This is a genomic window from Parabacteroides sp. KHUB-01 (genome assembly GCF_056640935.1).
Window position 1 is genome coordinate 1,795,514 of sequence record NZ_CM153256.1, and the last position, 57,671, is coordinate 1,853,184.

47 protein-coding genes, 6 tRNA genes and 1 pseudogene (1 of these 54 cut by a window edge) are annotated in these 57,671 nt (G+C 37.3%); 28 read left to right on the top strand and 26 right to left on the bottom strand.

Annotation, left to right across the window (positions count from 1 at the left end):
* On the bottom strand, positions 1–394 hold the 5' portion of the coding sequence (gene aroQ / locus ACYIAR_RS07990) for a type II 3-dehydroquinate dehydratase (RefSeq protein WP_480333310.1). It extends 41 nt beyond the left edge of the window; 394 of the gene's 435 nt are visible here — the first part of the coding sequence; its start codon is at positions 392–394; the stop codon falls past the left edge of the window.
* Positions 395–501: 107 nt separating this feature from the next.
* On the opposite strand from aroQ, the gene xerD reads away from it, so the two are divergent.
* Entirely contained in the window at positions 502–1,425 is a 924-nt protein-coding gene (gene xerD, locus ACYIAR_RS07995; protein ID WP_480333312.1) for a site-specific tyrosine recombinase XerD, read from the top strand.
* A gap of 8 nt (positions 1,426–1,433) precedes the next feature.
* Here xerD and ACYIAR_RS08000 read toward each other — a convergent pair whose 3' ends face one another.
* Positions 1,434–3,596, bottom strand: a complete 2,163-nt coding sequence (locus ACYIAR_RS08000; protein WP_480333313.1) for a DUF2339 domain-containing protein — start codon at positions 3,594–3,596, stop codon at positions 1,434–1,436.
* Between the two features lie 194 nt (positions 3,597–3,790).
* Positions 3,791–5,002, bottom strand: coding sequence for a GTPase HflX (hflX, locus tag ACYIAR_RS08005; protein WP_480333315.1), 1,212 nt, complete (start codon positions 5,000–5,002; stop codon positions 3,791–3,793).
* Positions 5,003–5,107: 105 nt separating this feature from the next.
* Here hflX and ACYIAR_RS08010 point away from each other — a divergent pair, with 105 nt between their 5' ends.
* Positions 5,108–6,817, top strand: a complete 1,710-nt coding sequence (locus ACYIAR_RS08010) for a hypothetical protein (protein ID WP_480333317.1) — start codon at positions 5,108–5,110, stop codon at positions 6,815–6,817.
* A gap of 138 nt (positions 6,818–6,955) precedes the next feature.
* Here the strand turns inward: ACYIAR_RS08010 and ACYIAR_RS08015 are convergent, their stop codons facing one another.
* The 4 genes from ACYIAR_RS08015 to ACYIAR_RS08030 form a co-directional block, all read right to left on the bottom strand.
* A complete protein-coding gene (locus ACYIAR_RS08015) occupies positions 6,956–7,750 on the bottom strand; it encodes a carboxylesterase family protein (protein WP_480333319.1) in 795 nt (264 codons plus the stop codon).
* 130 nt (positions 7,751–7,880) lie between these two features.
* Positions 7,881–7,955 (bottom strand) — tRNA-Pro (locus ACYIAR_RS08020).
* A 65-nt stretch (positions 7,956–8,020) separates the two neighbouring features.
* Positions 8,021–9,082: a 3-dehydroquinate synthase gene (gene aroB, locus ACYIAR_RS08025; protein ID WP_480333321.1), complete on the bottom strand. Its 1,062-nt coding sequence runs from the start codon at positions 9,080–9,082 to the stop codon at positions 8,021–8,023.
* 175 nt (positions 9,083–9,257) lie between these two features.
* Positions 9,258–12,524: a TonB-dependent receptor gene (locus ACYIAR_RS08030; protein WP_480333589.1), complete on the bottom strand. Its 3,267-nt coding sequence runs from the start codon at positions 12,522–12,524 to the stop codon at positions 9,258–9,260.
* 283 nt (positions 12,525–12,807) lie between these two features.
* Between ACYIAR_RS08030 and ACYIAR_RS08035 the strand changes: the two genes are divergently transcribed.
* Complete coding sequence (locus ACYIAR_RS08035) at positions 12,808–14,001, top strand: alkaline phosphatase family protein (protein ID WP_480333323.1); 1,194 nt, start codon at positions 12,808–12,810, stop codon at positions 13,999–14,001.
* Positions 14,002–14,091: 90 nt separating this feature from the next.
* On the opposite strand, the gene alaS is transcribed toward ACYIAR_RS08035, so the two are convergent.
* Positions 14,092–16,719: an alanine--tRNA ligase gene (gene alaS, locus ACYIAR_RS08040; RefSeq protein WP_480333325.1), complete on the bottom strand. Its 2,628-nt coding sequence runs from the start codon at positions 16,717–16,719 to the stop codon at positions 14,092–14,094.
* A 189-nt stretch (positions 16,720–16,908) separates the two neighbouring features.
* Between alaS and ACYIAR_RS08045 the strand changes: the two genes are divergently transcribed.
* From ACYIAR_RS08045 to ACYIAR_RS08065, 5 genes and pseudogenes are all read left to right on the top strand, one after another.
* Positions 16,909–17,892 (top strand): peptidoglycan DD-metalloendopeptidase family protein, encoded by a 984-nt coding sequence (locus tag ACYIAR_RS08045; protein ID WP_480333327.1) that lies wholly within the window; start codon positions 16,909–16,911, stop codon positions 17,890–17,892.
* A gap of 14 nt (positions 17,893–17,906) precedes the next feature.
* Positions 17,907–18,245, top strand: a complete 339-nt coding sequence (locus tag ACYIAR_RS08050) for a MerR family transcriptional regulator (protein WP_480333329.1) — start codon at positions 17,907–17,909, stop codon at positions 18,243–18,245.
* 136 nt (positions 18,246–18,381) lie between these two features.
* A complete protein-coding gene (locus ACYIAR_RS08055; RefSeq protein WP_480333331.1) occupies positions 18,382–18,756 on the top strand; it encodes a DUF3127 domain-containing protein in 375 nt (124 codons plus the stop codon).
* A gap of 258 nt (positions 18,757–19,014) precedes the next feature.
* Entirely contained in the window at positions 19,015–20,436 is a 1,422-nt protein-coding gene (locus ACYIAR_RS08060) for a Gfo/Idh/MocA family oxidoreductase (RefSeq protein WP_480333333.1), read from the top strand.
* Between the two features lie 258 nt (positions 20,437–20,694).
* Positions 20,695–21,339, top strand: a pseudogene (locus ACYIAR_RS08065) (3-keto-disaccharide hydrolase); the annotation flags it as partial.
* Between the two features lie 387 nt (positions 21,340–21,726).
* Here ACYIAR_RS08065 and ACYIAR_RS08070 read toward each other — a convergent pair.
* From ACYIAR_RS08070 to recO, 4 genes are all read right to left on the bottom strand, one after another.
* Positions 21,727–22,452, bottom strand: a complete 726-nt coding sequence (locus ACYIAR_RS08070) for a hypothetical protein (RefSeq protein ID WP_480333335.1) — start codon at positions 22,450–22,452, stop codon at positions 21,727–21,729.
* An 18-nt stretch (positions 22,453–22,470) separates the two neighbouring features.
* A complete protein-coding gene (locus tag ACYIAR_RS08075) occupies positions 22,471–23,349 on the bottom strand; it encodes a hydroxypyruvate isomerase family protein (protein ID WP_480333337.1) in 879 nt (292 codons plus the stop codon).
* A 117-nt stretch (positions 23,350–23,466) separates the two neighbouring features.
* Positions 23,467–23,538, bottom strand: a tRNA-Arg gene (locus tag ACYIAR_RS08080).
* A 78-nt stretch (positions 23,539–23,616) separates the two neighbouring features.
* The gene (gene recO / locus ACYIAR_RS08085; RefSeq protein ID WP_480333339.1) at positions 23,617–24,342 is read right to left on the bottom strand and encodes a DNA repair protein RecO; all 726 of its coding nucleotides are present in this window, start codon (positions 24,340–24,342) and stop codon (positions 23,617–23,619) included.
* Positions 24,343–24,417: 75 nt separating this feature from the next.
* Between recO and ACYIAR_RS08090 the strand changes: the two genes are divergently transcribed.
* From ACYIAR_RS08090 to ACYIAR_RS08125, 8 genes are all read left to right on the top strand, one after another.
* The gene (locus tag ACYIAR_RS08090) at positions 24,418–24,807 is read left to right on the top strand and encodes a DUF2721 domain-containing protein (RefSeq protein ID WP_480333341.1); all 390 of its coding nucleotides are present in this window, start codon (positions 24,418–24,420) and stop codon (positions 24,805–24,807) included.
* Between the two features lie 152 nt (positions 24,808–24,959).
* Positions 24,960–25,031: transfer RNA gene (locus tag ACYIAR_RS08095), tRNA-Glu, on the top strand.
* A 42-nt stretch (positions 25,032–25,073) separates the two neighbouring features.
* Positions 25,074–25,331 (top strand): 30S ribosomal protein S20, encoded by a 258-nt coding sequence (rpsT, locus tag ACYIAR_RS08100; protein ID WP_480333343.1) that lies wholly within the window; start codon positions 25,074–25,076, stop codon positions 25,329–25,331.
* Positions 25,332–25,379: 48 nt separating this feature from the next.
* A tRNA-Glu gene (locus tag ACYIAR_RS08105) sits at positions 25,380–25,451 on the top strand.
* A gap of 225 nt (positions 25,452–25,676) precedes the next feature.
* The gene (gyrB, locus tag ACYIAR_RS08110; protein WP_480333345.1) at positions 25,677–27,632 is read left to right on the top strand and encodes a DNA topoisomerase (ATP-hydrolyzing) subunit B; all 1,956 of its coding nucleotides are present in this window, start codon (positions 25,677–25,679) and stop codon (positions 27,630–27,632) included.
* Between the two features lie 93 nt (positions 27,633–27,725).
* Positions 27,726–29,474 (top strand): membrane dipeptidase, encoded by a 1,749-nt coding sequence (locus tag ACYIAR_RS08115; RefSeq protein ID WP_480333347.1) that lies wholly within the window; start codon positions 27,726–27,728, stop codon positions 29,472–29,474.
* 55 nt (positions 29,475–29,529) lie between these two features.
* On the top strand, positions 29,530–30,528 hold the full coding sequence (locus tag ACYIAR_RS08120) for a M28 family peptidase (RefSeq protein ID WP_480333349.1): 999 nt from the start codon (positions 29,530–29,532) through the stop codon (positions 30,526–30,528).
* A 109-nt stretch (positions 30,529–30,637) separates the two neighbouring features.
* Positions 30,638–31,066, top strand: a complete 429-nt coding sequence (locus ACYIAR_RS08125; RefSeq protein ID WP_480333351.1) for a SufE family protein — start codon at positions 30,638–30,640, stop codon at positions 31,064–31,066.
* Between the two features lie 10 nt (positions 31,067–31,076).
* On the opposite strand, the gene ACYIAR_RS08130 is transcribed toward ACYIAR_RS08125, so the two are convergent.
* Entirely contained in the window at positions 31,077–31,679 is a 603-nt protein-coding gene (locus ACYIAR_RS08130) for a ribonuclease HII (protein ID WP_480333353.1), read from the bottom strand.
* 103 nt (positions 31,680–31,782) lie between these two features.
* Positions 31,783–32,997, bottom strand: coding sequence for an aminotransferase class V-fold PLP-dependent enzyme (locus tag ACYIAR_RS08135; protein WP_480333355.1), 1,215 nt, complete (start codon positions 32,995–32,997; stop codon positions 31,783–31,785).
* Positions 32,998–33,266: 269 nt separating this feature from the next.
* Between ACYIAR_RS08135 and ACYIAR_RS08140 the strand changes: the two genes are divergently transcribed.
* Entirely contained in the window at positions 33,267–34,142 is an 876-nt protein-coding gene (locus tag ACYIAR_RS08140) for a DMT family transporter (RefSeq protein ID WP_480333357.1), read from the top strand.
* A gap of 10 nt (positions 34,143–34,152) precedes the next feature.
* On the opposite strand, the gene ACYIAR_RS08145 is transcribed toward ACYIAR_RS08140, so the two are convergent.
* The 5 genes from ACYIAR_RS08145 to ACYIAR_RS08165 form a co-directional block, all read right to left on the bottom strand.
* Positions 34,153–34,236, bottom strand: a tRNA-Leu gene (locus ACYIAR_RS08145).
* Between the two features lie 109 nt (positions 34,237–34,345).
* Positions 34,346–34,867: a GNAT family N-acetyltransferase gene (locus tag ACYIAR_RS08150; RefSeq protein ID WP_480333359.1), complete on the bottom strand. Its 522-nt coding sequence runs from the start codon at positions 34,865–34,867 to the stop codon at positions 34,346–34,348.
* Between the two features lie 98 nt (positions 34,868–34,965).
* A complete protein-coding gene (locus tag ACYIAR_RS08155) occupies positions 34,966–36,105 on the bottom strand; it encodes an acyltransferase (protein WP_480333361.1) in 1,140 nt (379 codons plus the stop codon).
* A gap of 76 nt (positions 36,106–36,181) precedes the next feature.
* Positions 36,182–36,751, bottom strand: coding sequence for a Crp/Fnr family transcriptional regulator (locus ACYIAR_RS08160; RefSeq protein ID WP_480333363.1), 570 nt, complete (start codon positions 36,749–36,751; stop codon positions 36,182–36,184).
* A gap of 89 nt (positions 36,752–36,840) precedes the next feature.
* Positions 36,841–36,924: transfer RNA gene (locus ACYIAR_RS08165), tRNA-Leu, on the bottom strand.
* A gap of 551 nt (positions 36,925–37,475) precedes the next feature.
* Here ACYIAR_RS08165 and ACYIAR_RS08170 point away from each other — a divergent pair.
* Positions 37,476–38,558: a mannose-1-phosphate guanylyltransferase gene (locus ACYIAR_RS08170; protein ID WP_480333364.1), complete on the top strand. Its 1,083-nt coding sequence runs from the start codon at positions 37,476–37,478 to the stop codon at positions 38,556–38,558.
* Between the two features lie 98 nt (positions 38,559–38,656).
* Here the strand turns inward: ACYIAR_RS08170 and ACYIAR_RS08175 are convergent, their stop codons facing one another.
* Positions 38,657–39,502: a hypothetical protein gene (locus ACYIAR_RS08175; protein WP_480333366.1), complete on the bottom strand. Its 846-nt coding sequence runs from the start codon at positions 39,500–39,502 to the stop codon at positions 38,657–38,659.
* Between the two features lie 318 nt (positions 39,503–39,820).
* On the opposite strand from ACYIAR_RS08175, the gene ACYIAR_RS08180 reads away from it, so the two are divergent.
* Together ACYIAR_RS08180 and rprY are read left to right on the top strand one after the other, a co-directional pair.
* Positions 39,821–41,377 (top strand): sensor histidine kinase, encoded by a 1,557-nt coding sequence (locus tag ACYIAR_RS08180; RefSeq protein ID WP_480333368.1) that lies wholly within the window; start codon positions 39,821–39,823, stop codon positions 41,375–41,377.
* A gap of 2 nt (positions 41,378–41,379) precedes the next feature.
* Positions 41,380–42,111, top strand: a complete 732-nt coding sequence (gene rprY, locus ACYIAR_RS08185; protein ID WP_480333370.1) for a response regulator transcription factor RprY — start codon at positions 41,380–41,382, stop codon at positions 42,109–42,111.
* Between the two features lie 100 nt (positions 42,112–42,211).
* Here rprY and ACYIAR_RS08190 read toward each other — a convergent pair whose 3' ends face one another.
* Genes ACYIAR_RS08190 through ACYIAR_RS08200 form a run of 3 tightly spaced genes read right to left on the bottom strand, consistent with a single transcriptional unit; the run spans position 42,212 to position 45,174 of the window.
* Positions 42,212–43,363 (bottom strand): cytochrome d ubiquinol oxidase subunit II, encoded by a 1,152-nt coding sequence (locus tag ACYIAR_RS08190; protein ID WP_480333372.1) that lies wholly within the window; start codon positions 43,361–43,363, stop codon positions 42,212–42,214.
* Positions 43,364–43,392: 29 nt separating this feature from the next.
* Positions 43,393–44,943 (bottom strand): cytochrome ubiquinol oxidase subunit I, encoded by a 1,551-nt coding sequence (locus ACYIAR_RS08195; RefSeq protein WP_480333374.1) that lies wholly within the window; start codon positions 44,941–44,943, stop codon positions 43,393–43,395.
* Positions 44,944–44,955: 12 nt separating this feature from the next.
* The gene (locus ACYIAR_RS08200) at positions 44,956–45,174 is read right to left on the bottom strand and encodes a DUF4492 domain-containing protein (protein WP_480333376.1); all 219 of its coding nucleotides are present in this window, start codon (positions 45,172–45,174) and stop codon (positions 44,956–44,958) included.
* A 701-nt stretch (positions 45,175–45,875) separates the two neighbouring features.
* Between ACYIAR_RS08200 and ACYIAR_RS08205 the strand changes: the two genes are divergently transcribed.
* From ACYIAR_RS08205 to ACYIAR_RS08235, 7 genes are all read left to right on the top strand, one after another.
* Complete coding sequence (locus ACYIAR_RS08205) at positions 45,876–47,369, top strand: Gfo/Idh/MocA family protein (RefSeq protein WP_480333378.1); 1,494 nt, start codon at positions 45,876–45,878, stop codon at positions 47,367–47,369.
* Positions 47,370–47,482: 113 nt separating this feature from the next.
* Positions 47,483–48,340, top strand: a complete 858-nt coding sequence (locus tag ACYIAR_RS08210) for a 3-keto-disaccharide hydrolase (protein ID WP_480333380.1) — start codon at positions 47,483–47,485, stop codon at positions 48,338–48,340.
* Between the two features lie 125 nt (positions 48,341–48,465).
* Entirely contained in the window at positions 48,466–49,869 is a 1,404-nt protein-coding gene (uxaC, locus tag ACYIAR_RS08215; protein WP_480333382.1) for a glucuronate isomerase, read from the top strand.
* 352 nt (positions 49,870–50,221) lie between these two features.
* Positions 50,222–51,316, top strand: coding sequence for an ISAs1 family transposase (locus ACYIAR_RS08220; RefSeq protein ID WP_480329149.1), 1,095 nt, complete (start codon positions 50,222–50,224; stop codon positions 51,314–51,316).
* A gap of 231 nt (positions 51,317–51,547) precedes the next feature.
* Positions 51,548–52,204, top strand: coding sequence for a bifunctional 4-hydroxy-2-oxoglutarate aldolase/2-dehydro-3-deoxy-phosphogluconate aldolase (locus ACYIAR_RS08225; RefSeq protein WP_480333384.1), 657 nt, complete (start codon positions 51,548–51,550; stop codon positions 52,202–52,204).
* 54 nt (positions 52,205–52,258) lie between these two features.
* The gene (locus ACYIAR_RS08230) at positions 52,259–53,689 is read left to right on the top strand and encodes an MFS transporter (protein WP_480333386.1); all 1,431 of its coding nucleotides are present in this window, start codon (positions 52,259–52,261) and stop codon (positions 53,687–53,689) included.
* 82 nt (positions 53,690–53,771) lie between these two features.
* Positions 53,772–54,680, top strand: coding sequence for an AraC family transcriptional regulator (locus tag ACYIAR_RS08235; protein WP_480333388.1), 909 nt, complete (start codon positions 53,772–53,774; stop codon positions 54,678–54,680).
* On the opposite strand, the gene ACYIAR_RS08240 is transcribed toward ACYIAR_RS08235, so the two are convergent.
* Genes ACYIAR_RS08240 through ACYIAR_RS08250 form a run of 3 tightly spaced genes read right to left on the bottom strand, consistent with a single transcriptional unit; the run spans position 54,625 to position 56,861 of the window.
* Positions 54,625–55,338 carry an RING finger protein gene (locus ACYIAR_RS08240; protein ID WP_480333390.1) on the bottom strand — a complete coding sequence of 238 codons (714 nt, stop codon included), beginning with the start codon at positions 55,336–55,338 and terminating at the stop codon, positions 54,625–54,627. The two genes, ACYIAR_RS08235 and ACYIAR_RS08240, sit on opposite strands and share 56 nt — an antisense overlap.
* Positions 55,339–55,380: 42 nt before the next feature.
* Positions 55,381–55,851, bottom strand: coding sequence for a 5' nucleotidase, NT5C type (locus ACYIAR_RS08245; RefSeq protein WP_480333392.1), 471 nt, complete (start codon positions 55,849–55,851; stop codon positions 55,381–55,383).
* A 17-nt stretch (positions 55,852–55,868) separates the two neighbouring features.
* A complete protein-coding gene (locus tag ACYIAR_RS08250) occupies positions 55,869–56,861 on the bottom strand; it encodes an agmatine deiminase family protein (protein ID WP_480333395.1) in 993 nt (330 codons plus the stop codon).
* Positions 56,862–57,193: 332 nt separating this feature from the next.
* On the opposite strand from ACYIAR_RS08250, the gene ACYIAR_RS08255 reads away from it, so the two are divergent.
* Entirely contained in the window at positions 57,194–57,622 is a 429-nt protein-coding gene (locus tag ACYIAR_RS08255; protein ID WP_480333397.1) for an Hsp20/alpha crystallin family protein, read from the top strand.
* The last annotated feature ends 49 nt before the right edge of the window (positions 57,623–57,671 follow it).

The following is a 57,671-nucleotide window of genomic DNA, read 5'->3' on the forward strand; positions in this document are numbered from 1 at the left end:
GGCGATAAGAATCAAGACCAAAGCCAAGAATTACTCCACGGCAAGCAGCAGAAATCATTGAAACATGACGGAAAGACTCTCGTGCATGAACATTTGAAATATGAACCTCAACTACTGGTGTAGTAACAGCTTTTATCGCATCATGTAGGGCTATAGAAGTATGTGTGTAAGCTCCGGCATTCAATATTATTCCATCGAAATCAAAACCTACTTCATGTATCTTATTAATCAATTCGCCTTCAACATTACTCTGATAATATTCTATTTTACATTGAGGGTACTGAACTCGCAGACTCTCCAGATAACCATCGAACGCTGTATTTCCATAAACGGTTGGCTCCCGCTTGCCTAGCAAATTAAGATTTGGACCGTTGATGATTTGAATTTTCTTCATTTTGTTACCAATTTATTACCTTTGCAGACATACTTCCCATCAAAAGGAAAAATTTGGTACAAATATACGAAATTTATTTGACACATTAATAAAGACATATACAAACAATGCGGCAAGAAAAAGATATATTTACGAAATATAAGATTTATCTGCAATTGGAAAAGTCTCTTTCCGCAAATTCCATAGACGCATACTGGAGAGATCTTGATAAATTAAGAAATTTTGCAGATGACAAAGGAATAAAAATACAAGACATAAAATACGAAGATTTGCAAGAATTCGTCGCCGAATTACATGATATAGGTATTCATCCTCGTTCGCAGGCTAGAATTATTTCCGGGATAAAATCATTCTATCATTTCCTTTTGCTTGAAGATTATATTCAAGACGACCCGACTGAATTACTTGAATCTCCCAAAATTGGAACAAAGCTGCCGGAAGTTCTTTCCGTCAATGAAATAAACGCAATCCTTGACAGTATAGATTTATCAACACCCGAAGGACACCGCAACCGTGCCATGCTTGAAGTACTTTACAGTTGCGGTTTACGTGTATCAGAGCTTGTGAACCTTAAGTTTTCGGATATATATCCAAAAGAAGGATTTATAAAGGTTGAAGGAAAAGGCAACAAACAGCGCTTGGTTCCGATATCCGATATTGCTCTGAAAGAAATAGAGATGTATCTTCCGGACCGAGGTGTAATAACAGTAAAACCAGGAAACGAAGATATATTATTCCTCAACAGAAGAGGCAGCAAACTAACAAGAGTTATGGTTTTTCTGATAATAAAACAACATGTTGCCCTTGCCGGAATCAACAAGACTGTGAGTCCGCATACTTTCAGACATTCATTTGCGACCCATTTGCTTGAAGGTGGAGCCAATCTGAGAGCAATACAGGATATGCTAGGACATGAAAAAATAACTACAACCGAAATATATACACATATCGACCGTGAGTTCATCCGAAAAGAAATACTTGAACATCATCCTCGCGGAAACAAACTGAAAAATAATGGCAACACAATATAAGGTTGCCATTAACTTTCTCTCTCTCCAAATATTACTTTTTTCAGTTTCTGATACATAAATGACAGAACAAGCAATACTATTCCTATGAATATAAAGACAAAAACTTTACCTATTGTCGGAAGAAGCCACAAATCAATTGCTACAAGTTTAAACATAAGAACAACGAATCCTACAAAACCACATATACGCATAGTTTTCCAATTCTTACGCATACCCAAGGATATCATCACAAAAACAGCTATGGCAAGCGAAACAGATATTCCGGCACTACCTTCATATTCAAATCCAAGCTGGTGAAGTAAAACATTAACTGCCATAACCCATGTAACAGTTCCGCTAGCAGAAAGGAAACAAGTTACCAAGTCGGTTGCTTTATCTTTATAATTGTTGTCAACATAATATGACTTTATCAACATCAGCAGATATAACGTTATCATTGCAAACCCTACCCAAAGATAAACATAACAGCCTTCCATTTCCAAGAAGTTAAGAGCCAAGACAAACAACAGACAAAGTGCCTGCGGATAGGCAGAAACTAATATGTAAAATAAATTTGTTTCCGAAGGTAACAACCTGTAACGGTATAATAGAAATGAAATGATTGCACTGAACAATATTGAGAACAGGAATATCCAACCTATCAAATCCGAGCGTTCGGATAAATTAGCAATTAAATCTATAACTACTGAAGAATATAATACCAATCCGGCAACTATGCCAAATGGTAATATATCTGGCAAAGCTTTTTGATAACAATAAACAGAAACTAATATAAAAGCAATTGATACGAAACATGATGTCAGGAAATAACCGTTAATAAACAATCTTTCGTTGAAATCATACACATAACAATCAATTGACCAAGAAAAAAATGTAAGTAGCAAAAGAGCAAGCGCCGCAAAACGATATAATTTATTACCGAAACGGCTAAATAACCATACGGCAACTAATGTTTCGATTGTCCAAAACAATGTTACAAACGAGCCTTCCAACTGAACAGGCACCGCTGTTACCATTGCCAACAGGACAAGTCCAAGCAACATCTGAAGCATATTTCTCTTATCACGATGATTTATATAGAAATACACATAAAGAACCATATTCACCAAAGCAATAAATACTGGTGAGAAAACCGGAAAATGTATGTATGGTTCGAAATAAAGCATACATCTGTCTGCCAATATCCAAAATATTAAACTGTTAACGACAGGTAAAGCCAATAAAGATGTGTTTGCCCAACGGTTACTGCTCTTAACTATCAACAATGCCGACAACTGGAACATCAGATAATAAGCTATAACAAAACCAAACATCATTGCAGGCTTTGCCACTTCAGTTTCATCTTCCCAATAAACCGGTATCGATGACAAACAAAGAAACCATGTCAATACAGTACAGAAAAGCGGCAATTCTCCCCAGCGCTTATAGAAAGATATAGTAAACATACTCATATCCAGAACTGCCATATATGCAAACAGAGTTATTATCCCTTCTGTTCCTTCACTTACAAGGAATGGAGCTATAAAACCTCCTACCAATGCTATTGAAGCCAGTTCTCGCCTGTCAAAAATCAGCGAAATACAAATCATGAATATGGAGAAAATTACAAGCATAACAAATGCTGCAGTTTGAGAGAACAAACCATAATAATGGTATGCCATTGCTACAGTGACATAAAATACAGCAAAGCCTCCTCCGGAAAGTAATGAACTGAAAGTCCGGTAACGGTCTTTCAGCCAAAAAGCAAACCCTAATAATACAACACCACAGGCAAATCCTAAAACCGTACGTACAGTTTCACTTATCCATTCATTGTCTATCGCATACTTAACAAACAAGCCAATGCCAACAACAAGTATCAATATACCTATTTTACCGAAAACATTCTCACCCATAAGTTTTTCAAAGTCATACGACTTTCTCTTATTTTCAGGAATCTGACTATTCGGCATCACCGTCTGCGGTTTAACAACATAAAAAGGAGGAGGTGGTGGAGGTACCGCTTCTGATACTTTTGTTTCCTGTTTTTCAACTTCGGATATTTCCTTTAATTTAAATTTTAATGTATCAACCTCTCGCTGCATCTTTTCGATTTTAGCCGAGGTTTTATTCATTTCCGACCGGAAATAGATAAAGATTATTATTACGAAGAACAGTAAAATGGCTTCCATATTTGTATGTTATTGTAAACTTAGTTGAACAACTCCCCTAACTTACAATCTTTTTATAATAAAATAATACTTCACACAAGAAAATCATATATCAAAAATAATTATGAACAAAAAAAGACGAGCCTTTAATTCAATGGCTCGTCTTCAAATACACTTTAAATATCTGGATTTTATGTACTGTCGTTTTTCCTTTTTCACTCAACGTCATACTGTTGGAACAGGAAGTCGTTGTATGGGAAACGCGTTATATGTATTTCCTTGACTCTCTCATAAAGCAGAGTTTTCAAAGCATCGATATTAACCTTTTCTTTTGCGGATATAAAGATACAATTATCTTGCATTTTTGCCATCCATGTCTGCTTAAATTCATCAAGACTGATGTTTTCTCTTGTTTTTGGAGTCAAATCATCCTCATCTTTCGGGACAAAAGAGAATGCATCAACCTTGTTGAAAACCATAATTACAGGTTTCTCTGTCTTGTCTATTTCCGAAAGAGTTTTATTAACAACTTCTATCTGCTCTTCAAATGTAGGATGCGAAATATCAACAACATGAACCAAAAGGTCAGCTTCACGCACCTCATCAAGTGTTGATTTGAAAGACTCTACCAACTCAGTCGGCAATTTACGGATAAAACCTACAGTGTCCGACAACAGGAACGGCAAGTTTTCCACTATTACCTTGCGCACAGTAGTATCAAGTGTTGCAAACAGTTTGTTTTCGGCAAACACTTCACTCTTGCTAAGCAAATTCATCAAAGTTGACTTACCGACGTTGGTATAACCAACTAAAGCCACACGAACCATTTTACCACGGTTCTTTCTCTGAACGCTTTTCTGTTTGTCAATATCGACAAGGTCTTTTTTAAGTTTCGAAATTTTGTCGAGAATAATACGCTTATCCGTTTCGAGCTGAGTTTCACCCGGACCACGCATACCGACACCACCACGCTGACGTTCCAAGTGAGTCCACAATCGAGTCAATCGTGGCAACATATATTTATATTGAGCCAACTCAACCTGAGTTTTAGCGTGAGCAGTCTGAGCACGACGTGCGAAAATATCAAGAATCAAACCTGTTCTATCAAGAATCTTTACCTGAAGTTCCTTTTCAATATTACGCAATTGCTTAGGCGACAATTCATCATCGAATATCACTAAACCTATTTCGTTCTCAATAACATATTCCTTAATTTCCTGCAATTTACCAGTACCAACAAAGGTCACAGGATTTGGATAATCCAGCTTTTGGCTGAATTGTTTAACAGCTTGCGCTCCTGCAGTGTCGGCAAGGAAAGCAAGTTCGTCCAGGTATTCTTTTACCTTCTGCTCGTTCTGCGAAGGAGTTATCAAACCAACCAGAACAGCCTTTTCTGTTTGTGCTTCGGAAATAATAAATTCTTTCATAATGCAAAGATACAAATTTCAGTTATATTCTTCCTTTATATCATTGATATTCGATTTTTTTACACTATCTTTGGAAAAGTTGTTTCACCATAAAACCTAAAGGCTATGAAGAAATTAATAGAACACATTCCTTTATGCGCTATGCTTTTCTTAAGCTCTAGTTCTTTGATGGCGCAAGTTGATAATCCGGAAAATTGGGGTGAGTTTGTGAATAGCAGTAGTAACATCTCGTTGAGAGATACATTTGTTATGCAAACTTTCAAAGATTCACCTATTGACAATTGGTACTTTAAACATCAGAACGGTTCATTGAATTACTTTGACACCAAAGATTCAGGGATAGAAAATGCTTCGGGAGGAAGAACTCTGAAATTAGTTCCCGGTGATAAAATCCAATTTGATGATTTTGATATTGACTTATCATATTATAGTGGTAACCCTCAAATATTATGCACATTTGCTGCCCAAAATGTAAATATGGGGGAAGAATTAATGGTTTCGGCAATCAAAGAATCAGAATTTAAAAATAAAGTTTTTCTTGATATACCTAATGATAATTATAGTATTGGATTCCGAAAAAAAACAACAAGTAATAATAGAGGTAGCTTTTTTGCATTCATATTACCTGCTAAAGAAATCACAATAGAAATAGCGCAAAGCGATAATCCAAGTGAAGGATTCTATTGTATAGATAGTATTTATGGTTCTGGAAAAATCCAATCCCACTCCCTCTTCACCTCCACCGGAAACTGGAACAGCCCCGAAAACTGGTCTCACCTTCCGGCTTTGAGAAACAGAAATGCACTTATACAAGGAAAAGCTATCGTTGACGAATCTATAAAATGTAATGAAATACATCTTGATGGAGAAATTGAAATAATCAACGGCGGAGAACTCGCTGCAAGCAAAATGACCATTCACAAGGAATTTCCGGAAAAGGGGAAATGGTATTTCGTTTCTTTCCCTTTTGATGTTTACAGTAATTGTGTCGGTTCAAATCTTCAGCAAGGAGATGAAACTACAAAGGGCAGCGGAAATTATTTCTATGTCCGCAGATATAATAGTGAAGGTCGAGCTCAAAATGGTATTTCCGCAAATAATTGGGAAGTTGTAAACATTAAATCCGGCAACGAACTTCTGTTTGAAAAAGGTAAAGGTTATCTGATTGCCTTGGACGAAGGAGCTACATATAATAATATGTATGTATCATCAACAGAAGATGAATCTTTATTACTTACATCAAATAATATAATCTCTATTTCTGCCGAAAACGCACAAAGCGGAAAAGATGAAAACAACGGGTGGATTCTTTGTGGAAATCCTCTCACCTCCGCACTAAAACTTTCCGACATAAAAACTAACGGGAATACTGATGGTAATATATATGTATATGACGGAGAGAAATATCAGCCTTATTCTATAGGCAGCGATTATTCAATTCCGGCAGGTGATGCATTCTTTGTGAAAACAAAAGGAAATACGGAAATCAATATTGAATCAAGCGGAAACTCTGCTTTGAAGATGATAAGTTCGTCACCTGTATCTGTATTCAACGGAAATGAGCCTGTCACTTCTCCGGTAAGTATTGAATCTGTAAAAACGATGGAGATGCGAATTGAAGGAGACAAAATCATTCTTCCTCCGAGCAACAGCAGTAAGGTTATAGATATCTATGATATTTCAGGAAAAGCTATTCAAAGAGAGATTCTTTCCGGTGAGCAGACATCATATTATTTACCTCAACATAAAGGAATATTGATAACCAAGATTGAGTTTGACAATAAAGTTGAGGTATTGAAACATATCAGAAAATAATACCACACATATTTTAAAATATATCCGAGGAAAAATAAAATAGGGCCGAACCTAAATTCGCGTAGGTTCGGCCCCATTTTGAAATATATATAGACCTAAGAAAGCGTAGGTCTATATATATTTTTATTGCAAGAACTATCATTTCAAACTATGCTGGAACATCCATGATATGAAATCAGGTTCGGCAAAAGCATTGTCCCAGCTATTATGGTCAACACCAGGATATTCCTTATAACGAACTTCAACGCCTGCCTTCTTCAAAGTATCATAAGCATCACGTGAAAATTCTACATCCACCACGCTGTCAGCTTCACCATGATAAATACTAAAAGCAGTATTTCCTTTGAAATTTGCCAATCTTTGCAAATTTGCACCTCCACAAATAGGAGTAGCAGCGGCAAACACCTTAGGATAGCGGCAAACCAAATCGAAAGTACCTATTGCACCCATTGACAAACCAGTAATATAAATACGCTTCGTATCTACAACACCTTTTGCAATATAGCTGTCCAAAAGCTCCTTCACAGCAGCCAAAGGTTTTGTAATAGGGTTTGAAGCCGGGAAAACACGTTTGCCTCCTTCTTCTGAAGGACGAGTATAAGTGACCCACCAATCCGGAGCTGGCGGACATTGAGGAGCGATAATAATAGCCGGATATTTCTGCTGATTCAAATAAGAGGCAAACATATCTCCTCCATGAACAAGCTGAGCTTCATTATCAGTTCCTCTCTCTCCTGCTCCATGAAGGAAAAGAATTACCGGATATTGTTTTGAGGAATCATAATCCAAAGGATAAAGCACACGATAATTCAACTTATATCCACTGTTTGTAGTAAACTGTTTTTTCAAAAAACTTGTTTTGTCTCCCGCAAAGAGAGAGAAAGACAGAAACAAACCTATTGCCAAAAGGCCTAATTTGTGTAGTGTTCTCATATGGTTTATATTATTTATGGTATAAGGGCAAATTTACAATAAAAGTCAGAACAAATATCCTTTTACCAAGAAAGTATATAAACAAAAAAGCATCGACAGTCATTAGGACTATCAATGCTTATATCTTCAGTCGGGATGACTGGATTCGAACCAGCGACCACACGCCCCCCAGACGCGTACTCTAACCGGGCTGAGCTACATCCCGTTTTTTTAAGACGGGTGCAAAAGTAGGCATTAAAGGGGAAAATAGCAAAAATAAAGGTCACTTTTTTAGAATCCGAAACTCTCCCTATAGAAGTCAAGAGAAGCAAAAATATCTTCCTTGCTCACCTGCTGATTAATACGTACATCACCAACCTGACCTAAAAGAGTAAAGTTGATATTGTCTCCTTCATTTTTCTTGTCGTGCTTCATAAGTTCATACAAAGATTCGTATTCATTACAGTCGAAAATGAAAGGAGAATAATATTCCTTTATATAATATACAACCTGCGAAAGTTTCTCCATTGGGAAACCGCATTTACGATACGAAAGGAACAATTCGCTGATTATCCCGGCAGCAACAGCATGTCCGTGCAACAAAGGTTTGTTTTTACGGAACGAAAGACTTTCAAAAGCGTGACCAATTGTATGACCGAAGTTCAATGCTTTTCTTATTCCCATTTCTTTAGGGTCCTGTTCCACAAAATCTTCTTTCACTGCAACTGATTGAGCAACCAACTGATTAAGATAAGAGTAATTCATTGTGTCAATATCATAAAGCATAACCGGGAGATAATGGTCAAGCGAACTAATCAGACCATGCTTTATCATCTCGGCATAACCGGAAAGAATATTGTCACGGTCGAGTGTGCGGAGAAATTCACAGTCAATGAATACACACAAAGGAGGATAGAATGAACCTATTTCGTTTTTCAGTCCATTGAAATTTATACCTGTTTTTCCTCCTACGGCAGCATCAACCGAAGCCATAAGAGTTGTCGGTATATTCACAGTTCTAATTCCGCGCTTGAATGTTGCTCCGGCAAATCCACCCATGTCCGTCACCATTCCACCGCCAAGATTCACCAACAGTGAATGACGTGTAGCTCCTTCATTTGAAAGGCGCATCCATATAGAAGACAAGGCATCTAGACTTTTGTGAGTGTCGTCGGCTTCGACTGTTATAACCGGTGCATTCTGAAATGCAGGAACATCCTTAACCAAAGGATAACATTTCACCAAAGTGTTTGTATCGGTAAGTATAAATAGTTTGTCATAACTCAATCCGCTCAGGAAATTATGCAAGTCATTTTTCAAATCCTGGCAGATGACAACATTTTGTGCTGGCATAATATTAATTGTTTTACATTTGTCTTGCAGCAAAGATATTACAAATAATTGAAGTTTCACAAGTTCAACTTCAATTATAAAAAAGACGAGTTGACAAGAAAACGAGGGAACAAGCCTCATAGCTATTATTTCCTCGTTAACTTGTCAACTCATTATCTAGTCAACTAATATTCTATCAATTAAAGATATATCTTACGCCAACCTGGAAGCTCCAGCATTCACTGTAAATCTTATTGTATGAGTATGATTCAACAGGAGCATTTCCATCAGAATCTCTCCATAAAGAGTAGATAGGACGGTTGTTTGCGTCAACACCTTCGTATGTAAGGATTCGTCCGTTGTTGCATGCACGGTTAGTTTTAGTAACACCCCAAGCATGGTTAAGCATGTTTCCTACATTCATAAAGTCCAAACTTATCTGTAATGTATTCTTCTGCTTTCCTGCCTGAACCGAGAAATCCTGAGCAATACGGAAATCGAATCGGTGAACCCAAGGAGCACGTCCGGCATATGCTTCAGCATATTCTCCTTTGTGATTCTTAAGATAGCTGTCCTGATTTACGAAGTTCCAGAATGCTGCGCGGTCAGCTTCATCCTTGAACAAAATTTCGCTGTCATCTTTTGGTATATACATCAAGTCGTTGTTGATACCATCACCGTTCATATCATTTGTATAAGCATAAGATGTGCTGTATGGTGAATAACCAGAGTAATACAAGTTGAAGTGAAGACCATTTGTCACCTTATTATTTGTAAACGGAACATAATAAGAAAGTGAAGCAATTACCTTATCAGGGACAACATACTGTGAACGTTGAACTGTTCCAAAGTTAGGGCCGTCGATAGTCATCATTCCCTGCCATGTTGAAAGTGGGTCGCTACCAGGAAGACCTGATATTTCCTTAGATTCAGTGTGAGTATAAGCAGCCATCAAATCAAGATTTCTCACAGGAGAAGCATTCATTGTAATATTGGCTGTATAACCATGACCTTTTGAAGTATTACTCAATACACTAGCAGTTATACCACTATAATAAGTATAATCTTTAGGATAAATCAAACGGTTATCCGGTCCGCTGAAGCGTTCCCAATTTGTAGGATCTTTAACATTGTAACCTTCAACAATTGCAGCATTCACGTTTTTAGTGTACATGAATTCTCCTGTAACAGTGAATGGGAAAGAAACAGGAATCTGATAGTCAACAGCGATTGAAGATTTCCAAACCTGAGGCATCTTGAAGTCTGGGTCAACACCAGCAATTTTGCTTTGCAAGCGACCGTCTTCAGGAGAAATTTCACGAGGCAAACCAAGTTTGTCAATCATTCCGTCAACTGTAGTTTCGATTCCACCTTTGAACAAATCAAGCTGTGCACGGTCAACTTCACCAGTATTATAATTATGTCCATATATTACTGTAGTCTGAATCATACCAGAGTTTGTAGGCATATTTGTAAAATAAACCAAAGGCAAACGACCAGTAAACAAACCAGAACCACCACGAATCTTCAATGATTTGTCTTTCAATACATCCCAAACAAAACCTACACGTGGGGAAACCTGCATGTGAGCATTCGGCCATTTTCCTGTATCAATATGGCGACCACCGAAATCCAATTCATAAATAGCGTTGTTACGCATAATATCGCTATTATTGAAGAATAATTCGTCCAAGCGGATACCATATGTCAACTTGAAGTTTTCCAAAGCATTCCATTCATCCTGTGCATAGAATCCAATTTGGCTAAAACGAACCTGAGATGTAGGATTATCTTTACCATTATAACCGTATGTAAGAGCTACTGCTTCAGGAGCTGCATCGTTAAGGAAATCCTCAAGGCTACTATATCGGTAATATCCTGAACCTTCACGCATGTATGAGTTATTAGCCAACTGATGTTCATAACTCAAACCAGCAGTAAGTTTATGTTCTCCTATGAAATATGTGAAGTTGTCTGTTACATTGAAGATTTTATTCTTCACACCATTGTTATATGTAAACAATTCATATCCGGCAGACATATAAGGTTCCATGATCTGTGTACCGTCAGGATTCTTTCCAGCCATAATATCGATGAATGGGAATACATCTGAATTAGAGCCTCGTATATCCTGAATGTCTGTATAAGTAAACAGCAACTGGTTAGAAATATTATCAGAGAAGCGGCTATTCAAATCAGCAGAAACAGATGAAACCTTATTGTCCATTGAATACATACTGTTTGCGAAAGCCATAGACATAGGACCTACACGATATGTTCCGTTCAAACGTCCACCACCTTTGAAGTCACCTGAATTTCCGTTAGGAGCATTCCATGCTGTATTCTTGGTGTAATTATAACGTACAGCAAGTTTATGCTTATCGTTGATGTTCCAGTCGATACGACCCAAAAGTTTCAGGTTAGTTTCGTCTGCCGGGAAATCAGTATATGAGCCCGGATCATATCCGTATTTCTCACGAAGATGGTTCGCAACCTTCTGCATATCTTCAGCATATGTACGAGAAACGTAACCTGATTCATCAGCTTCCTCCCCAGCCTGACGAGCACGCCATTGGATAACCTGCTGAGGAACTTTCTCATATTCTACATTGGCAAAGAAGAACAATTTGTCCTTAACAATAGGACCGCCGAATGTTGCACCGTAGATATGTTTAGATTCCTCAGGACGTGCGCCCAAATCTTCACCGTCAATATTGTTACCACGCATATTCTGGTTCTGGTGATATGTATAAGCACTTCCTTTGAATGTATTTGTACCAGACTTAGTTATGGCATTGATACCACCACCGATAAAGTTAGTCTGACGAACATCAAACGGAGCAATAACAACCTGAACTTCTTCGATAGCATCCATTGAAATAGGATTACCACCACCAGGCAAACCATCAGACAGACCAAAGTTATTATTGAAATTCGCACCATCAACAGTAAAGTTTGTTGAACGGCCGTCACCGCCGGCAAAGCTCATTCCCGAAGCATAAGGAGAAAGGCGAGCTATATCTTCAACACTACGGTTAATTGTTGGAATACTAGAAAGCTTATCATTTGATATATTAAGAGATGCACCTGTTTTTTCTGTAACGAATTTAGTTCTTGATGCAGTAATTACAACCTCATCCAATTCTTCAGAAGATTCTTTGATATCAGCTTTCAAATTGTAGGTTTCACCAAGCTGGAGAGTTACATCTTTAAATACAGATGTTTGGTAACCGATATAAGAAACTGTAATTTTGTATGGGCCACCGGAACGCATACCTTGCAAATTGAAACGTCCATCAATATTTGAAACAGTTCCGTAGGTTGTTCCAGAGGGTTCGTGCAATGCGACAATAGTTGCACCAATCACTGGTTCGCCATTTGTCATAACTTCACCACTCATACTAGCCGTCGTTATTTGTGCGTCGGCACAAACAGCAATGGTTGATGCCAATGCTGTTAACATACATTTAGTAGAAAATTGCATACGAATAACATTTATAAAAGGTTTGTAATGCTTTTATTAAATTTTATGCAAATATAGCTATTTTTCTCCCTTCATAGTATTTACATTAATATTATAAGATTATTTCATTAATATTTCTACAGTATTATAACCCTGTCTATATGAGTGTTATTTACATTTATTATCCTATTAATGGACATGTAATATGATTTTGAAGAATCTTTCTTATTTTTGCCTATGTCATTATAATACTAATAAATTATTACATTTAATATAATATAGTATGAATCGAAACATCTTCTGTTTGTTATCATTGATTATTGGACTATTGTGTAGTTGTAGTTCGCACAAAATACAAGACGAACATTACGTTGTTGTCCTATCAATGGACGGTTTCCGCTCTGACTATCCTAAAATGGCAAAAACTCCAACACTTGATTCATTAGGAAACGCAGGAATTCTTTCAGCATTCCGTCCATGTTATCCAAGCGTTACGTTTCCAAACCATTACAGTATGGCAACCGGATTACATCCCGACCATCACGGTTTAGTAAATAACTCTTTTTATGATGCAGAAATAGACAGTGTCTACACCATGAAAAGTAAAGACCCTCAATTTTACGGAGGTGAACCAATATGGAGCACGGCAGAAAAGCAAGGTGTTAAAACGGCAGCTTTTTATTGGGTTGGAAGTGAAGTAGCTTTGCCTTGCGGACAACCATCAATATGGAAACCTTTTGATTCTTCTGTCCCTTACAAGAATAGAGCTGACTCTGTAATTTCATGGCTTAAGCTACCGAAAGAAAAACGTCCTCATCTGATTATGTGGTATATTGAAGAGCCTGATCATACAGGACATTTATGCACTCCGGATTCTTCTGCTACAATGAAAAAGGTAGAAGAACTTGATGAAGTATTAGATTATTTCTTCACCAAAGCCAGGAAACTTGATATTTTCGATAAAATTGATTTCATCGTTCTTTCTGACCATGGAATGGCAACATATTATCCTGAAAAATCTGTTAATCTGGACGATTATCTGCCACGCGACAGTTTTGAATACGTATTTGATGGTGTTCCAACTCTGCTATATCCTAAGAAAGGATATACAGACAAAGCTTATGAAATACTTAAAACTGTACCGAATATAACAGTATGGAAAAAGGGAGAAATTCCTGATAAGTATGTTTATGGCAAGAATGCGAGAGTTCCGGAACTGGTAGTTTCACCAAATATCGGTACATATGTAGTATTCCGTAAAAATCCTAGAGGTTATGTTGGCGGAGCTCACGGCTATGACAACTTTACACCTGAAATGGAAGCGATATTCTATGCTGCCGGTCCTTCTTTCAAAAAAGGATATAATGCTCCGGTAATGGCAAATGTTAATTTATACCTTCTTATATGTAAATTGCTTGGTATAGAACCTTCGGCAAATGATGGAGAAGAAGCTGTTGTAAATTCACTTCTTAAATAATAAACTATAAAACATAAAAAAAAACAACAATGGTAAAATTCAAATAGGATTCACCATTGTTGTTTTTGTTTTATATAGCTTTAATCAAGCTTATTTCAATCCAGCTGCTTCAAGAACCGCATCAACGGCATCACTTATGCCATCAGGATTCTTACCACCAGCAGTTGCAAAGTGAGGCTGACCACCGCCACCACCTTGGATAAACTTAGCAGCATCCTTAACCAATTTACCAGCATTCAGACCATCTGCAACCAATGGTTCACTCATTGCAACCATCAAAGCACATTTATTTCCATCTTTGATTCCACCAACAAAGAATACTTTTCCGTCTTTCTGGGCTTCACCTTTAATCTGGAATGCAACATCCTTGATTGCATCAACGCTGATTTCGCCTTTGAATACGATAACTTTAACACCATTGCGTTCTTCAGCCTTTTCAATCAATTCTTTCTTCAATTGCTGAACCTTTTCCTTGATATATTCAGCAACCTGTTTCTTCAACTCTGCATTTTCCTCAATAGACTTACGGATTGTCTGAGCAAGATTTGGAACATTGTTGAACATTGCACGCAATTCTCTGATAGAATCCTGCAACATGAATGTATAGTTTTCTGCAGCTTCCGCAGTTACAGCCTCAATACGGCGAACACCGGCTGCAACAGAGCTTTCAGAAACAATACGCAAAGAACCAATCATACCAGTTGCCGGGATATGAGTACCACCACACAATTCAATTGATGTTCCGTATTTTACAACACGAACTTCTTCGCCATATTTTTCTCCGAACAATGCCATAGCTCCCATTTCCTGAGCTTTAGCTATCGGCATATTACGGTGTTCTTCCAAAGCATAATTAGCACGAATCTTTTCGCCAACCAATTTTTCTACCTTGCGGATTTCTTCGTCAGTCACTTTCTGGAAGTGAGAGAAGTCGAAACGTAATGCATCTGGAGAGACATAAGAACCTTTCTGTTCTACATGTGTTCCCAAAACTTCACGCAAAGCTTCATGAAGCAAGTGAGTTGCTGAGTGGTTGCATTCACACTGAATACGTTTCTTTTCATTAATCTTAGCAGTGAATACAGCAGTTACGTCAGCAGGCAATTTCTCAACAATATGAATTGGCAAGTTGTTTTCACGTTTTGTATCAAGAACAACAACCTTTTCATCACCGTTAATCAACCAACCTGTATCACCAACCTGTCCACCCATTTCTGCATAGAAAGGAGTTTTGTCAAGAACGATCTGATACAATACTTTATTCTTCTGCTTAACCTGACGGTAACGCAAGATTTCAGCATCACATTCAAAGAAGTCATAACCGACAAACTCAACTTCACCTTCTTTCAAAGTAATCCAGTCGCCTGTTTCAACAGCAGCAGCATTACGAGCACGTTCTTTCTGCTTCTGCATTTCAGTATTGAATTCTTCGATATTTGCGTCCATACCGTTTTCACGCAAAATAAGCTCTGTCAAGTCAAGAGGGAAACCGTATGTATCATATAATGTAAAAGCATCAACACCGCTGATAGTAGTTTTACCGGCAGCCTTAGTTTCTTCCATCTTTTTATCCAAAAGACGAATACCTGTTTCCAAAGTACGCAAGAAAGCATCTTCTTCTTCCTTGATTACCTTTTCAATCAAAGTCTTCTGAGCTTCCAATTCAGGATAAGCATCACCCATAGTTTCAATCAACACAGGCAACAGTTTATACAAGAATGCTTCTTTACGGTTAAGGAATGTATAACCATAACGAACTGCACGGCGCAAAATACGACGGATTACATAACCTGCTTTTGCGTTTGAAGGCAACTGACCGTCAGTAATAGCAAATGCAATTGTACGGATATGGTCAGCGATAACTCGCATAGCAACATCCTGCTGCTTGTCCTTGCCATATTCTGTTCCTGCCATTGAAGCAATAACCTTGATTATAGGCTGGAACACATCAGTATCATAGTTTGAAGTTTTGCCCTGCATAGCCATACACAAACGCTCAAATCCCATACCAGTATCAATTACATGGTGAGGAAGTGGCTCAAGTGAACCGTCAGCCTTGCGATTGTACTGCATAAATACAAGGTTCCATATTTCAATTACCTGAGGATGATCCTTATTTACCATTTCAGCACCTGAAACAGCAGCTCTTTCCTCATCAGAACGCAAGTCGATATGGATTTCTGAACAAGGACCGCAAGGACCTGTATCTCCCATTTCCCAGAAATTATCATGTTTATTTCCGTTGAGGATATGATCCAACGGAAGGAACTGTTCCCAATATCCCGCAGCCTCATCGTCACGACTCAAACCTTCAGCCGGACTTCCTTCAAAGACTGTTGCGTAAAGACGTGAAGGGTCCAATTTCAACACTTCAACAAGATATTCCCATGCCCAAGAAATAGCTTCTTTTTTGAAATAATCACCAAAAGACCAGTTTCCCAACATTTCGAACATTGTGTGGTGATAAGTATCGTGACCTACTTCTTCCAAGTCGTTATGCTTACCGCTAACACGCAAACATTTCTGAGAGTCCGCGACACGTGGATATTTTCGAGGTACATTACCCAGGATAATATCCTTAAACTGATTCATTCCTGCGTTGGTGAACATCAACGTAGGGTCGCCCTTGACTACCATTGGAGCCGACGGCACAATCTGGTGTTCTTTTGAAGCGAAAAACGCTTTGAACGATTCACGGATTTCTTTTGCTGTCAACATAAATATAATTTTAAGTTTTTGAGTTTTTAAGTTTTTTGAGTTATCTCAACCATGAGACTCATAGGATATCTCCTTTAATAAGATAACAACTGTTTCTCCGAATATCTTTCTCGTTAATATTCTGAAAAACAATTTGCAAAAGTACATAAATTATTATTTTTGCGATATTTTATAAGCAAAAAATATTCAATGAAACTATTCAAATCACGTAAAACATATTATTTCTATAATCCTAACACGCTGAATTACGAAAGGTTTTATCCTTCAACAAAAGACCGTATTCTGACTGTGCTTCGCCACTTAAGTACCGGTATTGCTTTTGGTGTAGTGACATTTTTCGTAATGATGTATATGATTGATTCACCGATGGAATCACAGCTCAGGAAAGAGAATCGTCTGCTCCAGACTCAATATGAAGTTCTGCAGCTGCGCTTGGACAATGCCTTGGATGTATTGAATGACATACAACAAAGAGACGAGAATCTTTATCGTGCCATATTCCAAGCAGAATCTATACCTGAATCTGTAAGAAAATCCGGATTTGGAGGCTCAGACCGTTACGAACATCTTATGGAACTATCAAATTCCGAGCTTATAGTTACCACTGCGAAAAAGATGGATATGCTCAGAAAACAACTGTATGTTCAGTCAAATTCTCTCGACGAGCTTATTGAAATGGGGAAAAGCCAGGAAGAACGTACAAAATGTATTCCAGCCATTCAGCCCATTGCCAACAAAGACCTGAAACGTACTGCATCCGGATATGGTATGCGTATCGACCCAATCTATCGAACACCGCATTTCCACAGCGGAATGGACTTCTCGGCAAAAGTTGGAACCGACATTTACGCAACCGGCAACGGCAAAGTTGTATATTCCGGTTGGAAACAAGGTTATGGGAAATGCGTCATTATCGACCATGGTTTCGGATATGAAACTTTATACGGTCATATGAACAAGTTCAATGTCCGTGTTGGACAGAAGGTTGTCCGCGGAGAAGTAATCGGTGAAGTTGGAAATACCGGTAAATCAACCGGTCCGCACTTGCACTACGAGGTTATTGTCCGTGGCAAATATGACAACCCTGCAAAATATTATTACATGGATTTGACTCCTGAAGAATATGATTTGATGCTTCAAATTGCTGAAAATCACGGTCAGGTTATGGATTGATAACATAAACAGAGATGAGTCAGAAACTATATTATTCAATCAGCGAAGTTGCCCAAATGTTCAATATCAAAGAACATACTCTTCGTTTTTGGGAAAAGGAATTCGATATTCTAAAACCTAAACGCGGAGCAAAGGATATAAGATATTACAGACAGGAAGACATCGATATTGTAAAACTTATTTACCACCTGAGGGAAGAAAGAGGTATGACTGTTGCCGGAGTGAAAAAGAAACTCAAGGAAAACAAAGAAACAGTCATACAACAGGAAGAGATAGTAAGCCGGCTGAAAATGATAAAAGAAGAAATACTAGCGCTGAAATCCGCTTTCGACTCTTTAGGGAAAGAAGCATAACAATAGCCCAACTGAACGGTATTTTTCTTAATTTTACCCCGCTTTTATCGGAGGCTTAGTATTCCAGCCCTACATATATTATAAGCGCAACGGCAAAATTGATATTATTAAAAACATTACATAAGAGACTTTTAATATGGAAATAACAGGAAAGATTATTGCTGTGCTTCCCGAACAAGGCGGTGTAAGCAAAGCCGGTAATGAATGGAAAAAACAGGAATATGTTTTGGAAACACATGACCAATATCCTAAAAAAATATGTTTTCAGATTTTTGGCGGAGACAAAATAGCTCAGGCAAACATTCAGCCGGGTGAAGAACTTATTGTTTCAATCGATATTGAAAGCCGCGAGTATCAAGGTCGCTGGTTCACAAATATCAATGCTTGGAAAGTGGATCGTCCTTCTGCCGCTCCTGCTTCTCCTTCAATGCCGGACAATATTGCAGCAACAGCTATGCCGGCTGCTCCGGACTTCGGACCGGCTAATCCTATTGATGATTTGCCTTTCTAATATTATTTTCAAGACATAATTAACCAAAAAGGTAATTTCATAAATTTAAAGCCGATATCTTCATATTATTATATGAGTTATCGGCTTTTGTCATATTTAATACCCAAATATAGTTTTTCACTACATTTTATTATTTACATCTATTATTAATAACTTCATCAACTTCAACAAACATTTCTTGGATTTATGTATAAAATACCCTATATTTAACCCCAGAAATGTGTGCAAACAAAATTCATGCTAAAAATCTAATTAATTATGACAACACGAAGAAATTTCTTAAGAACCATGGCAATGACATCCGCTGGTGTTGCAATGGGCGGTACTTCTAATTTATTAAATGCAAAAAGCTATAGTCAGGTAATTGGTGCGAACCGTAAAGTTAACGTAGCTCATATTGGAATTGGTAACCGTGGCGAACAAATCATCAACGACTTTGCTAAAACAAACCGCATAAATGTGGTTGCTTTATGTGATGTGGATATGGGTGCACCTCATACTCGCAAAGTAATGGGCATGTATCCAAATGCTAAGCAGTATAAAGATTTCCGCAAAATGTTTGATGAAATGGGAAATCAGATTGAAGCCGTTACAATCGCCACTCCAGACCATTCACATTTTGCTATTTCAATGCTTGCTATTTCAAAAGGAATCCACGTCTATGTTGAAAAACCAATGGCAAGAACATTCCAGGAAGCAGAACTTATGATGCAGGCAGCACGCCGCCATCCGGAAGTAGTTACTCAGGTTGGTAACCAGGGACACTCCGAAGCAAACTATTTCCAATTTAAAGCTTGGATGGAAGCCGGCATAATCAAAGATGTTACAGCAGTTACTGCTCATATGAACAACTCACGCCGTTGGCATAAATGGGATTCAAACATATATAAATATCCGGACAAAGAACCGACTCCGGAAACTATGGACTGGATGACATGGTTGATGCAAACAGCATATCATGATTACAATGTCAAATATCATCTTGGAGACTGGCGTTGCTGGTACGACTTCGGTATGGGAGCTTTGGGCGACTGGGGTGCTCACTTACTCGACACTGTTCACGAATTCCTTGAATTAGGATTACCATATGAAATCAGCATGATTCGTGCAGATGGTCATAATGACTATTTCTTCCCTTATTCTTCAACAATATTATTCCGTTTCGCATCACGTCGCAACATGCCTCCTGTTGATGTTACTTGGTATGATGGTTTGGACAACTTGCCACCTCTCCCTCAAGGATTTGGTGTAGCAGGTTTGGACCCAAGTATCCCAACTACGAACCAGGGAGACATCAATGATACGAAATTGAACCCTGGAAAAATTATTTATTCAAAAGATTTGATATTCAAAGGTGCTTCACACGGTAGTACTCTATCTATAATTCCTGAAGAAAAAGCCAAGGAAATGGAGAAATTCCTTCCTGAAGTTCCAAAGAGCCCGTCAAATCACTTCGAAAACTTCATCCGTGCTTGTTGTGGAGAAGAAAAGACACGCTCACCGTTCGAAATCTTTGGTCCGATGAGCCAGATGTTCAGTCTCGGTGTAATTGCACAGCGTTTGAACACTCAGCTATTCTTCGACACTAGAACAAAACAGTTTACTAACAACGACTTTGCAAATGCACTGCTTGCAGGTATGCCTCCTCGCAAAGGTTGGGAAGAGTTCTATAAATTATAGTTAACGAGTTAACGAGTTGACAAGTAAACAAGAGGTTTTATATGTCTTGTCAACTCGTATCTGATACTTTATCTATAAAAAATCAAGCAACAAAAAAACGGTAAAAAAGAAGTTTATATGAAAAAGTTATATATTGCCGCTTGCTTATTGGCTGCGGCTTCAATCTGCTCTGTAAATGCAGATGCAAAAAAGAAGAATTCAATTCCTGCAACAAAATTAGAAGTGGCACAGCAGATGCCTAACACTCTCACTGGCGAAGAAGCAGCTCAAGGCTGGAAACTTCTTTGGGACGGACATACAACTGAAGGATGGCGCGGAGCCAAACTAAAAGGCTTCCCTGAAAAAGGATGGAGCATTGAGAATGGTATTCTGAAAGTGGAAAAAGGAAACGGTGGCGAATCTACTAATGGAGGCGACATTGTTACTACACGCAAATATCGCAACTTCATTCTTAAAGTTGATTTCAAAATAACAGAAGGCGCTAACAGCGGTATCAAATATTTCGTAAATCCTGATTTGAACAAAGGTGAAGGTTCTGCTATCGGTTGTGAATTCCAGATTTTGGATGACGAAAAACATCCGGATGCAAAACTTGGCGTAATGGGTAACCGCAAACTTGCTTCTCTTTACGACCTTATTCCTGCACCGGCAACAAAGCCATATAGAAAAGGAGAATTCAACACCGCAATGATTGTAGTTAAAAACAACCATGTGGAACATTGGCTTAACGGAGTAAAAGTGTTGGAATATGACCGCAACAATCAGATGTGGCAATCTCTTGTAAACTACAGCAAATACCGCAACTGGCCTAATTTCGGAAATGCAGCAGAAGGTTATATCCTGTTGCAGGACCACGGTGATGAAGTTTGGTTCAAGAATATCAAAATTAAGGAATTGCCTTAATTTCTAAGAAAAATATTTATCTGTCCGATTTTTCTTCGGACAAAACACCTGATTCCTCTCGGAAGAAAAAGTTTTTTCTTTCGGGAGGAATTTGTTTTTCATTCGGATGAAAAAATATTTTCTCCCGGATGAAATTCCGAAATACTTTATAATAAGAATTTCGGCATGCCGGACGCTCGGGAAAAACATTACTATATTTTCCGAAATACATTTGACATTTACGAAAAAAGCTCGTAGTATTCCCCCAAAAAACACTACGAGCTTTTATTTGAGATATCTATTCTATACAAGTATGTTTTCAGAATGAAATTTCACAACACTTGTAAATCTTTGGATTGCAATAACTTTACGTGAACAATAAACAATATTTAACAATCAAAAGTTCATTTATTCTAAATTCAAATGTTTACGAATTACTTTAGCCATCTCATCAAGTAATTTTGGGTCAAACGAATTACTTAATTGACGCGTATGTATAACTAATTTATCTCCGATTGCATTATGATGTGTATAAAACCAACTTCCTTGGCTGAAATTTGTATTAGCTCCATTATCATCAAAAGTAACATCAAAGATATCATCTATTTCTCTGTTATCTCCAACATTCATTATATAATTACTACACGCTAAAATTACAACTGAAAAAGATTGAATAAACTCAGATTCTTTAAACATTTGTTTTCTTGAAGATATTAGACTCTTATCCGCACTTCGTGTAGTCTGGCTAGGAATATCATTCATTTCTGTTGTAAAAGCATTTACCAAAAAGTCTATTTGCTTTTCAGTACTTTTTACTCCTTTAAACACCAAATCTATTAGATTTTGATAATTACTCCAAGTGCAATTACCCCAATTGTCATACAAATAAGTATTGTCTTTTGTTACTTTATATGGTTTATAAACATTTTCTAATGTCCCATTTATAATATGAAACATCATTTCTTCTGCATTACTTTTTTCATCGATATTATCCTCTTTTGTGTATGGTTCTTTACCAATAATCAAGATTGGAGCATTAGGATTTCCAAGTCCAACATATCGATTATTAGAAACACACAAATCTACAAACTCTTTAAAGCTTTTATCACGCTTATAAACTGGTATTTCTTTCATATATATGATATTAATTATTTACACATCACAAATCCTGATACATTTCTCCAACGAAGCAATCTTATCCTCCTGTTTTGGAACGAATTCCTGACCAACAAAACCTTTATAACCAGTTTCAACGATGGCTTTCATTATGGCAGGATAATACAATTCCTGAGTTTCATCGATTTCACCGCGACCGGGAGAACCTCCAGTGTGGATATGTGAGAAATATTCATGATACTTACGGATATTCTCAATAATGTTGCCTTCCATAATTTGCATGTGATATATATCATAAAGCAATCGGAAATTTGGAGAACCAAGGCGACGGCATAATTCAACACCCCATACAGTATGGTCGCACAAATAATCTTTATGCCCTACGCTGTTGAGTAATTCCATAGTAAGAACTACGTTATATTTTTCAGCAATAGGAATAATACGTTTCAAACCTTTCTCACAATTTTCCCAGCCCTGCAAATCGGTCACTCCGTTCCTACGTCCGGAAAAACAGATAAGATTTGTAAGACCAGCTTCGGCAACCATTGGAATAACTTTTTCATAACTTGCTACGAGTTCATCGTGTAGCGACGGGTCATTGAATCCGCGGTCGATACCTAAACCTGCACCCTGAGCCATAGCAACAGTAAGACCGTGTTTTTGAACAACAGGCCAATCCTTAGGATCCAAAAGTTCTATTGACTCTATTCCTATTTTCTTACAAATTTCACAGAATTCATCTAACGGATAGTTTCCGAAACACCATTTACTTACAGAATGGCGAATGTTTCCTTTAAGCGGCGACGGCTGAGTAACTTCTTTTGCCAAAGGACTTGCCTCAACACCTGAAACGGCCAATGCTGCACCTCCGGCAAACAGACTTTTCAATGCGGTTCTTCTTGATATATTCTTCATGTTATTTGATTTGATAAGTTAATCAAGACAAATAAACAAAGAAAAATAGAATATTGAAAATTGAAAATAATGAAATTAAGGTAAAAAGTTGATTTTTATGCTTAAGGCGGGAAAAAGTAGTCTCGCCGGGAATCGAACCCGGATCTAAAGTTTAGGAAACTTCTATTCTATCCGTTGAACTACAAGACCATCTCCATTCATTTATGGAATGGCAAAAATATAATCTTTTTGCTAATCTGACAAATATTTGCGGTTTAAAGTTGGCGTTTATTCAAACAGGCTCTGCATTACTGACAAAGATTTTATTTCATTGAAATCCGGTATATGTAACCTGTAGTATTCGAATATTCGGTTAATAATATTCACCCTTTCATGGCGTGAAAAACCATATAACGACATATTCTCGAAACTCATACGCAAAAGACGGCTGAACACACGGCTTTCCTGCTGCGACAGAAAGTGACGGTGCTGAGGCGGAAGCAGAGTGAACTCTCCGTTAAGCAAATCGAAATAACTGTCTTCTTTTTGCAATTCGGTGTTAGGATATATTCCAAGATAATGCAGAAGATTAAAAAGGAAAACTATATGGAAATTGGCAATGCCGTCTTCCGAGGTTTCAAGTGTTACTATAGAATTATATATATAATTAAACAATGATGTGTCCGGTTCTGGATTTTTTAATGTACGATAGAGAACTTCAGCAAGGAACAAAGCCAATATATTTTTCACCGGATGACAAAAAACATCGGATTGAGGGAAGCAGAATCTGCATTCTTTCACTTTATGTACGTCGCGCTTGGGCATATGCTCCACATCCATATCCAAAACAGCTAAAGGCATGAAAAGAGCTTTCGAAGCTGCAGCCTTTTTACTTTTTCCTCTTGGAACCATATATGAGGCACGTCCGAATTCCTCAGTATATACAGAAACTATTGAATAATTATCTTTATAAGGAATAGAATGCAGAACTATTCCTCTTGTTTTGTATTGCATCTTTCTTTCTCTTTTTATAAGAACAAAGATAAATCGTTTCGTGTTATATTATTGAAAACTTCAATATATTATTATATGATTGATCTAACAACACCATCATTACTGTTCTCGGCAATATCATTAATATTACTTGCCTATACAAACCGTTTCCTTGCTTATACAAATGTCATACGTACTTTAGTGGAGAAACACCGTAAAGAGAAAGATCCACGTGACATTGCACAAATAGCAAATCTCAGGAAACGCCTTTCTCTTATCCGGGCAATGCAGATTTTTGGAATAACAAGTCTGCTATTATGCGTGGTCGCAATGTTCTTTGTTTATATTTCGATTCAAATTGTTGCTGCTTGGATATTTGGCGTAGCTTTGCTTTCCTTGGCCGTTTCTCTCGGGCTATGTATCTGGGAAATAAACATTTCCGTCAGAGCTTTAGATATACATTTGAAAGAGCTAAGTTGTAAATAGAAGTTAAAAAGATGTTTTTTTGTAAATTTTCCTATGAAATGTTTTGGTAATTTGAAAAAACCTTCTACCTTTGCACTCGCAATCGAAAGGGAAACAACTCCTAACGAAAGCAACAAAGTTAAAGCGAAAGCTTAAGAGAACTTTGAAATGATGGCCCATTCGTCTATCGGCTAGGACGCAAGATTTTCATTCTTGAAAGAGGGGTTCGATTCCCCTATGGGCTACAATAATCACGATTAAAGAATTTAAAGGAGAAAGATCTTAAAATGGCAAATCATAAGTCATCAATCAAGAGAATCAGACAGACAAACGCAAAGCGTCTGCATAACAGATATTATGCTAAGACTGCTCGCAACGCAATGCGTGTTTTGCGTGCTACTGAGGATCAGAACGAAGCTCAGACTTTGTTCCCTAAGGTATGCTCAATGTTAGATAAGTTGGCTAAAAAGCATGTTATTCACAAAAACAAAGCTGGCAACTTGAAATCTAAGTTGGCTAAGCATGTGAATTCATTGGCTAAATAAGTAGTAATACTTAGAAGATATAAAACTGATTTATTCAGTTATTAGGATGGCCCATTCGTCTATCGGCTAGGACGCAAGATTTTCATTCTTGAAAGAGGGGTTCGATTCCCCTATGGGCTACGAAAAAGGAGTTACATTGATTAATGTAACTCCTTTTTTTCGTATATACACAACTGCAAACCAAACAGAGCTTTTACCATCCATACAATTGTGAATAAAAAAGTTATTGAGGTTTTTAGCCATTTTTTTACAGTGCATAATAAGTGCAATATCGATAAAAATCCGTATTTTTGTTACATTAAAAGCGAAAAGAGAAAATATTGATAAAAAAACAATTATAAGCTCATGAGTGAAGAAATAAAGAATACAGCCGGAGAATACTCTGCCGGTAGTATTCAAGTACTTGAAGGGTTGGAAGCAGTACGCAAAAGACCTGCTATGTATATTGGTGATATCAGTGAAAAAGGTCTGCATCATTTGGTGTATGAAGTTGTGGACAACTCAATTGACGAAGCATTGGCGGGTTATTGTACTCAAGTAGATGTTGTAATCAATGAAGATAATTCAATCACTGTAACAGATGATGGTCGAGGTATCCCGGTTGATATTCATGAGAAAGAAGGCAAATCTGCTTTGGAAGTTGTTTTGACTGTACTTCATGCCGGAGGTAAATTCGACAAAGGCACATATAAAGTTTCCGGAGGTTTGCACGGTGTTGGTGTATCTTGTGTGAACGCACTGTCAACATATCTAAAGGCTGAAGTTCGCCGAAACGGTAAAGTTTATATGCAGGAGTTTTCTTGCGGTAAACCATTACACGATGTTGAGGTGGTTGGTGACGCTGATAGTACAGGTACAACTATCTCTTTCAAACCTGATGGAAGTATTTTCACCGTTACTGAATACAAATATGATATTTTGGCAACTCGTTTGCGCGAATTAGCATTCCTGAATGCCGGCGTAACATTGAAACTTACAGATAAACGAGTTGTTAAGGATAATGGAGAATACAAATCAGAAGTATTCTGCTCTCAGGAAGGTCTGAAAGAATTTGTACGTTATATCGACCGCTCAAAAGATAAACTTATCCAAGATGTAATTCATATTGTAACAGAAAAGCAGGGAATTCCTGTTGAAGTTGCTATGACATATAATACTTCATATAACGAGAGTGTTTTCTCTTATGTGAATGATATCAACACAATTGAAGGAGGTACACATCTTGCAGGTTTCCGCCGCGGACTTACACGTACTTTGAAGAAATATGCAGAAGATTCAAAGCTTCTTGAAAAGGCTAAAGTTGAAATCCAGGGTGACGACTTCCGTGAAGGTCTTACTGCTGTTATCTCAATTAAGGTTGCTGAACCTCAGTTTGAAGGACAGACAAAGACAAAATTGGGTAATAGTGAAGTTACCGGAGCAGTTGACCAGGCTATTGGTGAAGCTTTAGGTTATTATCTTGAAGAACATCCAAGAGAAGCTAAGGCTATTGTTGACAAGGTTATTCTTGCTGCTCAGGCTCGTCATGCTGCACGTAAAGCAAGAGAGTTGGTACAGCGTAAATCACCGATGACAGGAGGCGGACTTCCAGGTAAACTGGCTGACTGTTCATCTAAGGACCCAGCATTGTGTGAGTTGTTCCTTGTCGAGGGAGATTCTGCAGGTGGTACTGCAAAACAGGGACGTGACCGTAACTTCCAGGCAATTCTTCCTTTGCGTGGTAAGATTCTGAATGTGGAAAAAGCTATGGACCACAAAGTGTTCGAAAGCGAAGAAATACAGAATATATTCCGTGCAATGGGTGTTACTGTTGGTACTGAAGATGACCCTAAAGCATTGAACCTTGAGAAGATTCGTTATCATAAGGTTATTATCATGACCGATGCCGATGTGGATGGTAGCCACATTGCGACTCTAATTCTGACATTCTTCTTCCGCCGTATGCGTGCATTGATTGAAAACGGATATGTATATCTGGCAACTCCTCCTTTGTACTTGTGTAAGAAAGGAAATATCGAGGAATATTGCTGGACAGATCAGCAGCGCCAGGCATTTATCAACAAATATGGTGCTGGTGATGAAAAACAAATCCGTACACAGCGCTATAAAGGTTTGGGTGAAATGAACGACCATCAGCTTTGGGACACTACAATGAACCCTGAAAACCGAACATTGAAGCAGATTACTATCGACAATGCAGCAGAAGCTGACCAGATATTCTCAATGTTGATGGGTGAAGATGTAGGTCCTCGTCGTGAGTTTATCGAAGAAAACGCTACATATGCAAACATTGATGCTTAATAATTAAATTATTGACAAATGAAAACAACGACGCAGATTGTACATTTATTATGTGCCTTCTGCGTTGTTTGTTTCTGTATAATACAAATATTTATGAAAATCCGTCGACCAAATATGCAGGAATTACATCAGGAAGTTGATGAATTCGTTCCTGATTCATGTACAAAAAAGATGCCAAAAATTGGTATTTCTGCAAACAGAAACAGTGAATTTCAGTCATGCATTGCAGAACAATACGTACAGGCAGTGCTAAAAGCCGGAGGAGCACCAATTCTTATTCCGGTAATTACGGACATAGCCGCCCTTACTGCTGTTGTTGACAGTCTTGACGGCTTGCTTATGAGTGGCGGAGCTGACATAAACCCATTGTATCTCAACGAAGAGCCAATACCACAACTTCAGGATGTTGATACATACCGAGACGAGTTTGATCTTATGCTTATCCGTCTTGCTGCAAACCGCCAGATTCCTATTATGGGTATTTGCCGAGGTCATCAACTTATGAATGCGGCATTTGGTGGAACTTTATACCAGGATATTTACTCTCAACATAATGAACCGGTTCTGAAGCATAGCCAGAAAATGCCAAGAAACCAAGCTTCACACTCTGTGACATTAGAGGATGGAAGAAAAATCGGTGTCAATTCAATACATCATCAGTCTGTAGCAAAACTTGCTCCGGAATTTGTTGAAACCGCTGTTGCTCCTGATGGAATCAATGAAGGTATGCGTCATCAGGAAAAATATATATTCAGTGTCCAGTGGCATCCGGAACATCTCACTGACGACAGTGAACCTTATTCATTACAATTATTCCAGAAATTGATAAAGTATGCTGAATTATATAGTAGAGCTAAAGACCTGCACAACAGAATAGTGACTATTGATTCTCATACCGACACTCCTATGATTTTCCCCGGAGAGTTCAATCTCGGCAAGAAAGAAGGAGGAAAAGTTAATCTGCCATATATGGAAGAAGGCAAAATAGATGCTGTATTTATGGTTGCCTATATTCCACAGGGAAAACGCGATGACGAATCTCTTGATGCCGCCCGTAATCTTGCAATCAACCGTATAAATGAAATAAAAAGGCAGGAAAAAATTAACCCTTCCCGCATGGGAATAGCTTATTCTACAGAAGATTTGCTACATTTGAAGCGTCAGAATAAAAAAGCCGTTTTTATCGGAATCGAAAATGGTTATGCTTTGGGCAAGAATCTGCAGAATATTTCAATGTTCAAGGAAATGGGTGTTTCCTATATAACACTTTGTCATAATGGAGACAATGACATTTGTGATTCTGCCAGAGGAAAAGGAGAATGGGGCGGATTAAGTCCTTTCGGCAAGGAAGTTGTTGCGGAAATGAACAGATTGGGAATAATGATTGACTTGTCGCACGCAGCAGAATCAACTTTCTATGATGTTCTGGAATGTAGCACTGCGCCTGTCATCGCTTCTCATTCATCAGTACGAGCTTTGTGCGATCATCCTAGAAATCTGACAGACGAACAGCTGAAAGTTATAGCCCGTAAAGGCGGAGTTGTTCAGCTATGTCTTTACAAAGGATTTATCAACAAGGATTCAGAGAAAGCTTCATTATCGGATGCTATACGTCATTTGGAATATATGATAAATCTTATTGGCATTGACCACGTTGGTATTGGTTCAGACTTTGATGGCGACGGAGAACTTATTGGTTGCCGCTCGACAAACGAACTTATCAACATTACAATGCGACTGCTGGAATTAGGTTATTCCGACAGTGATATTGAAAAAATCTGGGGTGGAAATCTGCTTCGGGTTATGAAAGAAGTTCAAGGAGAAAGAAATCAAGTTAACTAAGTAACAATTTTAATTGTTACAAGATTTGAAATAAAAACTCAAAAACTCAAGATTTATGAAACTAATATATTTGATTGCTGCAGCCTCTGCTTTGTTTTCATGCGGAAATACAAGCAAGACAAACTCAGAGCCAGTACAGACAAATGTAAAGGAAACTACGGAAACTGTTCAAAATAATAACTCATCTTTCAATGCAGACAGTGCATATTATTATATAGACAAGCAAGTTTCCTTCGGCCATAGAGTTCCAAACACACCGGAGCACAAGGCTTGTGCAGCATATCTGGCATCAGAATTGGAACGCCACGGAGCAAAAGTTTTCGTACAGGAAGCTAACGTGGAAGCTTATGATGGAACCAATCTAAGCATTCAGAACATTATCGGTTCATATAATCCGGAAAATAAAAACAGAATCTTGCTTTTTGCTCATTGGGACACTCGTCCTTATGCTGACAAAGATGCAAATCCCAAAAACTATAATACATCTATTGATGGCGCAGACGATGGAGCCAGTGGTGTTGGTGTCCTTCTGGAATTAGCAAGACAATTCAATCTTAACAAACCGGAAGTTGGTATTGATATTATATTCTTCGATGCAGAAGATTACGGAACTCCGGAATTTGTCAAGACATACAAACCTAACACTTGGTGTCTCGGCTCACAATTCTGGGCAAAGAATCCGCATATCCCGGGATATAGTGCAAAATACGGTATCTTACTTGATATGGTTGGTGCCAAAAATGCAGTATTCTATAAAGAATATACTTCTGTACGTTTTGCAGCACGCTATGTAGAACTTATTTGGGAAACGGCACGTAATCTCGGTTATGGAAAATATTTCATAAATGGCGATGGAGGCGCAATTGTTGACGACCATCAATATGTTATAGAAGGACGTAACATTCCTTGCGTTGACATTATCAACTATGATCCGGAAACAGAAACAGGATTTCCTTCATATCATCATACAATCAATGACAATATGAAACTTATTGACAAAGCAACTCTTCAGGCTGTAGGACATACAGTGATGGAAGTTGTTTATAAGAAGTAATGTAAGGAATAAGAAAACAAGGCAACAAGTTGACAAGGTTTCAGATACAAGATTATTCCCTTGTCAACTAATAAACTCAAAAACTAATAAACTCAAAAAACTAACACATATGACAATTAACGAAATACAAGAAAACGTCATCGAAGAATTCTCTGCCTTTGATGATTGGATGGACAAATATGCATTGCTTATCGACTTGGGAAACTCACTCGAGCCACTTGATGAGAAATACAAAACAGAAAGCAATCTTATTGAAGGATGCCAGAGCCGAGTATGGCTTCAGGCAGACTATGTGGACGGTAAAATCATTTTCAAAGGAGAAAGTGATGCAGTTATCGTTAAAGGTATTGTTTCCTTACTTATAAGTGTTTTATCAAATCACACACCACAGGAAATATTGGATTCAGACCTTCACTTTATCGAAGCTATAGGATTGAAAGAGCATTTGTCACCAACTCGCTCAAACGGACTTGTAGCTATGGTGAAACAAATGCGTCTTTATGCAATGGCTTTCCGTGCGAAAGAGCAGGAAGCTTGATTTATCAGTTTCAGAACAATGGTAATTCCAGCTGCTGAGGAAGTAGCTGGAAACTCTTTCTATGATAAGGGGTTATTCCATATTGGCGGATTGCTTCGCGATGCGCTTTTGTGGGATAACCCTTATTTTCTTTCCATGAATATTGAGGAAATTCTTCTGCAAGACGATCCATATAATCATCTCTGTATGTCTTTGCCAATATCGAAGCTGCAGCAATACTTAGATATTTGCCGTCGCCTTTAACCACTGTTGTATGCGGAATTCCTTCATAAGGAGTAAATCTGTTTCCGTCGATAAGCAAATGCTCCGGTTTTACTTTTAACTGTTCAATGGCTCTGTGCATTGCCAGAAAAGAAGCTTTCAGAATATTTATCTTATCAATCTCTTCCGGAGTAACAACACCAACAGCCCAAGCAACAGCTTCCTTCTCTATTAACGGACGCAAAGCATATCTTTTTTTCTCACTTAACTGCTTACTGTCATTCAAATCTTCGTTATGGAAGTCCGGGGGAAGAATTACTGCAGCTGCATAAACTGCTCCAGCAAGACAACCGCGTCCTGCCTCATCACATCCGGCTTCTATAACACCGAAATTCATATATGGGGATAACATATGGTAATAGTTATTTTTAGGAGTTAAAAAGTGGAGGAGTTAAGTAGTCAAGAAGATATTTCCCTACTTGACTACTTAACTCCTTGACTACTCCACTCCTCTGTCAAAACATCTTCCTGACTCTTTCTATTCCAGCAGCCAGCACATCTATTTCTTCTTTCGTATTGTAGAAAGAGAATGAAGCGCGCACTGTTCCTTCAATTCCTAAGGCTTGCATCAAAGGCTGCGCACAATGATGTCCCGTACGCACTGCGATACCTAGTCTGTCAAGAAGCATTCCCATATCGTAATGATGAATATTTCCGACAAGGAATGATAAAACACCACTCTTCTCGCGAGCCTGACCGAAAATTCTCATGCCTTCTATTGCAGAAAGCTTCTCTGTTGCATATCTCAGCAATTCATGTTCGTAGGCTTCGATTTCTTTCATTCCTATATTATTTACATATCGCAACGCTTCAGCCAAAGCAGTGCTACCTATATAATCAGGAGTTCCGGCCTCAAACTTGAACGGAAGTTCGTTGAATGTTGTCTTCTCAAACGAAACTGTAGCAATCATCTCACCACCGCCCTGATATGGAGGCAACTTGTCCAGCCATTCTTCTTTACCGTAAAGAACTCCAATTCCTGTCGGTCCATAAATCTTGTGTCCGGAGAAAACATAAAACTCTGCATCCAAATCCTGAACATCAACTGGAATATGAGGGACAGATTGTGCTCCGTCCACCAAAACAGGAACATTATGTTCGTGAGCAATCTCAATTATTTCCTTTACAGGATTGACAGTTCCCAAAACATTTGATACGTGAGCAACAGAAACCAGCCTTGTCTTTTCAGAAAACAAAGATTTATATGCCTCAATATCCAACTCTCCTATTTCGTTCATAGGAATAACCTTCAGCGATATACCTTTCTTTGCAGCCTGAATCTGCCAGGGAACTATATTGGAATGATGTTCCATAACGGAAACAATTACTTCATCACCTTCAGAAACACATTCGTCGCAAAAGCTTGATGCTATCAGATTTATTGATTCAGTTGTTCCGCGGGTAAAAATAATCTCATTAGATGAGCGAGCATTCAGAAAATTCTGCACAGTCTTGCGAGCCTCCTCATGAGCTTCCGTCGCTGCCTGACTGAGGAAATGAACTCCGCGGTGAATGTTAGCATTTTCATTATAATAGCCATGTTCTATTTTCTCCACAACGCAGCGAGGTTTCTGAGTTGTCGCACCGTTGTCAAGATAAATCAAAGGCTTGTTGTAAACAGTTTTCGACAAGATAGGAAAATCTTGTCTGATAGCATTTATATCTAACATAATTATACTTTAACTTCGTTGTAGTTATAACATTTTGCAAAGATACAATGTTTATTTCCTATTGACACTTTACAAAATATTAATTCTTCCTTTTTAGCTTATCATAAAAGGCATGCATTAACAAGTAATAAATACTTTCCGTTCAATAACAGATATCCTGTATTTTATATATTTGCATATAAATATTTTACAAGTTCTACTTTTAATTAATAAAGATAGAAAAACACCTTATTCTAATAATAATGAAAAAAGCATTTATACAATTACATATGGCAATTCTGCTAGCAGGATGTTCGGGAATATTAGGCAATCTGATTTCACTGGATGCCGTTCTCATAACATGGTATAGAATGTTGCTGGCAGGACTGATGCTTATAATAATACTATATATTAAAGGAAACAAAACAATAATACAGAAAAACGAATGGCGTGAGCTGAGCGTAGGACTTTTGCTTGCCCTTCATTGGATATTTTTCTATGGTAGCATCAAATACGCCAATGTTTCTATTGGAGTAATATGTTTTTGTCTGTCCAGTTTTTTCACGGCAATCATATCTCCAATGCTTAACCGTCAAAAAATATCGTGGGCAGAATTATTACTTAGTTCACTGACGTTGTTTGGAATTTCACTTATATTCCAGTTTGACAGTTCATATCGTATTGGAATAGGTTTCGGTGTTGTTTCATCTCTACTGTTCGCTTTCTATGCTATACTCAACGAAAGATTAAGTGCATCACGCAACGCAGTCAGGACAACAGCCTTACAAATGATTGGCGGATTCACCGGCCTGAGCGTACTGTTGCTTCCAGTATATATCATGAACGTCCAGCATGCCACATATTTACCGACAATAAATGATTTTTGCTTTCTTTTCCTGCTGGCTTTCGGATGTACTGTATGTATGTGTTTCCTTTTGAATAATGCACAAAGAGAAATAAGCGCATTTACCGTCAGTCTAAGTTTTAATCTGGAACCTGTTTATAGTATTTTGCTAGCAATTATTCTTTTCAAGGAAAACAAAATGTTTGGAACAGCTTTCTATGCTGGCCTTTCGTTGATTATGCTATCTTTAATATTACAGATGTTCCGTTTGGCTTATAACAAAAACAAGAATAAAAAAAGAGAGTCAAACATTTCTGCTTGACTCTCTTCAGTACCCAGAGCCGGGATCGAACCGGCATGGAAGTGAATCCACTGGTGTTTGAGACCAGCGCGTCTACCAATTCCGCCATCTGGGCATTTGTTTTTCTCAAATGCGTTGCAAAGGTAGTGATTATTTTTGAATGCGCAAACTTTTCACAAACTTTTTTGTCAAATAAAAAGAATTATGCAGTCAAAACACAAAATTCAGCTTTTCCTTACGCAAAACACAACGTGAGGCATCACCTCTCCCCGGTAATATTTTACCATCGAGCCAACAATATGCATTCCATTGCGAATAGCTACATTTTGCGATGCAATATTAGTATCTCTAATTATTGAATATAAAGCGTCAAACTGCAATTTCTCAAATCCATATTCCCGACAAGCCATTGCTGCTTCTGTGGCGTAACCATTATGCCAATATTTATATGCAAACAAATATCCTATTTCAGGTACCAATTCATTATTATATTCCTGCATAGTTATTCCACATTGACCTATCATTTCGCCAGTATCTTTTTTCAGAACAGCCCACAACCCGAATCCGAAATCCTTATAGCGTTGAAGTTGTTTCTGCATCCATTGTTCTGTCTCTTCCTCGTTGAAAGCTCCATTATAAGCATACATTACTTTATCATCACGCAAAATCGAGGACAGAGAATCCATATCGGAAACCCTCATTTCACGCAACAGTAATCTTGAAGTTTCTAAAATAATATGCTCCATAACCTTCTCTATTTTATAAACAAAAAAAATAGAATAATTATAAAAACCAAAGATAATTGACATAATTATCTGCCAGGCATTTATACATCTACTCCTTTTTATCCCATTATCCATTTGCCAATCTTGCCAGATTTTCTAACAATGTAAACAAATCCCCAAGTAACCGACAATAATAATATAGTACATACTATCATTTTTACCATTGTGTGTAAAGGTAATGATTCTACAAGCATATAACAAGGACCAAGGAAAAGATAGTGAGACATCCATATCCCGAACGTACATGTAGAAATACTAACAGAAAAGCGTCTTATAATCACAGAACTAAACTGAATTTTCCTAACAACAAGAAAAACAGGAAGAGTCATCATCAAAACATTCGGAGAACAATAAGTAAAGAACAGCTCAACAAGTTCAGCAGGTTGTTCAGGCACTGCCGTAACGGATTTAAAACCAAAGAATGTAATACAATATCCAACAACAAACGTAGGAAGACCAACAATAGCAAGTTTGCTCCAACTGAAATTAATATCATTGTTTACAATATAATACCCCAACAACAGATATCCGTTAAATCCGGCAAAATAATACAAAAGACCAAACTCATTCCAGGAACATGTTCCCCAAAGATCTTTTGTCAGATATTCCCTTAAATATGGAATAAAAAGAGATATAAACCAAAGGAACAAAAACACCTGCTGTTCCTTTATCGACGCTTGTTTGATCCACGCTGAAAATATTGGCATATAAAGATATAATCCTATAAGCAGATAAACATACCACATCTGTACTGCCAGCATAGAAAAATTGAAAGGAATCATAAGTATGTTATGCAAAGCTCCGGAAAAAGACTGGTCTGGTTCTGCCCAGGCAAAAAAATCATTAATTACTGTAGGCGATAGTCCTAACAACCCGGTTATCCACGGAAACAAGTTATACAGAACAGACCATATTATAAAAGGAACAACAAGTCTTGTCAGACGTTTTTTATAAAATGCAGAAATATTCTGCCTTACAGGCAAAAGCAATGCACCAGTTACCATTACAAACAAAGGTATAGCCGGACGCATAAACGAGCCATAAAAACTACCCCAAAGATTATACCACGGTTCAGACCGTTCTGCCGGAGTTACATTATCCGTACAATGTACTGCTATCATCATAAAAATAGCAATAAACTTCACAAAGTCAAGCCATACAATTCGCTTGTCGTTTTTATCAATCAATAATTCATCCATACTACTTTTTTACACAAAAGTAAAGGCTACGAGATTTATGATTTTTGACATATATCAAAAACGCTTTCTAGTATTTTTACTTTTCAGCCCTGATTCTGCTCAACGTAGATATAGATATACCAAGGAAAGATGCTATATAACCTAAGTTAACCCTCTGACAGATATCCGGAAATCTCTTCAAAAGAACATTATATCGTTCTTTTGCCGTCATAGTAAGGTTATCTATCCTTACACATTGTAATGAAAGCAGACATTCTTGATGAACTATCCGCCCCCAATTTGCTATTTCAATATTTGTATCATACAATTTATTCAATACACTTATCGGTATTGAATAAGCCAAAGTAGGTTCAACTGTTTCAACATATTCAAACCCCGCTTTATTATGATACAAACATAATAAACCAAAAGTGATATCACCTTCCTTGGAAAACCAAGTCGTATGTTCATCCCCGTTTACAAGACAATATGAACGAGTCAGTCCCCTTTCAATGAAATAAACATTTCTATCTATAATACCACCTCTTATTATCAAATGCTTTGCAGGAAAATTATGAATCGTAAAATTATCAGTAAGCTGACTGACAGAACCGTCAGATACAGGATAATATCTTCTAATTGATTTTATAATATTTTGGAAAGGCATAATCTACACAATAATAACAGAAGTATTAGATATATACAAAAAAACTAAAGGCTAGAAATCCTAAAGTTAGATTTCTAGCCCTAAAAATGTACCCAGAGCCGGGATCGAACCGGCATGGAAGTGAATCCACTGGTGTTTGAGACCAGCGCGTCTACCAATTCCGCCATCTGGGCATTTGTTTTTCTCAAATGCGTTGCAAAGGTAGGACTTTTTTTTTAATCTCCAAACTTTTTGGATAAAAAAATAGCAAAAAAGTATTTTTACGACACTGATTACTCATTATATTTACATTTTGAACATACAATATTTCCAAGCTAATTTGTATTGATGAAAATTTTGTTTCATATATATGGAATTTATTTTTCACAATATATGAAAAAACTTTTTCATAATATATGGAAAAAGTTTTCCAACATCAAAAAATACACTGAAAATGCAATTCTCTGATTAGCATCTAATTAATAGAAACTCTATATCTATAGCTAAATATCCATAATTCTTTATTACATAAATCAGAAATGAAAAAGTAAGAAATACATTTTCATGCTGATCTGACATCTAAAAAAATTAATCATAGTATTGAACAAATGCAACTACATCCAACACTTATTGAACAGCAGAAACATAAATAGAATATAAAAAACAAAAGTTTTTCAAATCATGGAATAATTACAAGATAATTTCGTTAGATTTGTAGTATGTATAATTAATCCTTGATATTACTATGACAGATAATTATTGCGTTATCATGTGTGGAGGCATAGGAAGCAGATTCTGGCCATTCAGCAGAGAAAACCATCCGAAACAATTTCTTGATTTTTTCGGTACAGGACGCTCCCTTTTACAGATTACTGTTGACCGATTCAAGAAAATAATACCGGTTGAAAATATTTATATTGTCACAAACGAGCGCTATGCCCAAATCATAAAAGAGCAGTTGCCTGAAATTAACGACTCACAAGTTCTGCTTGAGCCGGCTCGCCGCAACACTGCTCCTTGTATTGCATATGCGTCTTATCGCATAAAAGCTTGCAATCCGAACGCAAACATAGTTGTTGCCCCGATTGACCATCTGATTATCCGCGAAGATGTTTTTCTGGAAGATGTCAAGAAGGCTTTGGATTTCGTTAAGACAAACAAGGCTCTCGTAACTTTAGGAATCAAGCCTAACCGCCCGGAAACTGCATACGGATATATCCAAAGCAGTGAAAAAATGGTTGGAGAATTCACAAAGGTGAAGACATTCACAGAAAAGCCGAACCTTGAGCTTGCCAAGATTTTCTATGAGAGTGGCGAGTTTTTCTGGAATTCCGGTATGTTTATATGGAATGTCGACACTATATTGGAAGCACTCGGAAAATATCTCCCTGACGTTGCTCAGTGCATGGATTTGGGAAAAGACATTTTCAACACTGAAGAGGAAAAAGCATTTATCGACAAACACTTCCCATATTGTCCGAATATTTCAATTGACTATGGCGTGATGGAAAAAGCGGACAACGTCTATATGCTATGCGTAGATTTCGGTTGGGCCGACCTTGGAACATGGGGTTCAATCTATGATATGGCAGAAAAGGATGAAAATGGAAATGCGGCTTTGTTCAAAACTGAAACATTGCAATACGAAAGCAGCGGAAATGTTGTTGCTGTGGCAAATCCTAACAGACTTGTTGTTATGCAAGGGCTCAACGATTATATCGTTGCAGAATCAGGAAACGTCCTGCTGATATGCAAAAGAGACGAAGAAGAAAGAATCAAACAATATATGGCTGATGCATTGATGAAATACGGAAAAGAATTTTCATAACCGAAAATCACCATAGTTTTTTAATTATAGAAGCACAGAAAATACGGAACAGTAATTCGCCTTCGGGCAATATCCGTAATTTCTGTGCTTCTGTTTTTTTATCGAATTTCCGGAGTTGAAACTTCTTTCTTATATTTTCCACCCAATAATATAACTGTGGAATCTTTCCTGAAAATACTATCCGCCTTATTCGTCAAAGAATCTATTGAAGCTATTTCAAAATTCTTAGGCAGCGTATCTATTGGTGCAAGCTTTACCTGCGTTTTCTTTTCTTTAGGACGCTTAATTATGTCGGGCAACGGCAAGTTTTCTTCTGAATATTTTCGGGAAGAATACTTCTCTCCTATCGGCAAAACATTTTCCGGATGAGCCTCGCGATAAGCACGCTGCTTTTGCTGCAAGGCAAGAGTAGGCATTTTGTCATACACTTTATGAGCTGTAGCCTTCTTGCGGTTCTTTACTTTCTGACGATAAACAGGGGCGAAGCTGTATGCCAGCAAGGCTGCAATACTGAATGACAACCCGTCGGCTCCGGGCATAACCATACTCTTAGCCGGCTTGTCCCTGTCGAAAGCAGAGAAACGCATAGCATCACGCGGGTCCAAATCCCGTCCGTAGCGCCAGAAAACCTGAGGAGGCAAATCTTTAAGTGCAACAAGATAATGTGTGGTATCTTTTTCTTTCTTTATATACTCGGAGAAATCCTTGGATATGACAAAGTTTTTAGCCGGCGCCATTTTCATGGTTCCGAGCGGAGATTTGTCAACATTCAGCAACCGTCCTTCCTTTATAGCTTGCTGTGTTTCGAAATTAAGACGTAAAGTGTCCTTCCCCGACAATATATTTGCCAGCCACAACGAGTCTTCCTTGCTCCACACCTGAGAATGTACAAATGCAGGGAAAGCTACGATAAAAAGAAATAATATGCTGATTCCACATTTCATGGCAGCAAATATATACAATCAGGTGTAATCTGAAATTGAAACATACTCGTTATTAGACTGATTTAACTCTATAAATGAACCAGGAACAATTATTCACTATTAATTCAATGTTTAAACAAAAATAAAGAAAGCAGAAACCTCTGATTCATGTTAATAGACAAAGTATATGAGGCTTTTAACATTTGTCATAAATATCCGCAAGTCAAGCAGATAGAGAATAAATTAACATTTGAAGAGGCTATTTTTCACATTTGTTATATAAATATTCAAGCAAAACACGCGTTATTTGCCATAGATATCAGAAGAAAGGAAAAAAGGATGAAAAAGTCAACAATTTGGTTACTTGCTACAGTTATGGCGTTTGCATTTGCTGGACTTCTGTACTTACAGGTAAACTATGTAAGTATAATTATGAAAACCAGAAGCGAGCAGTTCAACGAAACTGTAAAACGCAGTATGCTTCAAGTATCAAAAAGCCTGGAGTTGGATGAAACGAAAAAATATCTGGAAGACGATATCAACCGCGGACAACACAATTTCATGTATCGGAAAGGAGTTAATTCCGCATCATTGGGGCAAATCATAAACGAAGAAAAATATCAGCTTCAAATAACCGATTCAAACGGAGGTGTCCAGCAGATTGAGCTTCAGAGTTTCAGCAGTCAGAAATTCACTCCGCGCTCAGCACTTTCCCAGCAGCCTACGAATGATATCATAACAACTTCAAAAGATTTGCAGCAAACTCTGAAAAGAAGATATCAATATCAGGGTGGACTGATTGAAGAAGTAATATATAACATATTGCACACAGCGAATCTGAAGCCTATTCAGGAGCGAGTAGACTTTAAAAAGTTAAATAATTATTTAAAAACAGAATTTATTAACAATGGTTTGAACTTACCATTCATATTTACTGTTATTAATAAAGACGGAAATGTAGTTTATCAAAGTGAAGACACAGGCAAAAAGCCACTTCCTTCGGACGTTATAACTCAGGTTTTATTTCCGAATGATCCGCCATCACGACAGAATTATCTGAAAGTATATTTCCCGACTAAAGGTGATTATCTTAGAAGCAGCATCACATTCATTGTGCCTTCGGTCATATTCTCGATGCTTATTCTTGTCACTTTTATTTTCACAATATTCATTGTGTTCCGTCAAAAGCGTTTGTCGGAAATGAAAAACGATTTCATCAACAATATGACACACGAGTTGAAAACCCCGGTTTCAACCATTTCACTGGCAGCGCAGATGCTAAAAGACTCGGATATAACAAAGAGTCCGGATGTGTTCAAACATATATCAGGTGTTATAAACGACGAAACAAAACGCTTGAGCTTCCTTGTTGAAAAGGTTCTTCAGATGTCGTTGTTCGAACGTCAGAAAGCAACTCTTAAACTGAAGGAAATTGATGCCAACGATTTGCTGGTGAACATTGCAAATACATTTGCTCTGAAAGTGGAGAAATACGGAGGTAGGCTTGATATTGACCTTCAGGCAGAAGACTCAACAATTTATGTTGATGAAATGCATATTACAAATGTATTGTTTAATTTGATGGACAATGCCGTAAAATATCGCCGTCCGGAAGTTCCTCTTGAACTGATGGCACGCACATGGAACGAAAACGGAAAGCTTATGATTTCTGTTGAAGATAACGGTATTGGTATCAAAAAAGAATATTTAAAGAAAGTATTTGACCGTTTCTTCCGAGTTCCAACCGGCAACAAACACGATGTTAAGGGATTCGGATTAGGACTTGCCTACGTCAGAAAGATAATTGAAGACCACAAAGGTTCTATCCGTGCGGAATCCGGAAACGGAAATATAGGAACGAAATTTATTATTACTTTACCTCTTATAAAAAGTTAATTATGGAAGAAAAACTGAAGATCTTCTTTTGTGAAGATGACGAAAACTTAGGTATGCTTTTGAGAGAATACTTGCAAGCTAAAGGTTATATTACTGACTTGTTCCCTGACGGAGAAGCCGGATATAAAGGTTTCACTAAGAGCAAATATGACCTTTGCGTATTGGACGTAATGATGCCTAAAAAAGATGGTTACACTTTGGCTCAGGAAATCCGTTCTATTAATCCGGATATACCTATTATCTTCCTTACTGCAAAAACTATGAAGGAGGATATTCTTGAAGGCTTTAAGATTGGTGCTGATGATTATTTGACTAAACCTTTCAGCATGGAAGAGTTGCTGCTTCGTATCGAGGCAATCCTTCGCCGTGTTAAAGGTAAGAAGATGAAAGACATTCCATTCTACAAATTAGGAAACTTCTTGTTCGACACTCAGAAACAGACTCTTTCTATCGGTGAAAAAGTTACTAAACTTACAACTAAAGAATGTGAACTTCTGAGCTTGCTTTGCGCTCATGCTAACGAAATACTTGAACGTAACTATGCGTTGAAGACTATTTGGGTTGACGACAACTATTTCAATGCTCGAAGCATGGACGTTTATATCACTAAACTTCGTAAACTGTTGAAAGATGATCCGGGAATCGAAATCATCAACATCCACGGTAAAGGTTATAAACTTATAACTCCTTCAGGCGAAGAACAGTCAAGAGAAGATGGTATTCAGGTGTTGTAATCTTTCAAAAAGACAACAATATTGAATAAAAAAAGAGGAGACATCGGGTTCACAGAAATATATTTATCTGTGTTCCCGATGTCTCCGTTTTTATAAGCACTCAATATCTGTGTCCGTCACCATTCATTTCCTCAACAGTTATTTTCTTTAAGTCCAATGCTCGCCATGCATAAAAAATATAGGCAAGCACAAACGGTATCAGCAACGATACGAAACTCATAACTTTAAGAGTGAAGAAACTGGATGAACTGTTTGCCAGAGTAAGCGAACTCTGCAAATCAACATCAGATGGATAATATGCAGTATTGTTAAGTCCTGCGCACAACAAAAGGGAAAGAACCGTAAGAACTGTTCCTATTCCGGCAGACCATATTCCACTCTTATATGCCGAAGTTGTCAACGTCTTGAATATTCCCCACAACACTCCGACAACTCCAACCAACATAACAAGAAGCACCAAAGGCATAGACATCAAATTGTTGAAATATTTGAATCTTTCCATATACACTTCAGAAGTTTCAGGATTTACAGCAAAACCTTCCGTCAGCATAAGATGAACCAAATAAACCAAAAAGAAAAGCAGGAACAATGCAGCTTCCGGCAACAATTGTTTGCGGCATCTCGAATAAATTACTTCATTATTAATATTGTTGATAAAATAAAGAAGTCCCAATACGCGGGCAAGGAAAAACACTGCTACGCCCAAACAAACATTCCATAGATTGGCTACTGCCTCAAGCCCGTGCCAAGGTGAAGCCCATGACGAAATAACCGGCATTGCAATATCTGTCAGCTGCTCTTTATTTACAACAAACGAAGCTCCATGGAAAAATGTGGACACAGCCGTACCTAACAACACCGGACCAAGTATTCCATTAAGCAACAAAAACACACGATATGTTTTCTTTCCAAGAAGATTTCCATTCTTTGCCTGATATTCATAAGACACTGCCTGAATAACAAAACAAAGCAGAATAAGAATCCAAACCCAATATGCACCTCCGAAACTGGTTGAATAAAACAAAGGGAAAGAAGCAAAAAATGCTCCGCCGAAAGTTACAAGCGTGGTAAAAGTAAACTCCCATTTCCTGCCGGTAGAATTAAGAAGCATAACCTGCTCTATTTCCGTTTTGCCAATCTGAAACAACAATGACTGTCCGCCCTGTACAAACAACAGGAACACCAACAATGCTCCAAGTAGCGAAATCAAAAACCACCAATATTGCTGCAATAACAAATATGTTTCATTCATAATATATTCTTTTTAATGTAGTAAATTAATTAATGTTCACCAGGACCTTGCTTTATAGCCTTTATCATTATTCCAATCTCGGCAACCAACAACACGGAGAAAAGAATAAGGAATAGGAAAAATGTTACCTGAACAGATGATGTTTCAAGTCTGGATATTCCAGCACAAGTTGGCAATATATCCTGTATTGCCCATGGCTGACGTCCCACTTCGGCAACAATCCAGCCAGCCTGACTGGCTACATAAGCAAGAGGAATTGAAATCAGGCTCAGATACTGCATCCATCGTGCCTTTTCCAACATCCCCTTTCTTTCCATATAATATGCAGCAATAAACAATACAATGAAGAAACCTCCAAGCAAAACCATGATATGGAAAGAATAGAATGTCATACCGATTGGAGGAATCAAATCTGCCGGGTCTTTGATATAACCATAACCGAAATATTTAAAATTCTCATCCAGGATGGCTCTTTGTACTGCCATTTCTTCCTTATCGTCTTCTTTCAAAGCTTTTCTGTAATTAGCCAATGCCTGAATCGCGATTTTTCCCTTTTCAATCTTTTCAGTTGTCGAAAGAGCCGTTGAGCCATCATCTTCCGTATAATTGCCTTCTATCAGATTATCTATTCCAAGTACATGCGCATCAGGTTGACGCTCGGCAAGTAAAGACAGCATACTAGGAATATCTATACTGAACAAAAACGGTTCTTCACCATCATTGTATGTTTTTTTCTGAGGATTAAGAATACCGAAAGCTACCAGTTCTGCCTCTGATTTTCCCTGATAAAGTCCTTCCATTGCCGCAAGCTTCATAGGCTGTCGCTGAGCGACCTGATATGCGGAATTATCTCCTGTCCACAATGTAAGAACTGAAGCAGTGAGTCCAAACAATGCTGCGACTCTTATACTGCGAAGAGCAAAATCTTTCTCTCTTTTCTTTATAAGATACCAAGAACTTACACCTATTACAAATACAGCCCCGACAATCCAGCTGGAAATAACAGTGTGGAAAAACTTATTTATCGCAACAGGCGACAAGGCTACAGCCCAGAAATCAAACATCTCGTTTCTAACTGTATCAGGATTAAACTGCATTCCTGCAGGATATTGCATCCAAGCATTAGCTACAAGTATCCACAATGCCGACAAAGAAGCTCCTACAATCGTAAGCCATGTGGAAACCAAGTGAAAACGCTTGCTGACCTTCTCCCATCCGAAAAACATTACAGCTATAAACGTAGCTTCCATAAAGAATGCCACGATTCCTTCAATTGCCAAAGGAGCACCGAAAATATCTCCAACAAACCAACTGTAATTAGACCAATTTGTTCCAAATTCAAACTCCATAATCAAACCGGTAGCAACACCTATGGCAAAATTTACACCAAACAGTTTCATCCAAAACTGGGCAGTGGTTTTCCATTCCTCTTTTCCTGTCCGGACATAGATTGTTTCCATAATAGCCTGTATCACACCCAAGCCCAAAGTCAATGGGACAAAAAGCCAATGATACATAGCAGTCAAAGCAAATTGAGCCCTTGACCACTCAACCAAAGAAGTATCAACACTCTCAAACATAAAAATAAAAATTTAAGGATTTATAGCTCTATTTACTAATTCAGTAGATACATAATCAATCTTACATTCGTCTTTCTCAAACTTGCCTAGAAAATCCGGGAAGAAAAAGAGCTTCAAAAGTACGAACATGATAAATAGCTTTATCAAAATAATAGTCCACAAGACTTTGCCTATTGTCATACTCTTGAAACCTTCAATATAAAAGCGAAGAATAGATGTGATTGTATTCATACATATAAGCATTTAAAGCAACAACTATACATGAAATTTACTATATCATAATTTCCAAAGATAATATTTTTTTGTTTCGCACAATACTAATTTATTAAAGTTTCGAAGTGCTCAACTCGCCTCTGTAGTCCTGCCAATTTTTTAATTGAACCACTTGTGAAACTTAACACAATAATATGTATATATCGTCACAATAATTCGGTTGTTCGATTCTGATAAAAAAATCGATTCACCTAGGTGAGTTGATTGAACCACCTAGGTGGATTGATTAGCTCACCCAGGTGAATCAAACATAAATATTAGTCAAATTGCATCAGTCATTATGTTGATATAAAGAAATAATGATAATAAATAGAAGTATATTAGAGTTTATACAGAATAAGGTATAGAATGCTTGAAATAAGCAGTATAAAATCTTATACGATACATTATCTATTATATAACAGAAAATTCATGTACATGTAAATTGAAGTTCATAGTAAAGAGATAAATATCATTGTTTCAAATCAATATAATAATATAGAGTAGATATAACGACAGAATACTCAATGTTAAAAATATTTATTTTTATAAAGAAAGAACGAATTAAGCGTTGGTTTGTAAAACTCATAGTACTATATTTGCATCAGTCAATCCCACTATGGGATTAATGGAAAACACGATTTTATTAAACCAAGTGCTAATCTATAAAAGGTATTATTATGTCAAACATTTCAAGAAGATCTTTTCTTCAAAGAGGAACTGCTGCTGCTGCAGCCTTGACAATTGCCCCTAGTTCAATCCTTGGTAAGAGCCATGGATATGTTGCTCCAACTGATAAATTGAATGTTGCTGCCGTTGGTATTGGTGGTATGGGTCATGCAAATATTAATAATGTTAAAAAATCAGGCGAAGCCAATATCGTTGCTCTTTGTGACGTTGACTGGAAATACGCAGACGGTGTATTCAAAGAAAACCCAAATGCTAAGAAATATTGGGACTACCGCAAGATGTATGACGAATGCGCAAAAGAATTTGACGCTGTTATCATCGCAACTGCAGACCACACTCACGCAATGATCACTGCTGATGCAATGACTTTGGGCAAACACGTATATTGCCAGAAACCATTGACTCACTCAGTTTACGAATCTCGTTTGCTTACAAACTTGGCTAAATCAACAGGTGTTGCAACTCAGATGGGTAACCAGGGTTCTTCAGCTGAAGGAACTGACTTGGTTTGCGAATGGATTTGGAACGGTGAAATCGGTGATGTATATAAAGTAGAATGCGCTACAGACCGTCCAATTTGGCCACAGGGTTTGAACGCTCCTGAAAAAGAAGACCGTATTCCTAAGACATTGAACTGGGATTTGTTCACAGGTCCTGCAAAATTGAATCCATATAACGCTATTTATCATCCTTGGAACTGGCGTGGATGGTGGGATTATGGTACAGGTGCTTTGGGTGATATGGCTTGCCACATCATGCACCAGCCTTTCAAAGCTTTGAAATTAGGCTATCCTACAAAAGTTGAAGGTTCATCAACATTGCTTTTGAATGCTTGCGCTCCACAGGCTCAGCATGTTAAAATGATATTCCCTGCTCGTGAAAATATGCCTAAGGTTGCTATGCCTGAAGTTGAAGTTCACTGGTATGATGGTGGTATGATGCCAGATCGTCCAAAAGGATTCCCTCAGGGCAAACAGTTGATGGGTCCTGGTGGTGGTTTGACTATCTTCCACGGAACAAAAGATACTTTGATCTGCGGTTGCTACGGTCAGGAACCATTCTTGTTGTCAGGTCGTGTGCCTAACGCTCCTAAAGTATGCCGTCGTGTTGAAAACGCAATGGGTGGCGGTCATGAAAAAGATTGGGTTCAGGCTTGTAAAGAAAGCAAAGAAAACCGTCGTGAATTGAAATCTCGTTTCGAAGAAGCAGGTCGTTTCAACGAAATGGTTGTTATGGGTGTATTGGCTATCCGTTTGCAGGCTCTTAACAAAGTTTTGGAATGGGATGGTGTTAATATGCAGTTCACAAATATCGGTGATAACGAAACTATCAAGACTTGTATCAAGGACGGTTTCACAATCAAAGATGGTCACCCTTCATTCAACAAGACTTGGACAGACCCAATTAATGCTAAACAATTCGCTGCTGAATTGATTAAACATAATTATCGTGCTGGTTGGAAATTGCCAGATATGCCTAGATAATTAGAATAAAGCATTAAACACTATATAGCAAGTTGACAAGGTTTGGAATTAATATTCACAAACCTTGTCAATTTGTCAATTCATAAAAAAAGATTTAAACTCATAAACTAAATATGAAAAAGTCAGTATTACTAGTAAGTGCAGCTGCATTGATGATGTTCGCATCATGTAATGGCGGCAAAAAAGCTGAAGCTCCAGCAGAAGAAGCTACAAAAACAGAAGCAGCAGCAGAAGCTGCAACTCCTGAATATAAATTAATGGATCTTCCTACTGTTGATTTGTCAACATTCCCTAAAGACAAAGATGGTTGGATTACAATGTTCGACGGTAAGACTTTCAACGGTTGGAGAGGTTACAACAAGACAGAAGTTCCAGGTGCTTGGGTAATCGATAACGGAACAATTCACATCAAAGGTTCTGGCGCTGGTGAAGCTGGTGCTGCTAATGGTGGTGATTTGATTTTCGCTCACAAGTTCCAGAATTTCGAATTCGAATTTGAATGGAAAGTAGACAAAGGTTCTAACTCAGGTGTATTCTACATGATTCAGGAAGTAGAAGGTCAGCCTGCTTATATTTCAGCTCCTGAATATCAGGTTTTGGATAACGAAAACCACCCAGATGCTAAATTGGGTAAAGATGGTAACCGTAAATCAGCATCTCTTTACGATATGATTCCGGCTAACCCTCAGACAGCAAAACCATACGGAGAATGGAATAAAGGTAAAATCATGGTTTACAAAGGAACAGTTGTACACTATTTGAATGGTGAAAACCCAGTTGTTGAATACCACTTGTGGACTCCAGCATGGAAAGAAATGCTTGATAAGAGCAAATTCAGCAAAGAAAAATGGCCTTTGGCTTACGAATTGCTGTTGAATTGTGGTGGTGAAAACAAAGAAGGTTTCATCGGTTTGCAGGATCATGGCGACAATGTTTGGTATCGCAATCTTCGTATCAAGGTGTTAGACTAATTTGTAATTCTGTAAGTTAAAACCTTACTGAAATATAATATTATCATACCGTGATATCTTGCGTTCTTTACAACGCCAGATATCACGGTATTTTTTTTAGTGTGTGTCAGATAAATCTAATTATTATGAATGCATTTGTTAACGAAAATTTCATGCTGACCAATAAGGCAGCTGAAGAACTTTATCACAACTCAGCAAAGAATCTTCCTATTATTGACTATCATTGTCATTTGGATCCGAAATTTATTGCGGAAAATCATCAATTCAACGATTTAACAGAAGTATGGCTTGGGGGCGACCATTATAAATGGAGAGCCTTAAGAGCAAATGGTGTTGATGAAAAATACATTACCGGGACAGCAGACAGTTATGAAAAATTCGAGAAATGGGCAATGACTGTTCCTGCTACTATGCGAAATCCTCTTTATCATTGGACACATCTTGAGCTGAAAAGAATATTCGGCACTGACCTGATATTGAAACCGGAAAATGCCCGTGAAATATACGAACACTGTACATCTTTGTTGCAAACAGAAGAGTTTAGAGCTAGAGAAATCATGAGAAAATTCAAGGTCGAAACAGTTTGCACAACAGATGACCCAGCTGATTCTCTTGAATATCATTCAATAATAGCCAATGAAGTAAAAGACATAAAAGTTTATCCTACATGGAGACCGGATAAGGTTATGGCTGTTGAGAATCCGGAACAATACAAATCATATATAGAAAAACTTGGAAAATCAGACAATAAGAATATTTCAACATATTCCGACCTATTGCAAGTTCTTAGAAATCGCCATGATTTCTTCTCTTCAATGGGATGCCGAGTTTCCGATCATGGCATTATAAACTTTATGGCAGGTGATGTTACTGAGTCAGAAATGACGTCATTATTTGCCAAGGTAATGGATGGGAAAAACCTGGATTCAGAAGAAACTTACAAATTCAAAAGCGGACTCTTATTCGAACTTGCCGTTATGGACTGGGAAAAAGGATGGGCACAACAGTTCCATATAAGTGTCATCAGAAATCCAAATACAAAAATGTTCAACCTTCTTGGTCCGGATACAGGATATGACAATATTGCTGAAGTTAATTGTTCATGGGAAGGAAACAAATTCTTTGATTCACTTAACAGCATAGGTAAACTGACAAAAACCATACTCTACAGTCTTAACCCTAAAGATATGGAAGTCCTGGCAACAATGGCATATTCATTCAACGACGGCTCTGTTCCAGGCAAAATGCAATTAGGCTCAGGATGGTGGTTCCTCGACCAGGAAGACGGTATGCGTAAGCAAATAAACGCCCTTTCCTCACTGGGTCTGTTAAGCCGTTTCATCGGTATGCTTACAGATTCACGAAGTTTCTTGTCATATCCAAGACATGAGTATTTCAGAAGAATACTATGTAGTGTTATTGGCGAGGATATTGAAAGCGGCAGACTTCCAAAATCAGAAATGGATTATATTCATAAAATGGTTGCAGATATTTGCTACTATAACGCTAAGCAATATTTTAATTTTTAAACTATTTAAATTTCGCAAATTGCTCAAATTAAAAGCAGACAAGGTTTCAGAGACAATTTAACAAGGTCAAAGTTCCTGTTACTTTATAATTAATTATCTAAGAACTCTTGTTAACTTGTATCTTCTCAACTTGTCATCTGTAACTTGAGTTTATCACTGTTAACGAACCAATTTAATACGAAAATCATATGTCAAAGTTTAATAAAGTTCAGTTTTTGCATACAGTTATTGAAACAGGAACAGGGCAACCGCATCAAAATTTGTAATCATCAGTGAAGTGTTTATCTGTGCCTCACCTTAGATTTGCAGCGGCAAACCGAAACAGAAATAGAAATGATAAATTTGCAGTGAAATGAATCCATCCAAGTATTTTTCAGAAGTTACCGATCCTCGTGTAACAGGTCGTTGTCTACATTTGTTGTCAGACATATTAATGATAGGTTTGTGTACTTACCTGACAGGCGGAACAGATTATGAGGATATGCGTCTGTTTACCTTGGAACGTGGAGAAAAACTTAAGGATATGCTTTCACTTCCTCACGGTGTACCTTCAAAAGATACGTTTGAGCGTGTGTTTCAACGCATAGACCCAACCGAATTAGAACATTGTCTTTGTAGTTATGGGAAGTCAATCCTGTCGGATTTATCAGAAAAACAGATTGTTATAGACGGGAAGAAGCAAAGTGGGACATCGCCGACCTCTCGCGGGAATAAAGGTCTGTACATTTTGAATGCCTGGGTAAGCGAGAACGAATTCTGTATATATCAGAAAAAAGTGGAAGACAAGTCCAATGAGATAACAGCCATTCCCGAAGTGTTGTCAGCCATAGATATTGAGGATGCAGTTATATCCATAGACGCTATGGGAACGCAACGTGAGGTTGTAGACTTGATACTTGAAAAGAAGGGGCATTATCTATTGTCGGTAAAAGGTAATCAGAAGTCTCTATATGAGGATATTGAATGTGCTTTTAAAGTACACGGCGGCCTTGATTCGGATACGACTGTGGAAAAAGACCATGGAAGGATAGAAGTCAGGAAATGCAGCATTCTTCCAGCCATGGAATATCTGCTTCCGGAAACCATTCAATCTTGGAAAGGACTAGGGACGATTGTAAAAATGGAATCAAGTAGGGAGATGAACGGGAAAACGGCTCTTGAAACCAGATATTATATCAGTGACGAGCAAGGATTAAGTGCGTCTTACTTTCAAAAAATAATAAGAGGACACTGGAGTATTGAGAACCAACTGCATTGGCATTTGGACGTTACTTTTAAAGAGGATGATTGCAGAGCGAGGAAAGGATATTCATCACAAAACCTGTCAGTGATTAGAAAAGTGGCTTTACATATCATCTCTGAACAAAAGGATAAGTTAAGCCTTAAAAAAAGACTTTACAAGGCAGCTTTGGATATTAACTATTTAAAAAAGTTATTGCAGTTCTGACCGGATGATCTGAATCATAAAAAAGAGGCCTCTTTTTATAAGAGACCTCTCATAAGATCTTACGAATCATAGTCGAAAGACTTTGGTTGTAAAATCGACACGTAAAAAATCCAATCGCTAAGGTTGTTTTTCATAGTTAAGGTTTTGCTATCCGCAATATCCGCTTTATTTCCCAAATAACACATTTTTTTCAGAACTATTTTAACAAACCTGTTGCAAAACATATTTTGAATGGAATTTTGGTGCGGTTGCCCTGAAACAGGAATGGTTCCTGTGTTTTTCAATAAGAATATAGATATAGCCAAAAATGTAGTAAAAGCCTGCTATGATGGTGGCGTAAGAGTTTTTGAATTTACAAACAGAGGAGACTTTGCTATAGAAGTATTCGCTTCACTGGTTAAATACGTACGTCAGGAATGTCCGGAAATGATTCTCGGCGTAGGTTCTATTACAGATGCACCAACTGCTGCTCTATTTATACAATATGGAGCAGATTTCATAGTTGGTCCGTATCTCAATCCTGACGTTGCAAAACTTTGTAACAGACGACTGGTTCCATATACTCCAGGATGCGGGTCTGTTACAGAAATTGGCATGTCGCAAGAACTTGGCTGCGACTTGGTAAAAATATTCCCTGCCGGAAACGTTGGCGGACCATCATTCGTGAAGAATGTCCTCGCACCAATGCCATGGAGCATGATAATGGCAACAGGCGCAGTTGAGCCAACAGAAGAAAACCTTACAGCATGGTTCAAATCAGGAGTAACTTGTGTGGGAATGGGTTCAAAATTATTCCCTGCTGATAAAATTGCAGGAAACGATTGGGAATATATCACAGACTTATGCAGGAAATGTCTGGAAGTAATCAAGAAAGCCCAAAACTCATAAACTTATAAACTCAAGAACTTATAAACTCAAGAACTTATAAACTTAAAATATACTATGTCAACCACAACAAAAATGACCAACTACAGATGGACTATCTGTATAATGATGTTTATTGCACTGACAATAAACTATCTGGATCGACAAGTTCTATCCCTTACTTGGGACGAATTCATAAAGCCGGAGTTCCATTGGAATGAGGCACACTATGGAGCCATAACAGCAACCTTCTCCATCGTCTATGCCATCTGCATGTTATTTGCAGGTAGAGTTGTGGACTGGATGGGAACTAAAAAAGGATATCTTCTTTCAATAGGCGTATGGTCAGCCGGAGCATGTATGCATGCATTCTGTGGCATAGCTACAGAAATGTGTGTCGGACTGGATGACAAATATCAGCTTATTGCCGCAACAGGAGATATGGCAGTTCTGATAGCAACAATCAGTATGTATTTCTTCCTAGCAGCAAGATGTGTTCTGGCAATCGGTGAATCCGGATACTTCCCGGCAGCCGTTAAAGTAACAGCCGAATATTTTCCTAAGCGAGACAGAGCATTCGCTACATCCATTTTCAATGCAGGAGCTTCAATTGGAGCACTCATAGCACCACTTTCAATACCATTACTTGCAAAACACTGGGGATGGGAAATAGCATTCATTGTAATCGGTGTTCTTGGTTTTGTCTGGATGGGATTCTGGGTGTTTATGTACAAACCTCCTCGTGAAAGCAAATATGTAAATGCAGCAGAACTTGAATATATCGAACAAGATAAATTACTGGAAGCTGATCTTATTAAAAAAGAGAATGAAGAGAAAGAGGAATCTATTTCTATATGGCAATGCTTCAAATACAAACAGGCTTGGGCTTTCATTATGGGTAAGTTCTGTACAGACCATGTATGGTGGTTCTTCCTGTTCTGGACACCTTCATACCTGAACACTCAGTTTGGAATAAAAACATCAGACCCACTTGGTATGGCCTTGATATTTACCATGTATGCCATAACAATGCTTTCCATTTACGGAGGTAAACTCCCGACAATCCTTATCAACAGAAGCGGTTCAAATCCGTACGAAGCACGTATGAAAGCTATGCTCATGTTTGCATTCGTTCCAATCGTTGTTCTTTTCGCACAACCATTAGGCACTGTTTCACCATGGTTCCCTGTAATCCTTATAGGTTTGGGATGTGCTGCACATCAATCATGGTCTGCGAATGTATATACAACTGTTAGCGATATGTTTCCAAAACGTGCGGTAGCTACAGTTACAGGAATTGGAGGTATGGCAGGTGGCCTAAGCTCAATGCTTATGCAAGCTTTTGCCGGATGGTTATTTGTATATGCAGACAAAGTTCAAATGGAATTCATGGGATTCATAGGTAAGCCAGCTGGATATTTCCTTATTTTCTGTATCTGTTCTGTTTCCTACCTTATTGGATGGGTTATAATGAAGACTTTGGTACCTAGATATAAGATTATACAATAATAAATATCATTATAATAAGAGTAATGAAATGTCAATAGTATATTTCATTACTCTTTTCTATAAAATTTTTTGCATAATTATTATGGACAATCTAAAATATGAGAATTATAAAGGACAAATTATTTCTGTCCTAACATATCTGGACCATATAATAACTTTAGATTGGACAGGTAGAGACAAGGAATTTAAAGATGCGACCTCTATAGATTGTCTGGCAAACATTGCACATATGTCAAAACGTAATTTACAAATTATGTTTCAATCCTATGTAAATGAAACTCTAGGCTCATATAAAAATAGACTAAGACTGGAATATGCTCAATCTCTACTCAAAGAGGGAAATATGAACATAACTGAAATATCAGATATGATAGGCTATGCCAATACACCTGCATTCAATAACGAATTCAAAAAGCTTTATCATATGTCTCCTACCCAAAAGAAGGTATATCTTCAAAATAAAATAAAATCATACTCACCTAATAAATTACCTTATCGTATAGAATACTTAAAAGAAACAAAAGTCATTTATTTATCTTTCACAGGAGATTATAAACTAACCTCTTTCTCGCAATTTGAAGAAAAAAGCTGGGATAAATTAGAATTATTTGCATATAAGAATAATATTATAAATAATAACGAATATTGGGGCATAGCCTTTGATGATACCGATATCACCGAAGAAGATAAATGCCGTTTTTACGCTGCATTATCAGTTGACAATGATAAAATTGTAAAAATACCTGTTACAGAAGAAATAAAATCAATGAATCTCCCTTATGGCAAATATGCAGTATTTACTCATAAAGGAGACTACAATAAATTGGATAAGTTTTATGATTCTATATTATGCTCCATAGACTTTGAGCTGGGAAATACTCCAATATTGGAGAAATACCTTAACTCTCCAAAGAATACCTCTAAAAAAGATTTAATCACAGAGATTTGGCTCCCTTTATTACACGCTCACATTTCCCAAGATAAGACTTAAGAAATTTATCTTCAAGAGCTTCAGGGTCAAAATCCACTGTAAATCGATAAGGTTTTGCCATAAATTTTTCAAAATCACCATAATCTATATTTGCCATTTTTGATCTACCATTCAGTTCTTTGAATTTCTTGCTTTTATCTTTAAAATTCAAATATCTGGCTGAAGATACCGGCACAATATGATTTCTATTTTCCCTTTTTTCAATATACGGATATTGCTTCACTTGTTTTTCTATAGCTGAAAACTTATCAAAAAGCTCATAACAGCATTTAAGTGGTCCTGTTATATATTCGTCTTTTCCATTTATTATCTTTTTCAAAGATCGAATCAAAATACCACCATATAATAAAGGATTATTATCTTTATCAGAATAAGAATTATGATTAGGTTTAGGACTAGAATTAAAACATAAATCTAATCCGCTTGAATGAAAATACCAATCACCAGAATCAGCACTTCTAGGATAAGTAATAATATCATAATGACCCTCACAATAAAGATAAAATTCTATTTCCTGGAATTCATAAGTTATACCACTTTTTACAATACAATAGTTATTAAACAAAATATCTGCAATTACAGCAAATCGTTTCGCGATACTTTCTTCACTTAAACCGATAAACTTACTAATGTCCAGAATCTCTTTTAAGTTTTCCATACGAGTATTATAATTATAGTTTACGTTATATATTTTCATCAACTAAGATAGATTTTTTTTATAAAGAATATATCTTAATACAGATTTCCAGTCAGGGAACTTCTCAGACCCAAAAACTATCAATTCACCTTTAAAAGAAGATGCACCATTTACAATGCGGTCATCTATCAGATAATCTCCAATATTAAGATTTTTATGATGCGACAATATCAATCTCTTATAAGCCTTATCTCCCAAATATTTCTTTACCCAAACAAGTTTATCAGACCATGCCGAAGGATTATTCCAAGGAGCGGTTGAAAGTATATAAACATCATAATATTCTGCCAATATATCAAACGAAGTTACAGCATCCTTCATAGGTTTCATTTTAGCAAAAATACCCGGTGCCTCATCATATCTACCATTATATAATATTTTTTCTTCTTCACTAAGCATATCTATTCCCGACTGAAAATCAACCAGAACATTATCCATATCAATATAAATTATTCCTTGTTTGTTATTTCCCATAATATCAAAGTTTTAATTTAAACAAATTCTCTTTTTACCGTCCACGACAAGCAGTTAAGGCCACCACCAATTTTAACGGTACTTTTACTGAAAACTGGATAAACTTCTTTACCCGTTTTATCTTCTAATTGTTTCAATGCAATATCATCCAGTTTATTATTAAATACAGGAACAAACAACACATTTCCTACCTGCAAATAATTCAAATATGCCCAACTGGTCGACAAATGTTTATCCGTATGAAAATAAAGCTCTTCTATTTCAAACCGCCCATTCAATGAGTCAATAATTCTATTCCTCAGAGCAACATCAAAATCCAGATAATGATTAAGTAAAATCCTGTTATTTCCAATATAACGCAGCATACCGTCAGCATGTCCACATTCTTCATTTTCATCCCTTGGAATAATTATTACCTCAGTTTCAAAAAATCGCTCAAGTTTTCTCTTAAGTTTAAAAGGAGAATAAACACTATTATCCTTCACAACTTTATCTGTAACGATAACACAATCATCACATTTTATTACATTACCTCCATCTAAAATAATATCACAGTTAATTATCTTACAATCCAAATTTTTAGTACAATCTTCAGGATTAGTCATATATTCCTTTGTATCTTGAAGATAATCCGGATTAAAAACAAATTGTATGTATTTACCGTCATAAATCTGAATAGGCATAAAATCTCTAACCCATAAATCTTTGGTATTATGAATAAAACTATAATTGATATTTTTCTTCTCAAGCAAAGGTTTTAAATACTTCCAGCACTGATAATAAATTATATCTTTAGAGAAATATACATAATCCGCTTTCTCGTCTGTAACAATAGGATATAACTCTTTTAATGCCTTCAGCTTTTCCAAAGCTCTTTTGTTTTGTTCTAAATAATACTTTATCTCCTCATCTGTTAATTCTCTTAGCAGCATATTTTCTACCTCCTTTCTACCAGCGTATGATACTTTCCGAATCAGAGCAGAACTGTCATTTAATAATTCTCTATCCATAAATTTCAAACATTTTAGACAAAAGTAATGCCTCTACAATCTTGCATTCTTACTCAAAAATGCAAAACTGAACATATGGCATCCCCATACTTTTAATCTTAATTCAGTAAACCCGACAACTTGTCTCCCTCCTTTTGACATTTTGTCAACCACAATGTTTTCATAAGTTTAAAATCAGTCCCTGATTGTAAAACAACAGTTAATAATGCAGCATAAATACTGACATATTTACACTTGGCACATAGTTTGTAATATATCTAGTGGAATCGCGAAAGCGAGGGCACTAGAAAAAGAAAATAAATAAACTAATTAATAAATAGGAGGTTACAACTATGATGCCGATTAGAAGAAATTACAATCAGAACTGGTTACCAAGTATCTTTAATGATTTTTTTGACAATGATTGGACATTAAAGGTTAATACAACTTCTCCTGCTGTTAATGTCATCGAGAGTGATAAAGAATATAAGGTTGAAGTTGCCGCTCCAGGTATGAGCAAAGACGATTTCAATGTTCATTTGACTACAGACAACGAGCTTGTAATCACAATGGAAAAGAAAAACGAAGAAAACAACGACAACAAAAAATATTTGCGTCGTGAATTTTCTTACACTAAGTTCCAGCAAACTTTGGTCTTGCCTGATGATGTTGAAAAAGATCATATCAATGCATCTGTCAACAACGGTATATTAACAATTGATTTGCCTAAAAAAGAACTTAAAGATGAAGTCAAGGAAAACAAGGTGATAGAAATTCACTAATCCTTGATTATTATTGCAAGTAATCGTTTTGATGTTGGATAGGAATGAA

Bases quoted from the DNA above. Each gene is read 5' to 3' on its own strand.
- ACYIAR_RS08035 (WP_480333323.1), top strand. From the start codon at position 12,808: ATGAATCGAAACATCTTCTGTTTGTTATCATTGATTATTGGACTATTG.
- rpsT (WP_480333343.1), top strand. From the start codon at position 25,074: ATGGCAAATCATAAGTCATCAATCAAGAGAATCAGACAGACAAACGCA.
- ACYIAR_RS08200 (WP_480333376.1), bottom strand. From the start codon at position 45,174: ATGAATACAATCACATCTATTCTTCGCTTTTATATTGAAGGTTTCAAG.
- ACYIAR_RS08070 (WP_480333335.1), bottom strand. From the start codon at position 22,452: ATGAAAGAAATACCAGTTTATAAGCGTGATAAAAGCTTTAAAGAGTTT.
- ACYIAR_RS08140 (WP_480333357.1), top strand. From the start codon at position 33,267: ATGGCAATTCTGCTAGCAGGATGTTCGGGAATATTAGGCAATCTGATT.
- ACYIAR_RS08250 (WP_480333395.1), bottom strand. From the start codon at position 56,861: ATGGATAGAGAATTATTAAATGACAGTTCTGCTCTGATTCGGAAAGTA.
- ACYIAR_RS08090 (WP_480333341.1), top strand. From the start codon at position 24,418: ATGATTGATCTAACAACACCATCATTACTGTTCTCGGCAATATCATTA.
- ACYIAR_RS08135 (WP_480333355.1), bottom strand. From the start codon at position 32,997: ATGTTAGATATAAATGCTATCAGACAAGATTTTCCTATCTTGTCGAAA.
- ACYIAR_RS08115 (WP_480333347.1), top strand. From the start codon at position 27,726: ATGAAAATCCGTCGACCAAATATGCAGGAATTACATCAGGAAGTTGAT.
- ACYIAR_RS08130 (WP_480333353.1), bottom strand. From the start codon at position 31,679: ATGTTATCCCCATATATGAATTTCGGTGTTATAGAAGCCGGATGTGAT.
- hflX (WP_480333315.1), bottom strand. From the start codon at position 5,002: ATGAAAGAATTTATTATTTCCGAAGCACAAACAGAAAAGGCTGTTCTG.
- ACYIAR_RS08120 (WP_480333349.1), top strand. From the start codon at position 29,530: ATGAAACTAATATATTTGATTGCTGCAGCCTCTGCTTTGTTTTCATGC.
- ACYIAR_RS08255 (WP_480333397.1), top strand. From the start codon at position 57,194: ATGATGCCGATTAGAAGAAATTACAATCAGAACTGGTTACCAAGTATC.
- ACYIAR_RS08235 (WP_480333388.1), top strand. From the start codon at position 53,772: ATGGACAATCTAAAATATGAGAATTATAAAGGACAAATTATTTCTGTC.
- aroB (WP_480333321.1), bottom strand. From the start codon at position 9,082: ATGCCAGCACAAAATGTTGTCATCTGCCAGGATTTGAAAAATGACTTG.
- ACYIAR_RS08060 (WP_480333333.1), top strand. From the start codon at position 19,015: ATGACAACACGAAGAAATTTCTTAAGAACCATGGCAATGACATCCGCT.
- ACYIAR_RS08125 (WP_480333351.1), top strand. From the start codon at position 30,638: ATGACAATTAACGAAATACAAGAAAACGTCATCGAAGAATTCTCTGCC.
- ACYIAR_RS08245 (WP_480333392.1), bottom strand. From the start codon at position 55,851: ATGGGAAATAACAAACAAGGAATAATTTATATTGATATGGATAATGTT.
- recO (WP_480333339.1), bottom strand. From the start codon at position 24,342: ATGCAATACAAAACAAGAGGAATAGTTCTGCATTCTATTCCTTATAAA.
- ACYIAR_RS08240 (WP_480333390.1), bottom strand. From the start codon at position 55,338: ATGGAAAACTTAAAAGAGATTCTGGACATTAGTAAGTTTATCGGTTTA.
- rprY (WP_480333370.1), top strand. From the start codon at position 41,380: ATGGAAGAAAAACTGAAGATCTTCTTTTGTGAAGATGACGAAAACTTA.
- ACYIAR_RS08155 (WP_480333361.1), bottom strand. From the start codon at position 36,105: ATGGATGAATTATTGATTGATAAAAACGACAAGCGAATTGTATGGCTT.
- ACYIAR_RS08075 (WP_480333337.1), bottom strand. From the start codon at position 23,349: ATGAAGAATATATCAAGAAGAACCGCATTGAAAAGTCTGTTTGCCGGA.
- ACYIAR_RS08050 (WP_480333329.1), top strand. From the start codon at position 17,907: ATGAGTCAGAAACTATATTATTCAATCAGCGAAGTTGCCCAAATGTTC.
- ACYIAR_RS08170 (WP_480333364.1), top strand. From the start codon at position 37,476: ATGACAGATAATTATTGCGTTATCATGTGTGGAGGCATAGGAAGCAGA.
- ACYIAR_RS08055 (WP_480333331.1), top strand. From the start codon at position 18,382: ATGGAAATAACAGGAAAGATTATTGCTGTGCTTCCCGAACAAGGCGGT.
- ACYIAR_RS08190 (WP_480333372.1), bottom strand. From the start codon at position 43,363: ATGAATGAAACATATTTGTTATTGCAGCAATATTGGTGGTTTTTGATT.
- uxaC (WP_480333382.1), top strand. From the start codon at position 48,466: ATGAATGCATTTGTTAACGAAAATTTCATGCTGACCAATAAGGCAGCT.
- ACYIAR_RS08210 (WP_480333380.1), top strand. From the start codon at position 47,483: ATGAAAAAGTCAGTATTACTAGTAAGTGCAGCTGCATTGATGATGTTC.
- ACYIAR_RS08150 (WP_480333359.1), bottom strand. From the start codon at position 34,867: ATGGAGCATATTATTTTAGAAACTTCAAGATTACTGTTGCGTGAAATG.
- ACYIAR_RS08000 (WP_480333313.1), bottom strand. From the start codon at position 3,596: ATGGAAGCCATTTTACTGTTCTTCGTAATAATAATCTTTATCTATTTC.
- gyrB (WP_480333345.1), top strand. From the start codon at position 25,677: ATGAGTGAAGAAATAAAGAATACAGCCGGAGAATACTCTGCCGGTAGT.
- ACYIAR_RS08225 (WP_480333384.1), top strand. From the start codon at position 51,548: ATGGAATTTTGGTGCGGTTGCCCTGAAACAGGAATGGTTCCTGTGTTT.
- ACYIAR_RS08205 (WP_480333378.1), top strand. From the start codon at position 45,876: ATGTCAAACATTTCAAGAAGATCTTTTCTTCAAAGAGGAACTGCTGCT.
- ACYIAR_RS08010 (WP_480333317.1), top strand. From the start codon at position 5,108: ATGAAGAAATTAATAGAACACATTCCTTTATGCGCTATGCTTTTCTTA.
- ACYIAR_RS08175 (WP_480333366.1), bottom strand. From the start codon at position 39,502: ATGAAATGTGGAATCAGCATATTATTTCTTTTTATCGTAGCTTTCCCT.
- ACYIAR_RS08160 (WP_480333363.1), bottom strand. From the start codon at position 36,751: ATGCCTTTCCAAAATATTATAAAATCAATTAGAAGATATTATCCTGTA.
- ACYIAR_RS08180 (WP_480333368.1), top strand. From the start codon at position 39,821: ATGAAAAAGTCAACAATTTGGTTACTTGCTACAGTTATGGCGTTTGCA.
- ACYIAR_RS08015 (WP_480333319.1), bottom strand. From the start codon at position 7,750: ATGAGAACACTACACAAATTAGGCCTTTTGGCAATAGGTTTGTTTCTG.
- ACYIAR_RS08195 (WP_480333374.1), bottom strand. From the start codon at position 44,943: ATGTTTGAGAGTGTTGATACTTCTTTGGTTGAGTGGTCAAGGGCTCAA.
- ACYIAR_RS08230 (WP_480333386.1), top strand. From the start codon at position 52,259: ATGTCAACCACAACAAAAATGACCAACTACAGATGGACTATCTGTATA.
- alaS (WP_480333325.1), bottom strand. From the start codon at position 16,719: ATGTTGACAGCAAAAGAAATCCGTGAATCGTTCAAAGCGTTTTTCGCT.
- xerD (WP_480333312.1), top strand. From the start codon at position 502: ATGCGGCAAGAAAAAGATATATTTACGAAATATAAGATTTATCTGCAA.
- ACYIAR_RS08220 (WP_480329149.1), top strand. From the start codon at position 50,222: ATGAATCCATCCAAGTATTTTTCAGAAGTTACCGATCCTCGTGTAACA.
- ACYIAR_RS08030 (WP_480333589.1), bottom strand. From the start codon at position 12,524: ATGTTAACAGCATTGGCATCAACCATTGCTGTTTGTGCCGACGCACAA.
- ACYIAR_RS08045 (WP_480333327.1), top strand. From the start codon at position 16,909: ATGAAACTATTCAAATCACGTAAAACATATTATTTCTATAATCCTAAC.